The sequence below is a fragment of the Pseudomonas sp. JR33AA genome (assembly GCF_021378985.1).
Taxonomy (GTDB): Bacteria; Pseudomonadota; Gammaproteobacteria; order Pseudomonadales; family Pseudomonadaceae; genus Aquipseudomonas; species Aquipseudomonas alloputida.
This window is the reverse complement of record NZ_JAJSAW010000006.1, coordinates 282,613-324,782: the sequence shown is the minus strand read 5'-3', so window position 1 is coordinate 324,782 and position 42,170 is coordinate 282,613. Positions and strand designations below refer to the sequence as shown.

General features: G+C 59.2%; 42 protein-coding genes and 1 pseudogene (1 of these 43 running past the window's edge). 22 read left to right on the top strand and 21 right to left on the bottom strand.

Annotated features, from left to right (window positions below):
* On the bottom strand, positions 1–734 hold a 734-nt coding region (locus tag LVS58_RS13080; RefSeq protein ID WP_233691447.1), incomplete at its 3' end, for a cache domain-containing protein.
* A gap of 244 nt (positions 735–978) precedes the next feature.
* Positions 979–2,349, bottom strand: coding sequence for an HD domain-containing phosphohydrolase (locus LVS58_RS13075; protein ID WP_233691446.1), 1,371 nt, complete (start codon positions 2,347–2,349; stop codon positions 979–981).
* 198 nt (positions 2,350–2,547) lie between these two features.
* Here LVS58_RS13075 and LVS58_RS13070 point away from each other — a divergent pair, with 198 nt between their 5' ends.
* The 3 genes from LVS58_RS13070 to LVS58_RS13060 are packed head-to-tail and all read left to right on the top strand — an operon-like array spanning position 2,548 to position 6,757.
* A complete protein-coding gene (locus tag LVS58_RS13070; RefSeq protein WP_233691445.1) occupies positions 2,548–3,546 on the top strand; it encodes a cytochrome-c peroxidase in 999 nt (332 codons plus the stop codon).
* Positions 3,543–5,357 (top strand): DAHL domain-containing protein, encoded by a 1,815-nt coding sequence (locus LVS58_RS13065; protein WP_233691444.1) that lies wholly within the window; start codon positions 3,543–3,545, stop codon positions 5,355–5,357. The genes LVS58_RS13070 and LVS58_RS13065 overlap by 4 nt, the downstream gene beginning before the upstream one ends.
* Positions 5,354–6,757, top strand: coding sequence for an ATP-binding protein (locus LVS58_RS13060; RefSeq protein ID WP_233691443.1), 1,404 nt, complete (start codon positions 5,354–5,356; stop codon positions 6,755–6,757). The genes LVS58_RS13065 and LVS58_RS13060 overlap by 4 nt, the downstream gene beginning before the upstream one ends.
* 75 nt (positions 6,758–6,832) lie before the next feature.
* On the opposite strand, the gene LVS58_RS13055 is transcribed toward LVS58_RS13060, so the two are convergent.
* Positions 6,833–7,309, bottom strand: a complete 477-nt coding sequence (locus LVS58_RS13055; protein WP_233691442.1) for a GNAT family N-acetyltransferase — start codon at positions 7,307–7,309, stop codon at positions 6,833–6,835.
* 93 nt (positions 7,310–7,402) lie between these two features.
* Positions 7,403–8,785, bottom strand: a complete 1,383-nt coding sequence (locus tag LVS58_RS13050) for an aminotransferase-like domain-containing protein (RefSeq protein ID WP_233691441.1) — start codon at positions 8,783–8,785, stop codon at positions 7,403–7,405.
* 120 nt (positions 8,786–8,905) lie between these two features.
* Here LVS58_RS13050 and LVS58_RS13045 point away from each other — a divergent pair, with 120 nt between their 5' ends.
* Complete coding sequence (locus tag LVS58_RS13045; protein ID WP_233691440.1) at positions 8,906–9,772, top strand: DMT family transporter; 867 nt, start codon at positions 8,906–8,908, stop codon at positions 9,770–9,772.
* Between the two features lie 77 nt (positions 9,773–9,849).
* Here the strand turns inward: LVS58_RS13045 and LVS58_RS13040 are convergent, their stop codons facing one another.
* The 3 genes from LVS58_RS13040 to LVS58_RS13030 all read right to left on the bottom strand — a co-directional run bounded on the left by LVS58_RS13040 (position 9,850) and on the right by LVS58_RS13030 (position 11,962).
* Entirely contained in the window at positions 9,850–10,326 is a 477-nt protein-coding gene (locus tag LVS58_RS13040; RefSeq protein ID WP_233691439.1) for a nuclear transport factor 2 family protein, read from the bottom strand.
* A gap of 47 nt (positions 10,327–10,373) precedes the next feature.
* Entirely contained in the window at positions 10,374–10,958 is a 585-nt protein-coding gene (locus tag LVS58_RS13035; protein WP_442796459.1) for a TetR/AcrR family transcriptional regulator, read from the bottom strand.
* 113 nt (positions 10,959–11,071) lie between these two features.
* The gene (locus tag LVS58_RS13030) at positions 11,072–11,962 is read right to left on the bottom strand and encodes a LysR family transcriptional regulator (protein ID WP_233691437.1); all 891 of its coding nucleotides are present in this window, start codon (positions 11,960–11,962) and stop codon (positions 11,072–11,074) included.
* A gap of 105 nt (positions 11,963–12,067) precedes the next feature.
* Here LVS58_RS13030 and LVS58_RS13025 point away from each other — a divergent pair, with 105 nt between their 5' ends.
* The gene (locus LVS58_RS13025) at positions 12,068–13,075 is read left to right on the top strand and encodes a zinc-binding alcohol dehydrogenase family protein (protein ID WP_233691436.1); all 1,008 of its coding nucleotides are present in this window, start codon (positions 12,068–12,070) and stop codon (positions 13,073–13,075) included.
* A 55-nt stretch (positions 13,076–13,130) separates the two neighbouring features.
* Positions 13,131–13,457, top strand: a complete 327-nt coding sequence (locus LVS58_RS13020) for a putative quinol monooxygenase (protein WP_233691435.1) — start codon at positions 13,131–13,133, stop codon at positions 13,455–13,457.
* Positions 13,458–13,502: 45 nt separating this feature from the next.
* Here LVS58_RS13020 and grxC read toward each other — a convergent pair whose 3' ends face one another.
* A complete protein-coding gene (grxC, locus tag LVS58_RS13015; RefSeq protein WP_233691434.1) occupies positions 13,503–13,757 on the bottom strand; it encodes a glutaredoxin 3 in 255 nt (84 codons plus the stop codon).
* Positions 13,758–13,770: 13 nt separating this feature from the next.
* Positions 13,771–14,289 carry a carboxymuconolactone decarboxylase family protein gene (locus LVS58_RS13010; RefSeq protein WP_233691433.1) on the bottom strand — a complete coding sequence of 173 codons (519 nt, stop codon included), beginning with the start codon at positions 14,287–14,289 and terminating at the stop codon, positions 13,771–13,773.
* Positions 14,290–14,418: 129 nt separating this feature from the next.
* Here LVS58_RS13010 and LVS58_RS13005 point away from each other — a divergent pair, with 129 nt between their 5' ends.
* Positions 14,419–15,240, top strand: a complete 822-nt coding sequence (locus LVS58_RS13005; RefSeq protein WP_233691432.1) for an AraC family transcriptional regulator — start codon at positions 14,419–14,421, stop codon at positions 15,238–15,240.
* Between the two features lie 62 nt (positions 15,241–15,302).
* On the opposite strand, the gene LVS58_RS13000 is transcribed toward LVS58_RS13005, so the two are convergent.
* A complete protein-coding gene (locus LVS58_RS13000) occupies positions 15,303–16,181 on the bottom strand; it encodes a LysR family transcriptional regulator (RefSeq protein WP_233691431.1) in 879 nt (292 codons plus the stop codon).
* Positions 16,182–16,288: 107 nt separating this feature from the next.
* Here LVS58_RS13000 and LVS58_RS12995 point away from each other — a divergent pair, with 107 nt between their 5' ends.
* Positions 16,289–17,290: a zinc-dependent alcohol dehydrogenase family protein gene (locus tag LVS58_RS12995; RefSeq protein ID WP_233691430.1), complete on the top strand. Its 1,002-nt coding sequence runs from the start codon at positions 16,289–16,291 to the stop codon at positions 17,288–17,290.
* A 175-nt stretch (positions 17,291–17,465) separates the two neighbouring features.
* On the opposite strand, the gene LVS58_RS12990 is transcribed toward LVS58_RS12995, so the two are convergent.
* On the bottom strand, positions 17,466–18,533 hold the full coding sequence (locus LVS58_RS12990; protein ID WP_233691456.1) for an SDR family oxidoreductase: 1,068 nt from the start codon (positions 18,531–18,533) through the stop codon (positions 17,466–17,468).
* A gap of 186 nt (positions 18,534–18,719) precedes the next feature.
* Between LVS58_RS12990 and LVS58_RS12985 the strand changes: the two genes are divergently transcribed.
* Positions 18,720–19,628 (top strand): LysR family transcriptional regulator, encoded by a 909-nt coding sequence (locus LVS58_RS12985; protein WP_233691429.1) that lies wholly within the window; start codon positions 18,720–18,722, stop codon positions 19,626–19,628.
* Positions 19,629–19,720: 92 nt separating this feature from the next.
* On the opposite strand, the gene LVS58_RS12980 is transcribed toward LVS58_RS12985, so the two are convergent.
* Positions 19,721–20,164, bottom strand: a complete 444-nt coding sequence (locus tag LVS58_RS12980; protein WP_233691428.1) for a winged helix-turn-helix transcriptional regulator — start codon at positions 20,162–20,164, stop codon at positions 19,721–19,723.
* A 100-nt stretch (positions 20,165–20,264) separates the two neighbouring features.
* On the opposite strand from LVS58_RS12980, the gene LVS58_RS12975 reads away from it, so the two are divergent.
* Both LVS58_RS12975 and LVS58_RS12970 read left to right on the top strand, forming a co-directional pair.
* Positions 20,265–21,263 (top strand): NADP-dependent oxidoreductase, encoded by a 999-nt coding sequence (locus LVS58_RS12975; RefSeq protein ID WP_233691427.1) that lies wholly within the window; start codon positions 20,265–20,267, stop codon positions 21,261–21,263.
* Positions 21,264–21,309: 46 nt separating this feature from the next.
* Positions 21,310–22,092, top strand: a complete 783-nt coding sequence (locus tag LVS58_RS12970; RefSeq protein ID WP_233691426.1) for an SDR family NAD(P)-dependent oxidoreductase — start codon at positions 21,310–21,312, stop codon at positions 22,090–22,092.
* A gap of 93 nt (positions 22,093–22,185) precedes the next feature.
* Here the strand turns inward: LVS58_RS12970 and LVS58_RS12965 are convergent, their stop codons facing one another.
* The 3 genes from LVS58_RS12965 to LVS58_RS12955 all read right to left on the bottom strand — a co-directional run bounded on the left by LVS58_RS12965 (position 22,186) and on the right by LVS58_RS12955 (position 26,061).
* A complete protein-coding gene (locus LVS58_RS12965) occupies positions 22,186–24,624 on the bottom strand; it encodes a TonB-dependent siderophore receptor (RefSeq protein WP_233691425.1) in 2,439 nt (812 codons plus the stop codon).
* Positions 24,625–24,703: 79 nt separating this feature from the next.
* Positions 24,704–25,540, bottom strand: coding sequence for a FecR family protein (locus tag LVS58_RS12960; protein ID WP_233691424.1), 837 nt, complete (start codon positions 25,538–25,540; stop codon positions 24,704–24,706).
* Complete coding sequence (locus LVS58_RS12955; protein ID WP_233691423.1) at positions 25,537–26,061, bottom strand: RNA polymerase sigma factor; 525 nt, start codon at positions 26,059–26,061, stop codon at positions 25,537–25,539. The genes LVS58_RS12960 and LVS58_RS12955 overlap by 4 nt, the downstream gene beginning before the upstream one ends.
* Positions 26,062–26,367: 306 nt before the next feature.
* On the opposite strand from LVS58_RS12955, the gene LVS58_RS12950 reads away from it, so the two are divergent.
* Positions 26,368–27,879 carry a sensor domain-containing diguanylate cyclase gene (locus tag LVS58_RS12950; protein WP_233691422.1) on the top strand — a complete coding sequence of 504 codons (1,512 nt, stop codon included), beginning with the start codon at positions 26,368–26,370 and terminating at the stop codon, positions 27,877–27,879.
* Positions 27,880–28,035: 156 nt separating this feature from the next.
* On the opposite strand, the gene LVS58_RS12945 is transcribed toward LVS58_RS12950, so the two are convergent.
* Genes LVS58_RS12945 through LVS58_RS12935 form a run of 3 tightly spaced genes read right to left on the bottom strand, consistent with a single transcriptional unit; the run spans position 28,036 to position 29,666 of the window.
* Positions 28,036–28,485, bottom strand: coding sequence for a carboxymuconolactone decarboxylase family protein (locus LVS58_RS12945; RefSeq protein ID WP_233691421.1), 450 nt, complete (start codon positions 28,483–28,485; stop codon positions 28,036–28,038).
* Positions 28,482–29,153 carry an FMN-dependent NADH-azoreductase gene (locus LVS58_RS12940; protein ID WP_233691420.1) on the bottom strand — a complete coding sequence of 224 codons (672 nt, stop codon included), beginning with the start codon at positions 29,151–29,153 and terminating at the stop codon, positions 28,482–28,484. Before LVS58_RS12940 ends, LVS58_RS12945 begins: the two co-directional genes overlap by 4 nt.
* Positions 29,154–29,183: 30 nt before the next feature.
* Positions 29,184–29,666 carry a GNAT family N-acetyltransferase gene (locus tag LVS58_RS12935; protein ID WP_233691419.1) on the bottom strand — a complete coding sequence of 161 codons (483 nt, stop codon included), beginning with the start codon at positions 29,664–29,666 and terminating at the stop codon, positions 29,184–29,186.
* Positions 29,667–29,757: 91 nt separating this feature from the next.
* Here LVS58_RS12935 and pdxR point away from each other — a divergent pair, with 91 nt between their 5' ends.
* Positions 29,758–31,191: a MocR-like pyridoxine biosynthesis transcription factor PdxR gene (gene pdxR / locus LVS58_RS12930; RefSeq protein ID WP_233691418.1), complete on the top strand. Its 1,434-nt coding sequence runs from the start codon at positions 29,758–29,760 to the stop codon at positions 31,189–31,191.
* Here the strand turns inward: pdxR and LVS58_RS12925 are convergent.
* Positions 31,184–31,663, bottom strand: a complete 480-nt coding sequence (locus tag LVS58_RS12925) for a carboxymuconolactone decarboxylase family protein (RefSeq protein WP_233691417.1) — start codon at positions 31,661–31,663, stop codon at positions 31,184–31,186. The genes pdxR and LVS58_RS12925 overlap by 8 nt on opposite strands.
* 340 nt (positions 31,664–32,003) lie before the next feature.
* Between LVS58_RS12925 and LVS58_RS12920 the strand changes: the two genes are divergently transcribed.
* From LVS58_RS12920 to LVS58_RS12910, 3 genes and pseudogenes are all read left to right on the top strand, one after another.
* Positions 32,004–32,798, top strand: a complete 795-nt coding sequence (locus LVS58_RS12920) for an aminoglycoside phosphotransferase family protein (protein WP_233691416.1) — start codon at positions 32,004–32,006, stop codon at positions 32,796–32,798.
* Between the two features lie 168 nt (positions 32,799–32,966).
* Positions 32,967–34,404: pseudogene (locus LVS58_RS12915) on the top strand (IS1182 family transposase).
* 471 nt (positions 34,405–34,875) lie between these two features.
* Entirely contained in the window at positions 34,876–35,724 is an 849-nt protein-coding gene (locus LVS58_RS12910; RefSeq protein WP_233691415.1) for a hypothetical protein, read from the top strand.
* Between the two features lie 46 nt (positions 35,725–35,770).
* Here the strand turns inward: LVS58_RS12910 and LVS58_RS12905 are convergent, their stop codons facing one another.
* Positions 35,771–36,070: a hypothetical protein gene (locus LVS58_RS12905; RefSeq protein WP_233691414.1), complete on the bottom strand. Its 300-nt coding sequence runs from the start codon at positions 36,068–36,070 to the stop codon at positions 35,771–35,773.
* On the opposite strand from LVS58_RS12905, the gene LVS58_RS12900 reads away from it, so the two are divergent.
* Both LVS58_RS12900 and LVS58_RS12895 read left to right on the top strand, forming a co-directional pair.
* On the top strand, positions 36,069–36,728 hold the full coding sequence (locus LVS58_RS12900; RefSeq protein ID WP_233691413.1) for a hypothetical protein: 660 nt from the start codon (positions 36,069–36,071) through the stop codon (positions 36,726–36,728). The two genes, LVS58_RS12905 and LVS58_RS12900, sit on opposite strands and share 2 nt — an antisense overlap.
* Before the next feature lie 457 nt (positions 36,729–37,185).
* The gene (locus tag LVS58_RS12895; protein WP_233691412.1) at positions 37,186–38,124 is read left to right on the top strand and encodes a hypothetical protein; all 939 of its coding nucleotides are present in this window, start codon (positions 37,186–37,188) and stop codon (positions 38,122–38,124) included.
* A 202-nt stretch (positions 38,125–38,326) separates the two neighbouring features.
* Here LVS58_RS12895 and LVS58_RS12890 read toward each other — a convergent pair whose 3' ends face one another.
* Positions 38,327–39,226, bottom strand: coding sequence for a LysR family transcriptional regulator (locus tag LVS58_RS12890; RefSeq protein WP_108191062.1), 900 nt, complete (start codon positions 39,224–39,226; stop codon positions 38,327–38,329).
* Between the two features lie 93 nt (positions 39,227–39,319).
* Here LVS58_RS12890 and LVS58_RS12885 point away from each other — a divergent pair, with 93 nt between their 5' ends.
* The 4 genes in view from LVS58_RS12885 to LVS58_RS12870 are tightly spaced (each overlapping or abutting the next) and all read left to right on the top strand, a layout consistent with a single transcriptional unit that may run on beyond the window.
* Entirely contained in the window at positions 39,320–40,267 is a 948-nt protein-coding gene (locus LVS58_RS12885) for a ketopantoate reductase family protein (RefSeq protein ID WP_233691411.1), read from the top strand.
* Positions 40,264–40,662: a VOC family protein gene (locus LVS58_RS12880; RefSeq protein WP_233691410.1), complete on the top strand. Its 399-nt coding sequence runs from the start codon at positions 40,264–40,266 to the stop codon at positions 40,660–40,662. The genes LVS58_RS12885 and LVS58_RS12880 overlap by 4 nt, the downstream gene beginning before the upstream one ends.
* Positions 40,659–41,114: a MaoC family dehydratase gene (locus LVS58_RS12875; protein ID WP_010953900.1), complete on the top strand. Its 456-nt coding sequence runs from the start codon at positions 40,659–40,661 to the stop codon at positions 41,112–41,114. Before LVS58_RS12880 ends, LVS58_RS12875 begins: the two co-directional genes overlap by 4 nt.
* Positions 41,111–42,170, top strand: partial view of a CaiB/BaiF CoA transferase family protein gene (locus LVS58_RS12870; RefSeq protein ID WP_233691409.1) — the 5' portion only. Its footprint extends 173 nt past the window's final position; 1,060 of the gene's 1,233 nt are visible here — the first part of the coding sequence; it begins with the start codon at positions 41,111–41,113; the stop codon falls past the right edge of the window. The genes LVS58_RS12875 and LVS58_RS12870 overlap by 4 nt, the downstream gene beginning before the upstream one ends.

Sequence of the window (42,170 nt, the reverse complement as noted above, 5' to 3'; positions counted from 1 at the left end):
CTTTCATTGAGCACCTGCATCGATCCGTTTGTCTGGGTGAGTGCAGCATCGACAAGGCGGCTAGCCACCAGGACTTTTCCAATTTGCTTGGGGTCGGGGTGGTACAGAATTCGGCGCTGGCTATCGACCAGAAACACATAAGCGCCGTCCTTGCGCACGTTCAGGTCCATTAGCGCTTGAATAGTGTTTTTTTGCTCGAGTCGCAGGGTTCCGCCTATGAGGCCGAGGTATTGACCGTTGCGGTTGAAAACAGGGTGTGAAACGAACACCACCAGATGACCCGCCAATGAGTGGAAGGCATCGCTGATCATAGGTTCCCGCTTCGATAGAGGTGACCTGTTTTGAAGCAACTGACCATCCAGGTGCATGCTGTCCGGAGCAGACGCGATCACTTTTCCTTCGGCATCGGAGACGAGTACTGAGTTGAAACTGTGGTCCTGGCCCAAGAGGCGACGCGCCTCATTTGTTAAAGCAGGTTGGTCTGAGAAGGTGTCTCCAACCGAGGTCGCTGCGTAACGCAGGCGATCAAGACTGGAGCTTAAGACGCCCTCTAAACTATCGGCGACCCGGGCGGCGTAGGCTTCGTTGGTTTGAAGCGCGTTTTCAATCAGTTCAGCTTTATGAGTCGTGTGCATGACCCAGAATGTGTTAGCTAACGTCGAGAAAGCAGCGATGAGCGCAAAAGCCAGAAGGAGGATGCGCAGGTTGAGCGTTGGTCGCGGCCGAGTAGGCATTGGGTGTGTCCGGATGCTGAAGGCATGCGGTTTGGTGAAGCGGCGTTTGCCATGGGGCTGAACACGCTTTCCTTGCGCCTGGTGGCGTATCCGGTGTGGCCGATGCATCAAACCACGGATGGTTTCGGCCTGATGGTCTCACATTTCTCCATTGGCCACCATCATGATATCACTGAGGGTGTACGGAGTACTCCCTGAGTCCCTGCCTCGGCAAAGCCCGCGGCTGTCTACGGTTGACCTCCATTCAGCACGGCGCCAGGTCTGATCTTCCAGGCGGTACAGGGGCGTTCGACGGGACGCGCACGAAAATACAGTACTTACCACCCTCCATCGCTTCAAAGGCCAACAGCTTTTCCACGAGCGCGGCGCTCAAAACCTTGCCGGCGTTAAGCAGCAACATGCCGTTGTCGGCGTTCAGGTTGCGCGCAAGCACCATTCCCGGCGCCAGGTCACGTGTGGTACACACCTGGACTTCAGGGTCCACCAGGGTGAGATCGCTGTGGAACGACGCGCAAACCTGGACGAAATCCTCAAGTAGCGCCGGGTCATACAACCGGCCGGCGTACTTGCGCAGGTAGAGCAAGGCCTCATCGCTGTTCATCTGCCGTTCAAGAATCAAACCCCGTTGCAGCTCAACGAAGTCCACGGCCAGCTTGAGCAAGCGAGCGCCGAACGGGATAGCTTCACCCTTGAGCCGGTCGGGGAAACCGCTGCCGTCCCAGTGTTCCTGGTGATGCAGGATCAGGCGCGCCGCATCCTTCATGGGCTCAAGGGTCATCAGCAGCGCTTCACTTTGGCGTGGGTAGTCGCGATAGCGGTCGCGGTCGGTGTGCATCAGCTGGTCCGAAGGGGCAACGATCATGCTATCGGGCCAACTCAATTTGCCTATGTTGTACAGCGCCGCAGCCATGGCCAGATCGCGGCTTATCGCCTCGTCCAAGGCGTGGGTCCTGCAGTAGCAACGCACCAGTTCGATGATCTGTCGATTGGTCTGCTTGGCTGGAGGCAGCCGCAGATTGGCCAACATCGAGAACACCTCAGTCCCGGTTACATAGCTGTGTTTCAGCTCTTCGTAGGCCAGATCGAGCATGTCAGCGGTCTGCTGCAGCTCCGCGGTACGGGCTGCAACGCGTTTCTCCAGGTCGTTATTGAGCAGCTTCAACTGGGCGTTCTGCCGGCGCGTCAGCAGCTCCAGGCGTTGGCGCTCGCGTTCGGAATGCTGGTGCTCCAGGGCCTGGCGCAAGGTCAGCAACATTTCCTCGTCATTCCAAGGCTTGCTGATGTAACGGTGGATCTGACCGTCATTGACGGCCTTGATGATTGCGCTCGGGTCGGCATAGCCGGTCAGCAAGATCCTGACAGTCGACGGGTGATGCTGATTGATCTGCGCCAACAAGGTGGCGCCGTCCATCCCTGGCATGCGCGCATCGCTCATCACCAGGTCTACCGGGCCCTCGGCCATCTGCGCCAGTGCCTGCTCGCCGCTGGTCGCCAGCTTCACGTCATAGGGTTGGCCACGCAATAGCCGACGCAGACTGTTAAGGATCGACTCCTCGTCGTCGACCAGCAACACGGTCGGCCGATAGGGTGGGTTCTGGGTCGGTTGCACTTCCATGGCAGGCCTCACGCGGTCGATCGAGGGAGGCACTCGCGTTCAACGAGCGCTTAGGTCAAAGGCTAGATCATTTTTTCCGCGACAGGTGACGGGCAAGGTGTAGCGGGTGGCAGGCAAATTGTCTGGAAGGCATCTAATCTGATGGCATGGCGCCACCCTTCTGTATATTCGTCAGCCTAGGGAAAAGGATTATCCCGGATGTTTGCGCACACGACCCGTCATTATCGTTCCGCTCCTTACCCGCAGCGCTTGCGACGTTGCCTGAGTCTGTGGGTGCTACTGGTTCTGAGTGTGGACAGTGGGGCCGAGCTTCTGGACGAGCCGCTCAAGCCACTGCCTCCGATACCCACTCTGGCACCGGCGCGTGTCGAGCTGGGCCGCCAGTTGTTCAACGATCCGCGGTTGTCGCTCAACGGCACACTGTCCTGTGCCAGCTGTCACCGTCTGGACAAGTACGGGGCCGATGACCGGGCGTTCTCCGTGGGTGCAGATGGCCAGCCGCTTGCGCTCAATACGCCAACGGTACTCAATGCCAGCCTTAATTTCCGACAGTTCTGGAATGGACGGGTCGAGTCACTCGAGGAGCAAGGGGATGCCGTGATCGCCAGCGCTCACGAGATGGGCGGAGACTGGCGCGTGATCGAGCAGCGCATCGGCGCAGACGTGCATTACCGTCAGGGGTTCAAGGATGCCTACCCGGATGCGGTGACAAAGGACAATATCCTCAGCGCGTTGGCCGATTACGAAAGGACGCTTCTTACCCCTGGCGCACGCTTCGATCGTTACCTGCAGGGCGATACCGAGGCGCTTACCCTGGAGGAAAAATACGGCTATCAGCGCTTCAAGGACTATGGCTGCATCGCCTGCCACCAAGGGGTGAATATTGGGGGCAACATGTTCCAGAAATTTGGCGTGTTCGGCGACTACATCGCGGATCGCGGCAGCCCCACCGAGGCGGACCAGGGCCGCTTCAACGTGACCGGAGAGGAGGCCGACCGGGGAGTGTTCAAAGTGCCGAGCCTGCGCAACGTGGCGATGACCGCGCCTTATTTCCACGATGGCTCGGCGCCTACGCTGGAGCGTGCGATCGACGTTATGTTCCAGTATCAGCTTGGACGGATCCCGACCGATGAGGACCGCAGGCTCATCCTGCTGTTCCTCAAAACCCTTACTGCTGAAAAGGCGGGTCAGCCATGAGGGTGATTTCCCGGCGCACAAGCTTGATTCTGATCAGTGGGTTGGTCCTTGTACTGGCGTCGATGCTGCTGTACCTGTACCTGAATTCCGGGTCAGAGCAGACCCAGACCTACAATGAATCCCGAGACCTCATTCGTCAGCTCAAGCAACAGGATGCTGTATGGGAAAACGAGGTGCTCAAGGCCCGAGTCGCTGTCTCCCATAACTACGATCCACTCGTGAGCCCCCTCAAGGAGATGCAGCGGCTGTGGGCACGATTCGACAGCCGGGAAGCCGAACAAGGGCGCGTTGACTCAGGCCAGTGGCGCGATGCCTATGATGGTTTTCTCTCTGCGTTTGGGGAAAAGGCTCGGCTGGTGGAGCAATTCAAGTCGCACAATGCCTTGCTGCGAAATTCGTTGGCATTTCTACCCACAGCAGAAGACGGCATTCAGGCCCAAATCAACACTATGCTGGTCCCGGATCGGCAGGAGGTACGTGTATTCGTCAGTGACACTTATGACCTGCTCCTAAGTGCCCTGGAGTTCGCGCAGGTTACCTCTGTGGAAAGGGCTGCCGAGATAGAAGTGGGGTTAGGTAACTTGGCTGTTAACGCGCAGAACCTGCCCAATGAGTTCCACACGCCCCTCAATCTGTTGAGCAATCACGTGGCGTTGATCCTGCGCGAGCAACCTGTTGTCAACCGCCTGCTCGAACAGATCGAGGCGATCCCGGTTGCCGAACGCCTGGATACGATCACCAGCCTCTTGGACAGAGATCAACAGCAGGTCGAAAAGATCAGCCGTAAAAACCATCTCTACACGTTATGGCTGTCAGGCTTGCTGATGTTTTCGGTCATTTGCCTGGCTGCGCTGCTGTTGCGCAGCTTCGCCGAGGTGAGAAGGGTCAACAACGCGTTGCAAAGTGCCAATGACATCCTGGAACAGCGGGTCGAGGATCGCACCCAGGAACTCAGGAGCGCTCAGAGCGAATTGCTCAACGCAGCGCGCCAAGCGGGCATGGCGGAGATCGCTACCAATGTGTTGCACAACGTGGGCAACGTGCTCAACAGCGTGAATACATCCTCTGATCTCATCGCTCGAACTTTGCGCAGCAGCAAAACCCAGGGTTTGGGCAAGGCCATGCAGCTGTTTCGCGAACATGCCACTGACATCGGTCGGTTTCTCGACGAGGATCCCAGAGGTCGCTTGCTGCCCGGCTACCTCCACCAGCTGACCGAGGCGATCGTCAATGAGCAGAAGGAGATGGTGACCGAGCTGGAACGGATGAACAAGAGCATCGACCACATCAAGGAAGTGGTGGCCACCCAGCAGTCCTACGCCGGAGCTAAAAATGTGCCAGTGCCGCTTTCGATCAACGACCTGGTCGAGGATGCGCTGCGCATGAACGCAGGCGCGTTGATCCGGCATCAGGTGAGCGTAGTGCGCGACTTCGCAGATATGCCTCTGGTGATGGGCGACCGGCATCGGCTGTTGCTGATTCTGATCAACCTTATCAGCAACGCCAAGTACGCTATGTCCGGCCCCGGCAGTGAACCGCGGACGATGATCCTCAGGACACGCATCGTTGAGGGGGGCTTGCTGGAAATGAGCGTGTTGGACGAAGGCGAAGGCATCGCGCCCGAAAACCTGCAGAAGATCTTTGCCCACGGCTTCACCACGCGCAAAGACGGGCATGGCTTCGGCTTGCACAGCTGCGCCTTGGCTGCGATCGAGATGAATGGTCACCTGACCGCACACAGCGACGGCCCTGGCCGGGGTGCTGTCTTTACCCTGAGGATCCCGCTGATCGCGGTGACGGAGCCTGCATGACTGACATGACCAATCGCCGGATCCTGCTGATTGATGACATGCCGACAATCCACGAGGATTTTCGCAAGATCCTTGCTCCGGCCAAAGCGCAGAACACTGCGCTGGACGAGATGGAAGGGTTGTTGTTTGGCGAGCAGATCAAGAACGAACGACCGGTGTTCGAACTCGATTCAGCCTATGGCGGTGAGGAAGGGCTCGGCCTGCTCAAGCATGCGCTGCAGGCCGGCAAGCCCTACGCGTTGGCCTTCGTCGACATGCGAATGCCAGGTGGGTGGGACGGCGCTCAAACCATTGAGCACCTGTGGGAAGAGGACCCGCTGTTGCAGGTAGTCGTCTGCACCGCCTACTCGGACTATTCCTGGGATGAGTTGCTCGACCGGCTGCAGGCCCACGATCGCCTGCTGATTCTGAAAAAACCGTTCGACAACATCGAGGTCCAGCAAATGGCCAGCACCTTGCTGACCAAGTGGGAAATGACTCAACGAGCCTCGCTGAAAATGCACCAGCTCGAACAGCGGGTAGAGCGGCGTACCCAGCAACTGACCCTAGCCAGCGAGGCGCTGCAGCAGGAGATCGAGGAGCGCAAGCAGCTGGAAAGCCAGCTGGTGCAATCGGAGAAGCTCGCCTCGTTGGGGCAGATGGCCGCCGGCGTGGCGCACGAGATCAACAATCCGATCGGTTTCGTGTCCTCCAACCTGGGCACTCTGGGAGGGTACTTTGAGCAACTGTTAGCGATGCTCGACGCCTATCGCCGGGCCGAGCTGATGCTCGGCACAAGCGAAATCACCGGGGCGTTGCAAAGGCTTCGCGAGCAGACTGAGCTGGAATTTCTCATGGAAGACATCCCGATCCTCATCAAGGAGTCCAAGGACGGAATCGGTCGAGTGGCGCATATCGTCAAGGACCTCAAGGACTTCTCGCGCGTTGACAACGCTCAGCAATGGCAATTAGCCGATTTGGAGCAGGGCATTGACTCCACGCTTAACATCGTCGCGAGCGAGCTGAAACATAAAGCCGACGTGGTAAAACGGTACCAGCCGTTACCCCCTGTCGAATGCCTGCCGTCGCAGATCAACCAAGTGATAATGAACCTGGTGCTCAATGCCGCCCAAGCCATGGGCCCCGAGCGCGGCACCATCACGTTGGGCACTGTTCATCAAGACGCCTGGGTGTGCATCGAGGTTGCGGATACAGGCGCGGGGATAGCACCAGAGAACATCAAGAAAATCTTCGATCCTTTTTTCACCACCAAGCCTGTCGGCCAAGGAACCGGGCTGGGCCTGTCGCTTTCCTACGGCATTGTAAAAAAGCACGGTGGGGAAATATCCGTATCAAGCCAGGTCGGAGTGGGAACAACGTTTCGTGTACAACTGCCGGTGAAGCAGAGCGCAACGCTGTGATAGCGCATGCAGGGGTGGGTATACCACAACCCAAAAAGGGCAGGGGGTGCGTACCCTGGCGATCCCGCCAACAGGTCAACGCTTTGCGGTGGCGAATAGCCGATAGCGTGAGAAGGGGGTGCCGTCGATGTCCACCTCTGCGTCAAGGCAGAACCCCAGGCGAAGAATACCTTTGATTCGAGTTCTGGTTGATGGAAGCAAAAGGGTAATCGACGCGAGCCCCATCTCCTGGAAAGCGCGCCGTACGATCTCATCGAAAATCACTCTGCCAAGCCCCCAGTAGTCTGGATGAAGCACCAAGGCAAGATCAGCGTCACCGTCTTCCTGCTGCAGGCCACCCCAGCCGGCGAACTGACCGTCAACGAAAAAGGCCCAGGGACCATAGCCATTCAGTGTCCATTGGGCCTCTTTTTGGGCAACCCACGCCTTGCATTTGCGTTCGTCAAAGTCGGGACGACCCAAGGGCATCTGGCGTAAGACATCGGGGTTGTTGTTGAGCGCGATGATGTCAGCGATGGCGGCATCGCTGAGACGTCGGAAATACAGCTGCATGATGTGCCTTGTCGAACGCCTTTAAACCTGTCTTATAGCGGCTGCCGTTCCGCGTTTCAATGACCCGTTGCACAACGTGGATTGGTCTGGCGACTAAGCACTCAGCGCCCGTTTCAACACTTCATAAATTTTGGCATCACCCGATTGGGCAACGTTGAAACGGAGGAAGTCACCCGCAGCCATCGACTGGCTGAATGCATTACCGGGCGCCAGCACTACACCTTCATTCAAGCAAGTCCGAGCCAGCGTTGCTGCATCCTTGCCTTGAGGGAGTTGGCACCAGACGTACATGCCGGACTGGGGCGTTATCCAGGGCTTGATACCAATGGCCCGAAGCCTCGCTACCGTTCTGTCCATAGCCTCGGCCAGCCGGAGGCGAACACTTTCCATGTGTTTTCGGTACCCGCTATCGGTAATCGCCAGATGGATGATGTCCGCGGCCAGGCGGCCACCCCCGAATGTGGTCGCAATCTTGAGATCGACCAGGCTCTCGATCCAGTCACTGCGAGTTGCGATGTAGCCGCATCGAATCGAAGCGGAGATGGTCTTGGAAAAGCTGCCTATCTGGATGACACGAGAGAGGCCATCGAAGGCAGACAGCCGTGGCGCTGGCGCATTCTCGAAATCCCCGAAGATATCGTCCTCTACAATCACCAGGCTGGAGTTGTCGGCCAGCTTTAGCAACCTGTGCGCCGTGACTGGAGACAGGCTGGCGCCGGTCGGGTTGTGGATGCCTGAGTTGGTTATGTACAACCGGGGAGAATGCGTTAGCAGGGCAGCGCCGAAAGCATCGATGTCCGGGCCCGTCGCGGTGTAGGGAACGCCTACGATGTTCACCCTGTGCGCTTTGAGCAATGCGTGAAAATTGAAATAGCAGGGGTCGTCGACCAGCACACTGTCCCCCGGCTCCAGCAGAAAACGGCAGATCAGGTCGATGGCGTGGGTGCCGGACTCCGTGAGCATGATCTGTTCAAGCGGGGCTTCGATCCCGATGCCTGTCAGCTTCCGTGATAGAAATTGCCTGAGCGGCAGATGCCCAAGTGGTGAGGCGTACTCAGTCAGTTTCAACGTGTCGGAACGGGCAACGGTTCGAAGCGCTTTGCGCACGCCGGCTTCGAACATCCAGGAGCCAGGTAGCCACCCGCACCCCGGTTTCAACGCATCGCTAGCGGTATCAAGAGACTGGCGCGAGATCCACAGCGGGTTCACTTCACGATCAAGCCTTGGGCCGAGTTCGGTGAGCACCAAGGGCGCCACTGGCCCGGCTACGTAAAAGCCGGAGCCAGGGCGAGAATTGAGTACACCCTCTGCCATCAACCTTTCATAGGCCTCAAGCACCGTAGAAACCGACACCTGCATGGTCTGAGCCATCGCGCGGACCGAGGGAATTCTCGCCCCGGGTGTGTAGGTTCGTGAGGCTATCCGCGACTGGATCTCACCCATGACAGTTCGAATTCGCGTTCCGTTCCGTTTCATCACACCCTCAACTGTGCTGGATACATATGCCTAACAGTTCGGTTTAAGTGTATTGGATTGTACATGGCTGGGCGAGCCTGTCGATGATGTACTGAACCCTGGCTTATCGAGGACTTACCGATGGAAAAATCAGCAAGCGGATGGCTCAATGGGTTCATAGGCGTCGCCATCTTTGCAGGCTCGTTGCCGGCCACCCGAGTAGCAGTGACGGCTTTCGAACCTACGTTCCTGACCTGTGCCAGGGCAACAATTGCCGCGATGCTGGGGGCGCTTTTTCTGATAGTGCTACGCCAGCCTCGCCCCAAACTGGGGGATTTGTCGCCTTTGGCCGTAACAGCGCTCGGCGTTGTTATCGGTTTCCCGCTGCTGACAGCATTTGCCCTCCAGCACATCACCTCTGCTCATTCCATTGTTTTTGTCGGGCTCCTGCCATTGTGTACTGCAGGGTTTGCGGTTCTGCGGGGCGGTGAACGGCCTCGGCCACTGTTCTGGTTGTTCTCGTTGACAGGTGCCGGGCTGGTCGCTGGCTATGCGTTGATGAACGGAGGCGAGGCATCGGCAGTGGGCGATCTGCTGATGTTGGCTGCGGTTGTGGTCTGTGGTCTGGGCTATGCCGAAGGGGCGCGCCTCTCGCGGACATTGGGTGGTTGGCAGGTGATCAGTTGGGCATTGCTTGTCGCATTGCCGGTCATGCTGCTGCTGACTGTGGTCAATCTTCCAGCCCCTGATGACTTTGCCAGGGTAAGTGCCCCTGCATGGCTCAGCTTTGGCTACGTTTCACTGTTCAGCATGCTAATCGGGTTTGTGTTCTGGTACCGAGGGCTTGTCCAAGGGGGAATTGCAGCTGTGGGGCAACTGCAACTCTTCCAGCCGTTCATGGGGCTTGGGCTGGCAGCGTTGCTTCTGCACGAGCATGTCAGCTGGACGATGCTGCTCGTGACGCTGGGGGCTGTCATTTGTGTTTACGGGGCCAGGAAATATGCCTAGGCACAGCGTCATGCCCCGTCAGAAAGTTGGGTCTAGCCACCTGATCCTTTATGTAAAAGGATCAGGTTTAACCTGACTTAGAGGCCCAGTTCAGTCAGACCTGGGTGGTCATCCGGACGGCGACCCAGTGGCCAATGGAACTTGCGCTCGCTTTCCTTGATGGGCATGTCGTTGATGCAGGCGAAACGGCGGTGCATCAAGCCGTCGGCTTCAAATTCCCAGTTTTCGTTGCCATAGGAGCGGTACCAGTTGCCCGAATCGTCGTGCCACTCGTAGGCGTAACGGACGGCGATGCGGTTGTCGGTGAAAGCCCAGAGCTCTTTGATCAAGCGGTAGTCAAGTTCTTTCTTCCACTTGCGAGTGAGAAAGTCCCGAGCTTCTTCACGGTTGTTTGCAAATTCGGCACGGTTACGCCATTTGGTGTCCACCGTATAGGCCAGGGCAATCTTTTCGGGTTCGCGGGTATTCCAACCATCCTCAGCGAGCCGGACCTTTTCAATCGCCGATTCGCGAGTGAAAGGAGGAAGTGGCGGACGAACGTGTTCGTTGGACATGGTGGTGCCTCCAATCTTTTGGATGGTTCAGTTGAGTGGGTATTTCTTTAACTTAAAGCGCTTGCGCGCTGCACGTTTTTGAGCAGGACCTTTGCGATTTCTCGTGCACTATCGAGCGCGGTGTAATCACCCATGACGTGGGCCACGGTTATCGTGCCCTCTATAATCAAAAGAAGTTGCTTGGCCAAGCCAGTCGGATCGTTAACACCTAATTCGTTGGTCAGTTCCAGCGTGTAGTCCAGCAGCTTTTGTTTATGCAGTTTTGCGATCTGTCGAACCGGATCGTTTGCGTCACCAACCTCTCCGGCGGTATTGATAAAAGCACATCCGCGAAAACCGTCTGACTCAAACCAACTTTTGAGTGCATCAAAAATACCAAGGATGCGCGCTTCTGGCGTTTGCGCTTTTTCGCATTCACTTCTGAACCACGTCATCCAACGTACATCGCGTGCATTGAGTGCCGCTGCTGCGACCTCGTCTTTATTCGCAAAATAGCGATAAATACTTTTACGTGCGACGCCCGAGGTCTTTACCAACAGGTCCATGCCCGTGGCGTGAATCCCGTTTTCGTAAATCAGCTTCTCGGCAGTCGCCAGGATTTTTTCGCGTGTATCGGTCATTGGCTTATCCATGTAGCCAGAGTAGAACGATCGTTCTCCCTGGTCAAGCAGCGCTTGAAATTATTCGATGGCGTGCAAGCGGGGCGCCGGGGTGTTTTCGATCAGGGGCGCGGGTTTCGCGCTGATCAGTTGCGCTCCAGTTCGGCGAAGCGGCTGGACAACCAGGCGTGCAGGTGCCTCACCGCAGGCGACAACTGCTTGCGGTGCGGGCACACCAGGCTCAGAGGCATGGCCGGCCCGGGGTAATCCTGCAGCAGCACGACAAGTCTTCCCGCCAGCACATCGTCGCTCACATCCAGCCAGGACTTGTAGGTTATCCCTTCGCCGCCCACAGCCCAGCGCCGGGCAATATCGGCGTCGTCGCAGAGCAGTGCGCCTCGCACTTGAACGGTCTGCGTTCCCAGTTGCCACTTGTCGTAGACCCGGCCCTGTTGCATGTACAGCAGGCACTGGTGTTCGAGCAGGTCTTCGGGGGCTTGCACGGTGCCTTGCCGCGCCAGGTACTCGGGCGAGGCCACCAGCACCTTGCGGTTCCAAGGTGCCAATGGCAGGGCTATATAGTTGGCGTCGGCGTTGAGGCCATAGCGGATGGCGATATCCACCGGATCGCGGAACAGATCGGCGATCTGGTCGGAAAGAAAGAAGCGCAGGTTCAACTGTGGATGCGCTCGGCGAAACGCCGTGAGCCACGGCAGCAGCACATTGCGCCCCAGATCGGAGGGCGCGGCCACCTGCAACGTTCCGCTGAGCTGGGCACTTTCCTGACGCAGGTTGTCGCGCCCGTGCCTGAGGGCTTCCAGGGCGATCAGGGCCGAGGGCAGGTACTGCTCGCCTTCGGCTGTGAGGCGCAAGCTGCGTGTGGTGCGGGCAAACAGTCGCACATCCAGCTCACGCTCCAGGCGTTTGACGGCTTCGGCCGCCTGGCCGGGTAGCAGGTTGGCCTCGTGGGCCGCCGCGGTAAAGCTGCCCAGCGCGGCGCTGCGAACGAAGATGCCCAGGTCGTCGAGACGGATCATTATCACTCCTGCAATGAAAGTGTTGACGGGCAGGGCCCGTTTTTCCCGGACGCCTGGCACGCCAGACTCACTGCCAAATCAAACCACATTCAGCAGCGAGTGCCTATGAAAGCGATCAGTTTCATCCACAAAGGTTTGCCAATCGAAGACCCTGCGTCTCTTCAGGACATCTTCATGCCCAAGCCCAGCCCTGGGCCCAGGGACCTTCTGGTCGAGGTCAACGCCGTGTCGGTCAACCCCGTCGACACCAAGGTGCGCGCCGGCACTTTCACGCGTGAGCCAAAAATACTCGGCTGGGACGCGGCCGGTATCGTCCGCGAAGTCGGGTCCCAGGTGACTCTGTTCAAGCCCGGAGACCAGGTGTACTACGCCGGCTCCATCGCCCGGCCCGGCAGCTACAGCGAGTATCACCTGGTTGACGAACGTATCGTCGGGCATCAACCGCGTACCCTGGGTGCCGCCCAGGCAGCCGCGCTGCCGCTGACGGCCATCACCGCCTGGGAACTGCTGTTCGATCGCTTGGGCATCGTGGAGGGCGGCGGAGAGGGCGACGCGCTGCTGATCGTTGGTGCTGCCGGCGGCGTCGGTTCGATGCTGGTGCAGTTGGCCCGGCAACTGACCCGCCTGACGGTTATCGGCACGGCCTCCCGACCCGAGACCGGCAACTGGGTGCGCGAACTGGGCGCCCATCACGTCATCGATCACAGTGCGCCGCTGCAAGGGCAGCTGTTGGCCCTGGGGATCGAGTCAGTCAGCCATGTCGCCAGCCTCACCCATACGGATCAGCACTTCGCGCAACTGGTTGAAGTGCTGCGACCTCAAGGTCGCCTGGGCGTGATCGACGACCCGCAGACCCTGGACGTCATGCCGCTCAAGCGCAAGTCGCTGTCGCTGCACTGGGAGCTGATGTTCACCCGCTCGCTTTACGAAACCGAGGACATGGTGCGCCAGCACGAACTGCTCGAGCGCGTGGCCGTGCTGATCGACCAAGGCATCCTGCGTACCACCTTGGGCGAGCATTTCGGCGCCATCACTGCCGCCAACATGCGCCGTGCCCATGCGCTGGTGGAGAGTGGCAAGGCGCGCGGCAAGATCGTCCTGGAAGGCTTCTGAAACCTGTTTGACAGACAACGGCGGACCGGCCGATCCGGTCTGCCAGGAGCTTGAAGTGAACCGACAAGATTACCCCCTCGTTTCCCTCGCCATCCTCAAGGCCAAGCCAGGCCAGGCACCAAAGCTCAAAGCGGCCTTGCTGGCATTGATCGAACCGACTCGGGCAGAGCCCGGCAACCGCGACTACATGTTGTTCGAACGCAGCGACGCGCCTGGGACGTTCTACATGCGCGAGGCGTTCGACCACCAGCAGGCCCTGGACGCGCACCTGACCACCGCTCACTTCCAGCAGTTTGCCGAGCAGGCCGAACAGCTGTTGGCAGAGCCCCTGCAACTGATCTTCCTTGACCCGGTGTCATCTGCCGTTGCGCCTTGTCCCTGAGGCAGGCCGGGCAACGCGACCGGCCAAATGCAGGTAATTCAAACTTCAAGCGTGAAGCAATGCCTCAAGCTGGCCCTTGCGGTCGAGACGCGCCAAGTCATCGAAGCCGCCGACATGCACCTTGCCAACAAATATCTGTGGGACGGTTCGGCGTTGGGACCGCTGCATCATTTCCGCCAGGTGCAGGGGTGACGCTTCAACATTGATTTCGTCAGGGGTGATGCCCTTGCTCGACAGCAGTCGCTTGGCGCTCAGGCAGTATGGGCAGTGCGGGGTGGTATAGACAGTCACATGGCTCATGGCGGTTACCCTCTTAGCGTGCCGATGGCGGAAAGTCGATATCGGTAGCGGCGATGTTGTTCAGGTAGTTGGTCAGGGTTAACAGCGTGACCTGTGCCACCACCTCCACGATCTTGCTATCAGTAAGGCCTGCCTCACGCGCTGCAGCGATCTGCTCGTCACTCAACTGGCCGCGCCGTGCAGTGATCTGCTGCGCCAGTGCGGCAACTGCGCTGAGTGTGCCGGCTCGGGCTTGCCTTACAGCCTCATCGCTCAAACCCGCCTTGCCGCCGAAGAAGGTGTGTGCGGCCAGGCAGTAGTCGCAGCCGTTGATTTCCGAGGTGGCGAGGGCAACGACTTCACGCTCGGCGGCGCTCAATGAGCTTTTACCCAACGCTTGGGCGAGGCCCAGGTAACCGTTGAGCGCCACCGGAGCGTGCGCCAGGGTCTTGAATGCGTTGGGAATGAAGCCGAGACCTTTTTGAATGCCTTCGAGGGCTGCGCGCGAGGCAGTGGGGGCCTGGTCCAGCGAAAGAGCGGTAATACGCGTCATGGTCGTTCTCCAATAGGTTGATTAACCGGCTTGTCTATCAAGCTTGGCGTCCATACTAGAGAGGCAGACTTTTCTTTCGGCTTCAGATCGTCGAAGTTATGCAACCGATCGTCTAAACCTGAGCGCGCTATGGACCGATTGTCGACACTGCTTAAACACTTCAACCTGCACGCGAGCGCGTTTCACCAGGGTGGGTTCTGTGGCACGTCCCACCTTGGGCAACACAGTGTCGGCCACGCGCATCTGTTGCGCTCTGGGCGTCTGGCCTTCAAGGACAAGCGCGGCCAGCGAATCGAGTTGACCGAACCCACCCTGATTCTGGCGGTGCGCCCGCAGGAGCATCACTTGCAGGCCACCGACGCCGATGAAGCGGAGTTGGTGTGCGCCACGCTGCAATTCGATGGCGGCGCCAACAATCCGCTGACCCTGGCTTTGCCGGACTACATCATCAAGCCCCTCGGCGAATTGCAAGGCCTTGATGGCACCCTTGACTGGCTGTTCGAGGAAGCCTTTGGAGACGCGTGTGGTCGTGATGTCGTTCTCAATCGCTTGTTCGAGCTGATGATCATCCAGCTGCTTCGCCACCTCATCGCCAGCCGCAGCATCGCCTCGGGCATGATGGCGGGTCTGGCCAACGTTCAGCTGTCTCGCGCGCTTATGGGAATCCACGATGAGCCGCAGCGCAATTGGTCCGTGGCGGAACTGGCGAATCTTTCTGGTATGTCGCGGGCAAGCTTTGCGTCGCACTTTCGCGAGATCGTGGGTATTACGCCTGCGGACTATCTGGCGAACTGGCGCATCAGCCTGACGCAAAAACGCCTTCGCGAAGGGCGCCCCATTGCCCTGATCGCCGATGAGGTCGGCTACGAAAGCCCGTCTGCGCTGGCCCGAACCTTTCGCCGCAAGGTCGGTGCAAGCCCGAAACAATGGCTGCAACAGGGGACGATATGACGCCTGGTCGACCCACTGCCACGCCAGGCAGTGAGTGAGGTCCTGCGCCCCATCGGGGTGCCTTACGCGTTCTCCCGAAGAAAATCGATAAACGCTATCGTCCTTGCCGAGCGGCGCCGCTCACGGCTGAACACGGCGCTGATCGGCAACGCGGTCGTCTGGTATTCGTCGAGCACGCTACACACGTCACCCTGCTCGAAGTCCGCAGCAAACAGCCATTGCGGAGACAGGGAGATGCCCAGGCCGCCGAGGACCATTTCACGAATGGCCTCGCTGTTGTTGCTGGTGACGTTGCCTTTGATTGCAACCTCAAGGGCTTCACCGCGACGGGAGAAGTGCCAGCGGTCGTAATGCTCAAGCAAGGTGAAGGCGATGCAGTTGTGGCCTGCCAGTTCGGTGGGCTTGCGTGGCCGGCCATGGCGATCGAGATAGGCCGGTGCGGCATAGACTCGCCGTGTGCTGGTGCCCAGGGGCACGGCCACCAGCCCCTCGCTCTTCACCACGCCAATGCGGATGGCCAGGTCGATGTTTTCCGTGAGCAGGTCTTCGTTGTAATCGTTCAGGCGCAGGTCGATCTGCACATCGGGGTGGCGCTGTAGAAAAGCCCCGATCAGGGGCGCTATGCACAGCCTCCCATAGCTGACCGGTGCGGCGATTCGCAGGGGGCCGGCGATCTGCTCCAGGCCGCTGGCGAAGCTGCGCGTGGCATGCTCTAGCTGGCTGAGGATCTCCTGACAGTGGCTGTAGAAGCGTTGCCCTTGATCGGTGAGGGCGAGGTGCCGGGTGCTGCGGGCAAACACGGCGCCGCCCAGGTATTGCTCCAACGCACGGACCTGCTTGCTGACTGCCGGCTGCCCGATGTTCAGCTCCCGAGCCACTGCCGAAAACGAGCCGCGCTCCACGACGCGCACGAAGATGCGCATGCTGTCGAACAGATCCATCGTGATTGGGCCTCTTTGGGGAATAGGTAATATGCAAATTTAGATTCTTATCGGAATAAGAATGACAGGGCAACCTGTAAGTGTCCACTCATTCAGAGGTTCCCATCATGAATCAGACCATGCTTGCCGCTATCGCCGAATCCGCCCAGACCCCGCTGGCCGTGCGCCACATCGCCCGCCCTGTGCCTTGGAAGGGGCAGGTCTTGGTGCGGATTCACGCCGCCGGGGTCAACCCGCTCGACACCAAGATTGCCATCGGTGCGGGTGCTCATGCCCGTCAGGCGTTGCCGGCCGTGCTCGGCCTGGATCTCGCCGGTACGGTCGTCGAGCTGGGCGAGGCGGTTGATGGTTTCACGCCTGGCCAGGAGGTCTTTGGCATGGCCGGCGGCATTGGCGGCGCCCAAGGCACCCTGGCCGAATACATCGCCGTGGATGCCAGGCTGATTGCATCAAAGCCGCATGCACTCAGCATGCGTGAGGCTGCCGCGCTGCCGTTGGTGTTCATCACCGCCTGGGAAGGCTTGGTAGATCGCGCCAATGTGCGTAGTGGTCAGCGTGTGCTGATTCATGGTGGCGCAGGTGGGGTCGGCCAAGTTGCGGTGCAATTGGCCAAGGCTCGCGGTGCCGACGTCTACGCCACCGGTTCGGCGGGCAGTCTCGACTTTATTCGCTCGCTGGGGGCCACGGCGATTGACTATCAGACGCAGCCTGTAGAAGCCTATGTCGAACAGTATACGGCTGGGGAAGGTTTCGACATCGTATACGACACCGTTGGCGGCAGCACGTTGGACGCGTCATTCAACGCAGTAAAGCCTTATACCGGGCACGTACTCAGCTGCCTCGGTTGGGGCCAGCACAGTCTCGCGCCGTTATCCTTTAAAAATGCCACCTACTCGGGGGTATTTACCCTGACGCCGCTGCTCACCGGCAAGGGACGCGAACACCATGGCAGTATCCTGCGCGAGGCAGCTGTTTTGGCCAATGCCGGGCAACTGGCGATCCGGGTGGACCCGCAACAGTTCGCCTTGGAGGAGGTCAACGACGCATTCCGACAGGTCGCGCAAGGTCGCGGTCGGGGCAAGACAGTAATTCAGTTGATAAGTGAATAGTCTCCAGAGCTTTATCAATCTGTAATGACCCGCCAGAAACGCCCGCTTCAAGCCTTGGCTGGCCTTCACAAACAACAGCCAAGGTGAGCGTGGCGTTTCACGCGCACATGCCCCAGGCCGTGAATTGTTTGGAGATCATCGGATTTGGTGGGCGGCAATTACTGCGTCTGCGACGTCAGTCGTCGACCACGGCGGATCGGCCGCTTCCTTGCAATGCAGATGTGCTGCGGTTTTCAAACTCGCCGTGATCGCGGTACCACGCCACGGTGTCGGCGATTGTCAGCTCCAGTGCCCGGAAAGTCAGCCCAAGCGCCTGTTCGCTCTTGCGGTGGTTGAAACGGGTGCGGTCCTGCTCTCGCACCAGTAGGCGCAACGTGGCCATGCTCAGCAGAATGGGTCTGCCGGTCAGGCGCGCATAGATCTCCTGCACAGCCGCCAAGGTGTATAGAAAGGGCAGCGGTATTTGTCGGGCTGGTGTCTTGACGCCCGCCATACGTCCTAGAACAGGCATCAGTTCGCGCATTGTCATATGTCGACCCGCCGCGAGATAGCGCTCACCTCGGCGCCCATGTCTGGCTGCGGCAATCTGTGCCAATGCCACATCGCGGGCATCAACAATGGAAAAACTGCCAGGGATCAACCCGGGCAACTTGCCCTGTACCACATCGTTGACCAGTTGACCCGAGGACGTTGGGCCAATGTCGCCAGGCCCCCACATCCAGCCAGGCAGGACCATACAGGCATGCATCTGGGGGTGGCTCTCCAGGAATGACAACACGACACGGTCGGCGAGGATCTTGCTGCGGTAGTAGTCATCGGCGTCGGCGTCGGCCCTGAGGCAATTTTCATCGATGGACGTGCCAGGTGCGCCGTTGAGCACCGCAATGGAAGACGTATGGATGAACCGTCGAATGCCGGCGCTGTAGGCCTGTTCAAGCAGGCGCCGCGTACCTGACACGTTTATCTGTTCGAGCTCCTTCCAGTGGCTGCCGCCCTGGTAGTTATCGCGAAAGAACGCCGCTGTGTGAAACACCGTATCGCAACCTTGCAGCGACGCTGCGAATGCGTCGACCTCGGCCATGTCCCCAACGACCAACTCCACACCCGGCAGGTTGTTGAACTGCTTTTCACCTTTGGTTTTTGAACGGACCAGGCCTTTGACCGTGTAGCCGCAAGCGACCAATTCACGCACCAGGTTGTTGCCCAGCAAACCGGTTGCTCCGGTCACAAATACGCTGCGCATGGCCGCTGGATCACATCGATTGAAAGCGTCAGAGGCGTGCTTCGGAAAGGCGTTGGGGGTGATAGTCATAAAGTCCAGTCCATGGGTATCGGAGGGCCATAGATATACCGTTGAGGGTGCTTTCGAAAAACAGCAATCTCTGCATAATGGCTTTGCATATTCGCAAAGCCAGGAATGAATCACCGTATGATGTCGCACGCCAATTGGGATGATCTTCGCCTCCTGCTGGCCGTCTCGCGACGTGGCAGCTTTCTTCAGGCTGGACAATTGCTCGGTATCGCAGCTTCTACATTGTCACGCCGCCTGACCCAACTTGAAATTGCAGTGGGCGAGCCACTTGTCGAGCGGGGCGTTGAAGGGTGCCGTCTGACGTCCCGGGGGCAATCCCTGGTGGAAGTCGCTATCGCTGCAGAAGCCGGTTTGAGGCGGCAAACCCTTTCTGGCACATCGCAGCAGCCTGCCGAGCTGTCCGGCAGTGTGTTGGTCAGTGCAGGGGAGGGGTTCTCGGATTACGTTCTGGAGGCGATAAGGCGCTTCACATCCCTGCACCCGCGTTGCTCAGTGGAGCTAACGGTGGCCGCCGACTTTCACAAGATCGTCCGCGGCGTGGCAGATGTTGCTGTGCGCACTGCCCATCTGGGTGAGCCGTCGCTGATTTATCGACCCATAGGCCGGCTTGCCTACGGCATTTTTGCTGCCCCGGGTTATGTGAAGCAAATACCAGGCGTGACGCTTGCCACGGCGGTCAGTATTTCCTTGCTTCCCCCGCTGGATATTTTGCCGCAGATGCGTGCGGCAAAGGCCGCGGGTCTGGACCGCGCGCAGATCAGCGTGAATTCGTTCGCTGTGCAACTCCAGTCGGTGAGGCGAGGGATGGGGGTGGCTGTGCTGCCCCGTATAGCGGCTACCGATTTGGTCGAGTTGTTCCCGCATCTCCAAATTCCAGATATGGAGATCTATTTGGTGACCCGGCCTCAGGCCTTGAAGCAGGCGCACATCAAGTGTTTTTTTGACATCCTGGAGCGGGTGCTGCTCGAAGCCGTGTCCTCGGCAAATGTCGACGGCGGTTCCACTAGCCACCTGTTAACGCAATGACGCCTGCAGTTTCATGAGTGACCCGCAGGCGGTCTTCGGCCGAAGACGGCTGTTGCTGCACGCCTACGGGTTCTCAGGCTGCAGAGATCGTGTCAACTTTCATCAGGTGTGACCATGCGCATGGGGCGCGTGCCGATCCTCGCCCCCGTCACCTCGTCCACGGCCACAGCTTTGATTTCTGTGCCTGTTTGCGCGTCGAAGAAGCGGGTCAGCTTACCACCGCCTCGGTATTGCCGGCCCCAAGCACCAATCATGAACAGCACCGGGAGAAAATCGCGACCCGCAGCGGTCAGCAGATACTCCTCGCGAGGCGGGTGCTCCGAGTAGCGCCGCTTCTCCAGTAGTCCCTCCTCCGTCAGTGCCGCCAGCCGGCGGGTCAGCATTGTCGGTGCAATACCCAGGCTCTTGCGGAATTGGTCAAACCGAGAGAGGCCGGCATGGGCATCGCGCAGGATCAATATGCTCCAGGCGTCACCGGCCACAGCCAGGCTGCGGGCGATCGGGCACGGGTTATCACAACTATTTTTCACGTCCATACTATTTTGATAGTGACCTGCCTTCAAAAGGGGAGTATTGTCTGTATCAAATTGATAGTAACACCTCGATGATGAGCCATCCACCCGTTAGAGCCGAACCATGCAAGCACTGACCTTCAAGCGCTATGGCAAGTCACCTGAGATCGGGTTGGCCGAGGTTCCCCGTCCCACGCCAAAGGCCGACGAATTACTGGTGCAAGTCCACGCCGCCGGCCTGAACCCGATCGACAACATGATTCCAACGGGCATGTTCAAGCCTGTGTTGCATTTCCAGCTGCCAGCCACCCTGGGCAGCGATCTGGCTGGCATCGTGACCGAGGTTGGTAGCAACGTGACCCGCTTCAAGCCAGGCGATGCTGTCTTCGCCAGCATCTTCGATCTTGGCACAGGGGCGATTGCTGAATTCGCGGTTGTGCCGCAAAGCGCCGCCGCGCTGAAACCGGCCAATCTGAGCTTCGAGCAGGCCGCGTCGATCCCGATGGTCGGCCTCACCTCCTGGCAAGCGCTTAATGACCGCCTCAAGCTTCAGGCCGGGCAGAAGGTGTTCATTCCTGCCGGTTCGGGCGGTATCGGTACGTTCGCCATCCAGTTGGCGAAACACCTTGGTGCAAAGGTGGGCACCACCACCAGCACAGGCAACGTTGAACGGGTGCGCGCTCTGGGGGCGGACGAGGTTGTGGACTACACGACGCAGGATTTCGAGACCGTGCTGCGCGACTACGACGCGGTACTCGGAACCCTGCGGGGGGATGCGATCGAGAAATCCATGTCCATCCTGAGACCCGGAAGCCAGATTGTCTCGCTCATTGGCCCACTGGATGTTGCGTTCGCCCGGGCCAGACGCCTGAACGTCTTCCTGACCTTCGTATTCGGCCTGATGAGTCGCAAGATCGTGCGCCTGGCAAAGAGGCGGAATATCAAATACTCGTTTCTTTTCGTGCACCCCGACGGGGCCCAACTCGCCGAAATCGGCACACTTCTGGACGCTCAGCGAATCCAGCCGGTGATCGACCGGATATTTCCCTTCGAAGACGCCAAGGGGGCGCTTGAGTACCTTGCTCAAGGGCGCTCCAAGGGCAAGGTAGTAATCAAGATGTGACTGCCGCCGTGTTTCTCACACAACCATCGCCATAAAGGTAACTTCCATGCTCACACGTCCGACCGTACTCATCACCGGCGCCTCCAGCGGCATTGGCGCCACCTACGCCGAGCGGTTCGCCCGTCGTGGCCACGATCTCATTCTTGTTGCACGCGACACATCGCGCATGGAGGCGCTTGCATTACGTTTGCGCCAGGAAAGCAATGTGGCGGTTGAGGTGCTGCCCGCCGACCTGACAAGCTCGGCAGACCTGTCCGTCGTTGAACGTCGACTGCGCGATGACGCCAATATCGGCGTGTTGATCAACAACGCGGGTATGGCACAATCGGGTGGTTTCCTGGACCAGTCTGCCAAAGCTATTGAGCGCCTTATCACGCTCAACACCACCGCGCTGACACGGCTCGCTGCTGCGATCGCGCCGCGCTTCGCGCAGTCGGGCACTGGTGCGATCGTCAACGTGGGTTCCGTGGTGGGTTTTGCGCCCGAGTTCGGCATGTCCCTCTACGGCGCTACCAAAGCCTTCGTGCTGTTTCTGTCACAGGGGCTGAGTCAGGAGCTGTCATCCAAGGGCGTGTACGTGCAAGCCGTGCTGCCGGCAGCGACCCGTACCGAGATCTGGGCGCGTGCCGGCATTGACGTCAACACACTCCCGGAGGTGATGGAGGTCGGTGAGCTGGTCGATGCTGCACTTGTCGGTTTCGACCGTCGCGAGTTGGTAACCATCCCGCCACTTCAGGTTGCCGAGCGCTGGACTGCACTGGAAGGTGCGCGCCAAGGGCTGATGTCTGACATTCGACAAACCCACGCGGCTGAACGATATCAGCGCTGACTGTGAACGCGTGACTGTGCACGAATGATCGAATCCGCCACCCAGGAACAATGACCACCGGGCTCGACATCGACCCGGTGGTTTTTCACCACCTTACCAATTGTGCGTATAACTGGCAGTCAGTACAGTGCCTGGCGCCGGCAAGTGGCTGGTGTTGTTGTTATTGCGCAGCAATTGGCTGTAGAGCGGGTAATAGGCGCGATTGAACAGGTTCTGGATGCCGACGCTTACCTTGTCGTCAGCAGAGATCTGGTACTGGCTGACCAGGTCTACTGTCGTATAGGTACTTACCTGATGCCGACCAAAGCTGTCCACACCGTCGAGCCTGTAGTCCTTGGCGTCGAAGAACGTGGCTTGCAAGCGGTTGCTCCAATCCAGGCTCGGCTTGTACTGAACGTAGGCAGTCAGCTTCAGGGGGGGAACACGATAGCCGGTCATGTCTTGCCAACCTTTGCCGTCCGGCTTTTCTCGCCCGCGCATCCAGGTCGCACTCCCCCCTGCGCCCCACACCGCATCGTCCGATAGCCAATCGGCACTGGCTTCAGCGCCGTAGATACGCTCCTTGGTGCGGGTCAGAATCAAGCCATTGTTGAAACTTTGCACGTCCCCCAGTTTGGAGGTGGTGTAGAACAGCGCCAGGGTGCCGAGGGTGTTGCTACCTAGCGCTCCTCGCCAGCCAAGCTCATAGTTGTTGGTCTTGACCGGCTCCAGGTTCGATGCGCCGATGTCGAAGCCACGGCGCGCATTGCGCAACTGAATGCCCACGTCGGGCAACTGGAAGCCTTGGCTGAAGGAGGCGTAGATTTCCTGGCCGAGTACCGGTGAGTAGACAATGCCCAGGTTCGACAGCACCGCATCGTAATGAATGTCCCCACCCTTCACAGCCACAGGGGAGGCAGCCGTGGATTCGGACAAAGGAACGAAGTCATCGAATTCGGCGGTGGAGTATTCGTAGCGCAGGCCGCCGTCGACCGACCAGTGCTCATCGAAGCGATGCTGAAGCTGCGCGAACGCACCGGCGCTTCGGGTCTTGAGCAGGGGCATGTAGGTGAGCTTGCCGGTCTTGTCGAAGACCAGGCCGCCACTGGCGTCATAAGCCGCGGGGTCGAAGACGTCGAGCGGCATGTCGCTGCGCTCCTGGTTATAGTCGCCACCCCACACCAGCTCGGTACTGCCGCTGTCGCCAAGTGGCGTGCGCAGGGTCAGGCGGCTGCCGAACACTTCGCTGTTCTGCATGATCTGGTCCACGTTGCCGCCGCGGGTTGCAACGGCCCGGGCGTCGAACGGCGTGAAGCGGGTGAAGTAGTCCCGGTAGTACATCTGGGCGGAAAGCCGGCTGCCGAGAATGTCGAGATTCTCGTACTCCAGGTTCAACAGTGTGTTGCGAATGCGGTTCTGTTCGTCGAGATCCAGGCCCTTGACCGCATTGGCCGGCACCGAGCCTGGGGGAAGTTTCGCGACGCGTGGGTCTGTTGCGTAGTCGGTGTCCTGGCGGGCGTCGTAGTGGCTGATGGCGAGCTGGATTCGCTGGTTCTCGTCAATGTGCAGCCCCAACTTGCCGCCAATGTTGTAGATGTTCGAATCGAACAGGTCGCCCTGACTGGGTTCCGGAGCAATTCGGTCGCCTTGCGCATCGTACGAGGCACCGATGTGGCGGGTACCGAAGTCGAACGCGTAGTCCACCGCGCCCTGAGAGCCTGCAAAATACTGCTGGAACTGGCCCCCCAGGCCATCGCTGCCCAGGCGGGTAAGTGGCGAGGTAGCGCTCAGGCTGGTTTCGGCACGGTTTTCACCGCCAGCAGGTCGTGTAGTGATGGCGATGATGCCCCCCGTGGCACCGCTGCCGTAAATGGCACTGCTGCCACGGATGACTTCGACCCGTTCGATCAGCGCCGGGTCGATGTTGGCCAGGTTGCGCGAAGAGTCGCGGTTGGTATTGAGCGGCACCCCGTCGACCATGACCAACATGCTGCGCCCGCGCAGGGTCTGGCCATACTCAGTGATGGTGCGGCTGGAGTCGGACATGCCCGGAATCGCCTTGGCCAGTACCGTGGCCAGGCTCTCTGAACCTTGGCGCAGCTCCTGCAGTTGTTCATGCTCGAGAACAGTGGACTGCCGCGTCGCGGACACCAGGCTACTGCTGGTGCGCGAGGCCGTGATTTCCATCTGCGCCATTTCCACGGGTACGCTTTGGGTTTCGGGGCTGGGTGCAGGGGTGCCTTGCGCGATGATGACGAAGGTGCGCTCATCCTTGGCCCGTACTTGCAGGCCACTGTCCTTGAGCAGCGTTTGAAGTGCTTCCTCAGGTGTGAACCGCCCCTTCACCGCGGGCGCGTTTTGGCCTGCACCGAGATCGCTGGCAAAGATGATCTGTACCGAAGACTGCTGCGCAAGAGCGTTGATGGCCTCCCCCAGCGGCGCGGCAGGGAGATCCACGTTCACCCGTTCCCGGCCCTGGGCCGACATTGCGATGAGCAGGCTACTGGCAAGCAATGACAGGCGTAGTTGGCGACTGCGGAGGGGAAAGTGCACTTCTCGAGTTCCTTTTTTTTGGTTGGGCTTTTTTCAATAGCCGCCATGGGAATCGAGAAACCCTACCTGCGCTTGAGCATTATTTTTTTGTCGATTTACGTTGAATCCGGACGCTGCCATCCTCTTGTTTCAACACGGCGACCGGCAGGATGCTCGGTAACAGATCCAGCAGCAGGTCGACATGGTGCGTCTCGAAGACCCCTGTCACCTTGAGTGCAGCCAAACTTGGGTCGCTCAGCTCAATGGATGCCTTGCGATAGTGACGCAGCAACGACACCGCTTCATCCAGCGGCGTCTGCTCGAACACGATGCGATCATCTTTCCAGGCCATCGCCTTGGCGGCGTCGACCTTCGCCACTGGCATCAGGTGCCCGCCAATGGAGTCGACCTGTTGCCCTGGCCTGAGGGTGACAGGCGCTTGCGCGGCAGCTGCCACGGCCACGTTCACTCGCCCACGGGCCAGGGTCACACGAACCGCCTCGTTATCCAGGCGGCGAACATTGAACAGCGTACCGAGCACTTCGACTTTCGCCAGGCCTGCAGACACTACGAAGGGGCGGTACACGGCCGAGGACACATCGAAAAGGGCCTGCCCAGCGCGCAGGTCGACTTCGCGGCTGAGCAGGCGCCAACTGATATCGACATGCGTGCCACTGTCGAGCAGCAGTTTGCTTCCATCGCTCAGCAGCACAGCGCGCCGCTCACCCATGGCGGTAGCGAAACGCTCGCTCTTGTAAGCCGGGTTCAACCAGGCCAGGGCTGCAAAAGCGATCGCAACCGCTAGCGTGATACCTGCCGACTTCACCGCTTTCGAGGGGGCCGGCCTGTTCGGTGGCAGGGGGAACAGATGCTTGAGCTCTTCGCGATGTCGCCCCAGCGCTTCGTCCAGGGGCGCCTGTTCGGGCTGCTTGGTCATGGATGCACCTCATCACGCCCAAGCCGTTGCCTGCACGCCGCCAACCCCAGGCGGAGGTGCTTTTCCACTGTCTTGATGGAAATACCGAGGCGAGCGGCGACTTCTGCCTGGGGAATTTCGTGAACTTTATGCATGACAAAAACGGCCTGGCAGCGAGGAGGGAGGCCTGCGATAGCGCTCACGAGCAGTTGAAACTCGCGCTCGCTGTCATACCGGCTCATCGGCGTGGCTGCCGGGCAGGCTACCTCCGGGAGCTCGGAAACCGCCTCTACCCAGGCGCCTCGGCGTCGATCGCTACGATAGCGGCTCACGGCGGTGTCGTTGGAGATTTTTCGTAGCAACGCCAGCGGGGTTCGAACGTTTTCTTTCTCACCGCGCTCAAGCAGCTGCACACACACGTCATGCACGACATCGCGCGCCAGGCTTCTGTCGCCGAAGCGTCGGCGAATGTGGTCCACCAGGTCGTCATAGTGACGTACCAATGTAGACAGCAGCGTCGGTTTGGCGGGATCGAACGACACGATGCATCCTGAAAAAAGGTAAGCCGCGAAAACAAGACGCAAGTGTAAATGAGAAATAGTTGCGAATAAACAAGCGACAGCGTCGAGCCATGCCAAATTCACAGGAAGGTCAGGAACAGTCAGTTCGTTGGCAATGGCGCTGGCTTCAAGCTCAGCGCTTCGACATGAGTAATTCTGTCGGACAATCCAATAAGTTAGGTGCTATATTTTTGGGCATGGACCAGATAGTTACATCCTGACCGTTCGGTTAGTGACAGCGTGTCGGCGCTCAGCGTGGTCTTTAGGGAAAAAGGCGTGTGAATTGACGTGAAGCGTGACATCCACCTTGTTGTGCTACTGCTATCGGTCATAGGTTTTTCGCTTGCCTCGCTAACGCTGTGGAAGGTCATGGCCTCTCGCGAGCGCGCCCTGGAAGACATCAATGTCCATGGCCTGAACCTGACCCAGGCACTGTCCACCTATTCGGAAGGTATCGTCCGACAGAGCTCGATGTTGCTGCTCGGCCTGGTTGAGCGCCTGGAAACCGAGGGCGCCGGGCCTGCGCAGATCGAACGGCTGGGTCAGTTGGTCAAGCGTCAGCAACCCTTGATGCCGCCAATGAGCGGCATCACCATCTATGCCAGGGATGGGCGCTGGCTCATGTCGTCCAACCGTCCGACCCCCGTCGGCGCCAACAGCAGCGACCGGGAATTTTTCATCCACCACCGTGACGACCCGTCCCGCGACCCCTTCATCGGCCTGCCAATCCGTAGCCGCGTCACCCAGGAATGGGTGATCACCATAAGCCGGCGATTCAACGATGAGCGCGGTGAGTTCGCCGGCGTTGTTGCCATGACGTTTGGCGTGGAAAACTTCCTGCAGCTTTTCGGCAAGCTGGACGTTGGCCATGACGGTGCCATTGGGCTGGCCTTTACCGACGGCTCCATGCTGGTGCGCTATCCGTTTCGGGAACAGGACATGGGGCGCAACTTTTCGAAGTCGCCAATCTTCGCCAAGTACCTCATCGACCAGTCAGCCGGCACCGCTTCATTCACCTCCAGCCTGGACGGCGTAGAACGCCTCTATGCGTTTCGCAAGAGTGACAAGCTACCCCTGGTGACAACGGTCGCGCTGGGCAAGCAGGAAGCACTTGCAGCCTGGCGGCTCGAGGCGCTGCTGTCATCGCTGGTGGTCGCTGCGCTGCTGGCACTGACCGGAACCATTGGCTGGCTGCTGATTCGAGCCATGAGCCGGCGAAGTGCGGTCGAAAACGAACTTCGACTGACCCAACAGCAGTTGCTTGAGAGCAACCAACAGCTCGAAAGCCTGGCGATGCACGATGCGCTGACGGGGCTTGCCAACAGGCGCTGCTTTGACGAAACGCTGACCCAGGAGATCCGCATGGCCCATCGAAACGGGACCCCGCTGGCCTTGCTGATGATCGACATCGATTACTTCAAACGCTACAACGACACCTATGGGCATCCGGCTGGTGACGCCTGCCTGCAGCAGATGGCTTACCTGCTCAGTTCCTGCATCCGCCGCCCTCGCGACCTGCTGGCGCGCTACGGGGGTGAGGAAATGGCCGTGATCCTGCCCGATACCGACATCGACGGAGCAGCCGTTGTTGCCAGGCTGATGCTTGAGCGCCTGGCCTTGCAACCTGTCCCTCACGAAGGCAGCCCATTCGGGCATGTGACCGCCAGTATCGGCATCGCCTGCTCCGATGGCACGACCCTCGACAGCCCGCCATCGCTAATTGAACGCGCCGACCGGGCGCTCTATATCGCCAAGCAAGCGGGCCGCAATCGCCTGCATGTCGACGGGGCGAATGTATAAAGCCAATGACAGGTGTAGCGCTCAACCGCACAGCCAATTGCCCAAGGTTCAATATCAGGGGGGCCGCCCTTGACGAAGGGCAGGGTCCGACAGCTGCCCGTCGTAGATGACCGGAAGATCTGTAGCCAAGGCCGCTGCGCGGCCCCAACATGGCCATCAAGCCTTGGCGGCAGGCCGTACCCGGAAACTGACACCCATACGGTTGAAAGCGTTCATTGCGGCAATCGCCGTTGTCAGGTCGACCAGATCCTTTGCTGCAAATGCCGCCAATGCGGCTGCATAGGCTTCATCAGAGACGTGAGTCTCACTTACCCGCGTAACTTCCTCGGCCCAGGCCAATGCCGAGCGCTCTTGCTCCGAGAACAGATACTGCGCTTCATGCCACACCGGTATCAGCAGCAATTTGTCCACCGACATGCCTTCTTTGATCAGATCGCGAGAATGCAGATCAATGCAATGTGCGCAGCCGTTGAGTTGAGAAACCCTGAGAAAAACCAGATGGATCAGTGAGGGTGGCAGGTCTGTCCCAGTGGTTACGAAATGATGCAGTCCCCCGAGGGCCTTGGCGGCGCCGGACGATGCTGCAAACCAATTGAGGCGACTCATAGGTGTTGTCCTTGCAAAGCGTCAGCGACATTGGAGAAGAAAGCCTGTACCTCACCGTATCCACGCTCTCTGGCAGTATCCAGAGACGCTTTCCCCTTGGCAGTACCTTCAACGCTGAAGTAATGCACTTGGTTGAGGCCGATGGTCGCAAGGACGGCAGTCAGGTAAGGGCGCAGAAAGTCGGGCTGTCGGGCACTCGGGCCATTGATGTAGCCCCCGCAAGCAATAGCGACATAGACCGGTCGATCCACCAACGTACCGACCTTCCCTTTGGCGGTGCTCAGGAACGTCTTGCCCACGCGCACTACATGATCAATCCAGGCCTTGAGCGGGGCGGGCACGCTGTAGTTGTGCATTGGCCTGGCAATCAGCAGTACGTCGCACGCCTGCAATTGGTCGATGAGTGCGTTCGAACGGTTCAGCGTCCCCTCTTGCTCTCCCGCTGAGACCGCTCTTTGATTGGCCAGCGTCTGCGCGTATGAGGCATCGACTGGAGCTAACGTGTGAAGATCGAAATCCGTCACTTCGATACCGCGTCTGCCAGCATGGAGGGCCAAGGCAAACAGAATTTGCTGGGACAGTTTGAGACTTTCCAAACTGTCACCATTGGGGCTGGCGACCAGGCGAAGAACGCTCAACGGAACAATGGGCTGCCTGTGTGAATTCATGTAATTGCCTCAATTTGATAACGGCGAGCGTCATGGCGCATCGAACTGTTTTTGAAAGCGCAGTGCACTGTTGTGCAGGCCTTCACGGGAGTAGAAACGTTGGGCTCGGGCGTTGGCCAAACCGGTATCAAGCACAAGGCGGGCGCAGCCACTGGCGCGCGCCAACCGCTCCAAGGCCTGCAATAACCGCGCTCCCCAGTGATGACCTCGCTGGGTTTCAGCGGTTACGAGATCGTCGACATACAGGAATGTGCCGTAGACCAGATTCTCCTGGAGGCGATAACCGGCCAATGCCACCAGACTGCCTGAGTCGAAAGCACCTACCAGAAGATATCCCTCAGTGCGCATACGCTCCACGCGGCTGATGAAGTCGGCTTCGCTAGCCAGATGAGGGCGCAATTGCTGCATCACCGGGAACGCGGCATGCAGGTCGTGAGAGGTATCCAGAGGGCGCAGGTTGGCGTCAGCCAGATCGAGCACGCTGGGTATGTATGGGTGAGGAGTGAGTGTCATGAACGCCAGCCTCCGTCAGTAGGTGATGGCGCTATCTTGAACTAGGATTAGCCCACTTGATTGTGCCAAGAAATGGAATAAGAACTAGGCCATGACGACTTCAACTTCGCCTTCTTTCGCCCCTCTGGATGAGCGATCCAACTCTCCTTTGTATCGTCAGCTCTACCACCGAGTGCTGACCGCCATCGCTGCCGGCACGCTATCTCCCGGCGATCGCTTGCCATCAGCGCGTGCCATGTCAAAGGAACTAGGCGTTGCGCGCGGCACCGTCGAACTTGCCTATTCCTTACTTGCCAGTGAGGGCTACCTCCTGGCGCTCGGACAGAGAGGCACGGTGGTCAATCCCGAGTTGCGCACGCCTGAACGGTCGGTCAGCGCAGTGACCCCAACGCTGGAGGTGATAGAGGATTCTGACGCCATACGTCGACCGCTACAGCTGTTGCCGTTCCAGATGGGTGTGCCAGCAATGGATGCATTTCCGCGAAAAATATGGGCACGTCTCGGTGCTCGATATCTACGCGGCATGCGTCTGGGCGATCTGGACTATCCGGCGCCCCACGGCCTACCGGCATTGCGCAGCGCCATCGCCTCGTATTTGCAGATGTCCCGAGGTATCGATTGCGGTGCCCATCAGGTGTTTATCACGAGTGGTTGGCGACACAGCCTGTCCTTCGTCGCCCAGACGTTGTTGCAGTCAGGCGAGTGCGCCTGGGTGGAAGACCCGGGTTATCCCACTACACGCCAGGTACTTCGCCAGTTCGGGATGGGCTTGGAGGCAGTCCCAGTGGATGGTGATGGGATGAATGTGGAACAGGCTATCGCTACGTCCAAGCCTGCGCAGGTAGCCACGGTGACACCGGGGCATCAGAGCCCGCTGTCAATGGCCTTATCGCTGCCTCGACGGCAGTTGCTCCTGGATTGGGCGGCCCGCACCGGCGCCTGGATTGTCGAGGACGACTACGACAGCGAGTATCGCTATGTCAGTCGTCCGCTTCCAGCGCTCGCCAGTCTGGATCGCAATGGGCGGGTTCTGTATGCCGGCACCTTCAGCAAGGTGCTGTTTCCCGGTATCCGCCTGGCTTACTTGGTGGTACCCCAGGCGCAGGTAACGGCGTTTGAACGCGTGGGGCGGACGTTATTTTCCGCCGGTTCACCCTCCATTACCCAGGCCCTGGTGGCGGCGTTCATCGCAGAGGGTCATTTCACCCGCCATATCCAGCGCATGCGCCGGCTCTATAACGAGCGACGGGTGATGACCATTGAAGCGCTGGAGCGGAGTCTGCCGAAGGGCGTTCAGGTAGATCGCTCCCCAGGCGGCATGCATTTGCTGCTGCGTTTACCGGAAGATACAAACGACATCGCCCTGGCCAAGCAATTGTTGGCAAGGGGCATGTCGGTACAGGCATTGTCGCGCTGGTACTTATCGTCTCAACGTCATTCGGGGCTGCTGCTGAGCTTTACAAACTGCGCCACGGCTGCCCAAAGCGAGCAGCTTGGCGCTTTGATCAGCAAGATGCTCAGTTGAGGTTGGCCTTGGTCAACCCGAATGCCTCATCGGACGAACCCGGGATCGTCTGAAAGGCAACATTCAGGCGATTCCAACCATTGATCGCGACGATCAGGAACGTCAAATCCGACAAATCCTGTTCGGCAAAGTGTTCACGCACCTTCGCATACACGCTTTCAGGAATGCCATGGGGCGGCAACTGGGTCAGGGCTTCGGCCCACTCCAACGCGGCGCGCTCGACAGGCGAGAACAGCTGCGACTCACGCCAGGCGGCAACGTGGTGAAGACGCAACTCGCGCTCGCCATGAATCTTGGCCTCTTTCACATGCATATCCACGCAGAACGCACAGCCATTAAGCTGGGAAGCCCGAAGCATGATGAGGTGAGCAAGCTCGGCCAGAAGCGGCTTCTTGCTCAGGTGCAGGGTAAGCTCCACCAGCTTGTTGGAGGCCTGGGGCGACAGTTTGAAGTAATCAATACGGCTTTTCATGGGTAGTTGCTCGCAGTGGAAAGGTGTTGTCGGTGCCCACTGTAGTTATGCATGGCCCTGCCTGACAGAACCAAGATTGCGACTTCGAACTAGGCCATATTGGCTCGACGGATATTGGACCCGTCCTGAGTGGCGCTGACTTTGGAGGGCGATCCTAGCTGTTGATTGGCATCCGCGAATGTCAGCTTGGGGTCGATAGCGGCCCTCTCACAGGTGACTGGCACCTATAGACCCAACGCTGCCCGTCAGGGAAGGCAGCAGTCCACCAAAAGCAGACGTTTAGTCTGGTATCTCAATCAGTCATAATGCTGCTCCGGAAAGTGCGAAAGTTAATGAATTCATGTTTGATCAATACTTGAAACGGTGGGAATTGACCATCGACGGTGATGCTTTCGCCTCGCTGAATGGACATCTACTGCCCGTTCGCCACCACGGCCTACCAGCCATGCTCAAAATTTCGCAAGAGCTAGAAGAGCAAGCGGGCAACCTGCTCATGGCCTGGTGGGACGGTGAAGGAGCAGCCCCCGTGCTGGCACATGACGGTGAGGCTTTACTTTTGGAGCGTGCGAAGGGTTCGGTTTCCCTTGCGCACATGGTGAGCTGCGGCCAGGACGACGAGGCTACTCGTATTATCTGTGCGGTGGTCCGCCGCCTCCACATACCACGTACAAGACCGCTGCCTGCTTTAGTCCCCCTGGTTAAACGGTTCGACGCCTTATGGAGCGCAGCGGCAACGCACAGAGGTATCTTTGAACGTTGCGCAGATACCGCCCGCCAACTTTTAGCTGCGCCCCGCGAAGTCACGGTGCTGCACGGCGACATCCATCACCGAAATGTCTTGGACTTTGGCGCCAAGGGATGGCTCGCTATCGATCCTAAGGGACTGTACGGTGAGCGCGGCTTCGATTACGCGAATATTTTCTGCAATCCGGATAGCAAAAGCGCTTTGGCTCCAGGTTGTTTCGAGCGTCGTATAGGGGTTGTGGCACACGCCTCCGAAATTGATCGTCGGAGGTTGTTGCAGTGGGTGCTCGCATGGGCGGGGTTGTCAGCAGCCTGGATGCTCGAGGACGACATTGAGCCAGATGCCCCCCTTGAGGTGGCGAAGCTTGCAGCGTTGGCGCTCGGTTTATGAGTTTTACGGTATGGCGAGGCCAGAATTTTTTCAACCGTGGGTTGCGATAGCTAAGACTGCTTTTGGCCGGTAGCTGTCTTTCGCGAATGGCCGCTATGGGACCAGGCTGTGTGAAAAGGCCCGTGGTTGTCTAACCTTCGGACCGTCGTGATCGTGGCGGGGGCAATCATGAGGCGGTTCATCGAGGGTTTGGCTCGGACGCAGGTCACAATGCTGCCGGAGTGCCTAGACGGACTACATCACCGATGAAAACCCAGTGCGAGTGGTCGATGTCTTCGTCGATGAACTCGACCTGGGCGCGCTCGGTTTCGCAGGCGTCGATCCGGCAGCAACAGGTCGCCCGGCCTACCATCCAGCGGTCCTGCTGAAGATCTACATCTACGGCTACCTAAACCGCATTCAGTCCAGCCGCCGGCTTGAGCGTGAAGCTGAACGAAATGTCGAGTTGATGTGGCTCACTGGGCGTCTGGCTCCAGATTTCAAAACCATCGCCGACTTTCGCAAGGACAACGGTAAAGCCATTCGCAGCGTCTGCCGTCAGTTCGTGTTTCTCTGTCGTAACCTCAATCTGTTCTCTGAGTCGATCATTGCCATCGACGGCAGCAAGTTCAAAGCAGTGAACAATCGCGACCGTAACTTCACCCAGACCAAGGTGAAGGCCCGTATGCAGCAAATCGAGCAGAGCATTGAGCGCTATCTGACAGCGATGGACTCGGCAGACCGAGCAATGCCGGAGGTGGCCGTGGCCAAGGCCGAGCGACTGAAAGAGAAGATCGAAACGCTGAAACAACAGATGCAAAAGCTCAAAGATATTGAAGCGCAGCTACTTCAAACTCCAGACAAACAAATCTCTCTCACAGATCCCGATGCTCGCTCCATGTCAGTTGGCGGTCGGGGCACTGGCACCGTTGGCTATAACGTACAAACGGCCGTTGACGATCAGCACCATCTGATCGTTGCGCATGAGGTGACGAATGTCGGTCATGATCGCGGGCAGTTGAGCAACATGGCGAAGCAAGCGCGTGACCAAATCGGTGCTGAATCGCTGACTGTCGTTGCCGACCGGGGCTATTACACAGGCACGGAAATCGTTGCATGTGAGCAAGCTGGAATCTCGCCCTTCGTACCGAAACCACTGACCTCTAGCAGCAAAGCCGAAGGTCGATTTGGCAAGCAGGATTTCCTATACGTCTCGACATCGGATGAGTATCGATGCCCTGCGGGGCAATTACTGACCAAGCGTTACGCAACATGGGAAGACGGGATGCTGATGCATGTTTATTGGTTCTCAGGTTGCCAGTCCTGCGCGACGCACAAGCAATGTACGACGGGCAAAGAGCGACGGCTAAAACGCTGGGAACATGAAGCGGTCCTCGACTTGATTCAAGTTCAACTGGAGCACGATCCTGGGAAAATGAAGGTGCGCCGCCAAACCGTTGAGCACCCGTTCGGAACGCTCAAGTACTGGATGGGGGCTACCCACTTCCTGACAAAGACCCTGCCACGGGTCAGCACTGAAATGAGCCTTCATGTGCTCGCTTACAACCTCAAGCGAATGATGAGCATCTTGGGCATCAAGGGGCTGCTCGAGGCGATCAAGGCGTGAACTGGCCTACTGAGGCGCCGGCATGCATGCCCAAAAGACCTCAAGAACGACTCAGATCGACACATGCGCCCCAGCACGGCGATTTGAGCTAAACCGCGCAATTTCTTGCCAGTTTGACAAGCCTTTCTAGATCCCCGCGCCCTTCAACGCATTTCGCGTGTTTTCACACAGCCTGGACCCTTTGCAGCCATTCGAGGTACCAAACCAAGAGCGACTCAAGAATCACATCCGCACGTGATCGATTGTCATTGCTCTTGACCCGTCGTTGCCCCCCCCTACAATAGGGATCCCAAATCAAGGAACGATTTCGTGATCACCTGTCAGGTCCGGTACATCATCGACCCCTATCAGGACTTCGAAGCGTTGTTGCCGCGGAACTGCGAGCCAGTAATGCCACGGTAAACTAAGACCTCACCTTGAAGGCAGGTGGGGTTGATAAATTGGTTCGATTTTTCAAGTAAGGACACAAGCATGACCAAGTACAAACTCATCCTGCTCCTGCTGGCGACTGCGGGAATGGCGGGCTGTGTAACCACCGAGCAGATGCCGGACGGGACCACCAAGATTCGCTTTTCGGACGAGGCTGTCAATTCGCTGACCTCGATGATGCCTCGTGCCCTTGTCACCGGGGTTGCGGGTGGTGCAGGTGGGGGGGCGCTCAACCTTATCCCCACTATAAGCCCGCTGGGGACCGGTGAGCCATTGTACCTCAATGGGCAGTTCGAGCTGCAATGCGCATCCGCTTTGCTTTACAGCGCAAAGTCTGGGCGGCCGCTGGACGAGCAGATCAGCAACAGGTGCCGCTCCAGCTACTTCTTGCGCCAGGAGCAGCTCAGGATGGCGGGCAAGTCCTATGATCGAGGAGCGCCAGCATATGATCCTTCAAATCCGCCAAATGAGTACTGGGCCAAAGTGGTGAGTCGCACGGTGAACCAGTTGGCGGCTAAGGATAAGTTCACTGCACGGTTTGCCGGCTACCCGCGGATCGAGAGCGGTGGTGGCATCACGATTTCCGTACGTTTGTTGGGGGAGTCCCAGGGGACTTACGCTGCATTGGCGACCACGCCAGCGCGTACGCCGGTTGTTCTGGATGATGCGGAGTTCGAGCTGGGTATGCGTCAGCGTGCGGCTCGTGTCGGTAACCAGGTCGCGGATGCTATCGCGTGCGATGCGGTGCTCGCATACAGCAAAACTGTCGATAAAGGGCCCAGGCCATCGAGCATTGATGCAAGTTCGTATACGCGCTATGAGGTGTTGTTCACGGTTGCATCCATGGGGTGCAAGGACAGCACCCGGCAGTTCAAGACTGTTTCGCGATAGCGCGTGAATTCACCGGCTTTTGTCGGTTTTGTGCCTGCATTTTTGGCTAGGGGTTCATGTTCCAGATGTCGTCTGCGGCTGACTCGATGATCCCTGTGGTGGGTATATCGGCAGCGTTCAGCCAGTCTTGGCTGACGTCAGCCTGCTGTGCGGCTCGTTCGTGGGCAAACTCGCGAGCCAGGATGGAGCCCTCGACCGACGTTACGAGCGCTGGGTCAGCCTGACCACACTCACCCAGCACGGGCTGCATGTGTTCAACTGCACTTGGTGGCAGATGGATCACAACTGGGGTGCGGGCAGGCGCGGTGGCGGCCTGGATGGCGGTTATACCGGGTCGCTGGACCATGCGATCTCCAACTTACATGTCGGGCGCAGCCAGGGGCAGCGAGAAGGGCTTCGGTGAAGGGCATTCCCACGGCTACTCGCAAGGCTGGGATGCGGGAGCGGCGTGCGCCAATGAAAAATTGGAGCCGCTGAGGGGGCATCTACGGCAGTATTTCGAGGAGGCAGTGCAGCTCAGGGCCGTTGTAGAGCGTCAGGAGACAATCATTGACCTGATGTACCAACAACTCTCCCAAGTCGCGAAAGCGGGCAAGCGCGCCGAGGGCGGACAGACGACTGGAATGTCAAAAGCGTTTGAGGCGTTGCAGAGCACCAATGACCTGTTGCAGGCAAGGGTTGAGGTCATGGATGAGCATTATGCAGCAGCACTCGAGCAATCCAGGCTTCGAGACCAGCAGTACAAGCGCAGCTTGGTGTTCATGCAGGCAGTGCAAGGGGTTCTTGAAGAACTTGTCGCCAACGATACCCCCGAGGCACTGCACATCCGGCAGCGTTTTGTTGAGCGTTACCAGGATCAGGTTGCCCAGGGTTTACGAGGCGGGGATATCCAGATTGCCCCGGAACTGGACGAGGTGTTCCAGAAACTATTGCCCGAAACCCAGCAATTCATTTTAAGGATGCAGCATTCCGTCGCCCCGGGGCAGGATGCTGACGGCCCCTAACAAATGCTTTAGGCCCTCAGGCAGGGGCAGCACTTATCGAGGGGCTTCGGGCGCCTGACACGTGCCTTCTATCACGCCGTACCGCGGCGTGGAGAAATCACAGCTCTCACCTTCATGGCGACTGGCGCACGAACGCTAGGCAGAGACCGACGCTCCCAATACAACACCTTGATGCGATTGCGAGCTTTATTGAGGAAGACGAACAGTAGGGCAGGCAGTTGTTGGTAATTTGGTGCTGTATTGTAGCCTCTGTTGAGTGTCCGCAATGGGTCGAAAGCGGTCAGTCGCGGGCGACTGCTAACGACCCATTGGGCGCGTTCATTCAAACAATTGGAGCCATGACCGAACACTCAACAGAATGAGACTGAAAAGGCATTTGCATCGGATTTGCTCAACGCTAGCCGAATTGATGGCAATGTGATATTAGGTGTGGCGTCTAGTACCGAGGAGATGACAGATGCCGTTACCACCAAGCCTGCTGGGAAGTACATGGACGATTAAGACCGCTCGTAGATTGGTGCCAATTCTAGTCTGGTGTGCACAGAACCACCGCACCATCACCTACAAGGAGTTGGATCAAGAGATAGTTCGTCGAGGTTGGATGGACTACAACGTCCACGCCGCTGCATATGGCAATGCTGCTGGCACTCTTGGAAACGCACTTGCGGAAACGGAAGTAGAGCTTGGTCTGGATTTTCCGCCATTGAACATTCTGGTGGTCAACAAGGCCTACCGGCGTCCAGGCAGTGGCTGCAATCCTTACTTCCGGCGCTATACAAAAGGTCGCAGGTTTGAAAACCTGAGCTGGGCGAAGCAAGGGAACGTCATCGAAGAAGCGACCCAAGACATCTTCAAATGTCGCAACTGGACCCGTCTGTTGCAGCACTATGAGCTGGAGGATTTGTTGCAGCCGGTACTGACGCTGGAGACAGACGACGAAGTTATTTTTCCCCCTACCGATGGATTCTCGGGAGAAGGCGAGTCAGAAGATCATCGTTTGCTGAAAAACCATGTCCTGAGCCATCCGGCCCTAGTGATTGATGAAAGCATCCGCGGTTGGGTCGGGACGCCTGAAGAGCAGCTACCCTCAGGAGACCGCGTCGACGTCTGCTTTCGCAAAGGGGGCTCCATCATTGCGGTCGAAGTGAAGTCCCGCATTTCGAACGATGCAGATCTCTCTCGCGGTATCTATCAATGCGTCAAATACCGTGCGGTTTGCATCGCTTGGCAGAGAGCGCTTCTACAGGTTCCTGATGCGCATGCTGTGCTGGTGATACAAAGAAATCTCCCCACTCAACTCGCTGAGCTGGCAGAACGCCTGTCGATTGATGTAAGAGTTGTGCCTGTTACTGAAACGTGCAGCCACGCTAAGAAGCCGGGCATAGTTCACGCTTGAGCCATCCAGCTTATCAGTAAGGTGGATGATTGAATTGGCGTCGCCCGCCTTATGCACCCCCTGAACCTGGGTCGATTGCGGCCGGCCGTGTATGCCCATTCACGACCCAAAACCGTCCATCGCGAAGGTAGCCTTGCGGCCAGCGCGGTCGGCTTGAATCAGATCTGCTATCTAAGTCGAAACGGTATCCTGCTTGGCTGGCTTACTGAAACAATCCGCGAACGACTTCCCTCAACCATCGATTTCCATTGTCCTGGTGATATCGGGCATGCCAATGCTGCTTGACCGTGAACCCCTCAACTTCGAACGGGCAGTCATGGACCTGTAGCCCATGCATATCGGCCAGTGTCTGCCCGATATGCCGCGGTAAGGTGCCCAGGAGATCGGTGGTCCCGATGATCATCCCTAACCCGAGAAACGCTGGCAGCTCCAGCATGATCCGCCGTTCGATCCCGGCCCGCGCCAATCCTGCCTCCAGCAGCTTCTGCCCGGTGCCGAAACTGATCTGCACATGCCCCTCGGCCCGATACCGCTCCAGGCTCATGCCATTGCCCAGGCGCGGATGCTGCGGGTTGCTCAGGCACACCCAGTCCTGCTCGAACAGCACCTGCTGATACATCCCCCCGCCCAGCCAGGGCACGAAGCCGATGGCCAGGTCCGCTTCGCCCGATTCCAGCGCGCTCTCGGTATTGCCGTCGATCCGCGCTGCCTCCAGGCGGATGCCCGGCGCATGGCTGCGCAAATGATTAAGGATGCTTGGCAGCAAGGTGATGTGGCTGGCATCGCTGACACACAGGCGAAATCGCCGCTGTGCCGTGGCGGCGATGAACTGCGGCTCCCAGGCAGTCAGCCGGCGCAGCGATTCCAGCACCTCGCGGCACGGCCCTATCAGCTGGTCGGCGCGCGGGGTAGGGGCCATGCCGCCCGGCGTGCGCACGAACAGCGGGTCGTTCAATTGCTCGCGCAGGCGCGCCAGCCAGATGCTGATGGTCGGCTGGCTCTGCCCGAGCTGTTCGGCGGCGCGGGTCACGCTGCGGCATTGGTAGAGCACGTCGAACAGCTGCAGCAGCTTGGGTTCGGGCAGGGCCTCCAGGGTAGTCACTATTAAAATTCTCAATGGCTGTATTGAGACCATTGTATAGCGCACATAACCACCGCTGCATAAGGTGACCGCACATCACAGGAGGTGTGCGACGTGAAAATCTGCATTTTGGGCGCCGGAGCACTGGGGTGCGCCATTGGCGCGGCCCTGAGCGAGGCAGGGCATGAAACCTGGCTGCTGAACCGCGGCCGTGCGCACGTCGAGGCGATGAACCAGCACGGGCTGCGGGTACAGGACGAACGGGGCGAGCGCTATGTGCCGGTCAACGCGGCCATCGAAGCCGAGGACGTCGGCGTGACCGATTTGGTGGTGGTGCTGGTGAAGTCGTTTCACACTGCCGAGGCCATCGCGGGTGCCGTCGCGCTGATAGGCCCGCAGACGCTGGTGTTGTCGCTGCAGAACGGCCTCGGCCACGAGGACATTCTGGCCGAAGTGGTGGGGCGCGAGCGGGTGCTGGCGGGCAAGACCTATGTCGGCGGCGTGCTCCTCGCGCCCGGCTCGATCCGCGCCGGTGTGGTCGGCAAACAGACCTTCATCGGTGAGCTTGACGGCCAGCTGACGCCTCGCGTGCAGGCCATCGCCGAAGCGTTCAACAATGCCGGGCTGGCCACCACGGTCAGCGACAACATCCTCGGCACCATGTGGGACAAGCTGCTGGTCAACGTCGCCACCGGTGCGTTGAGCGGCATCACCACGCTCAGCTACGGCCAGCTGTACAGCGAGCCGCTGCTGGAAAGCACCGCCAAGGCCGCCGTGGCCGAGGCCATCGCCGTGGCCGAGCGCGCTGGCATCCGCCTGAGCCTGACCAGCCCCGAGGCTGCCTGGTCACTGGCCGCCGAAGGCCTGCCGGCGAGCTTCCGCACCTCGATGCTGCAGAGCCTGGAAAAAAACTCGATCACCGAAATCGACTTCATTAACGGCTCCGTCGTGCGCTGGGGCCAGCGCCATGGCGTGGCCACGCCGGTCAACGCGACCCTGGTGGCCTGCATCAAGGGTATCGAGCGCGCCATGGCCGATCAGCAGAAGAAGGAAACCCCATGAGCCAGTCAAAAGCCTACCTCGAACACGTGGCGTTCTGGGTGCGGGACATTCAGTGGCATATCCGTTTTTTCAGCGAGGTGTGTGGCATGACCATGCGTGAAGTACAGGGTGACCTCGAGCAACCGGTGCAGTACTGGACACTCGGCGGCCTGCAGTTCATTCACCAGCCGGACTTCGCTGGCCCGGAAGGGCGCCTGGCGCACCTGGGCATCATGTGCGAAGACCTGGAAGCGACGCTGGCCGCCGCCCAGCGCTTTGGCGTCAGCGAAATGCCCCAAGGCCGCAACTGGCTGCGCCTGCCTGATGGCCTGGCGGTGGAGTTCATCCAGGCGCTGCCGGCCAAATGCGTAGCCCAGGCACTGGCCATCGACCCGCGCGCGGAGGTGCAGGCATGAGTGTGATTGAAAAGTACTGGGACGATGCCCGCGAAGGCGATGAGTGCATTAGCCCGACCTACACCGTGACCCGCGAACGCATCCTGGCCTACGCCGACCTCACCGGCGACCACACCCCGGTGCATGTCGACGAGGCCTACGCCAACGCCAGCCACTTTGGCTGCCTGGTCGCCCACGGCCTGTTCGGGCTGTCGATCGCCGACGGCCTGAAGACCCAGTGCGAGTACCGCTTCCTGCCGGGCATGTCGCTGGGCTGGACCTGGGACTTCGTGCTGCCGATCAAGGTCAACGACGTGCTCCATGTGCGCATGCGGGTGGGTGCGATGCGCCCGAGCAACAGCCGACCTGGCTGGGGCATCGTGGTGCTGCCTTCGGAACTGATCAACCAGCACGGCGAAGTCGTGCAACGTGGCGAGCACCGGTTGATGGTGCCGCGCAGGGCATTAGCATGAGCCAGACATTGCCATTGGCGGGTATCCGCGTCGTTGACTACAGCCACTTCCTCGCCGGCCCCTATGTCGGCCGTTGCCTGGCGGCGCTCGGCGCAGAGGTGATCAAGGTCGAGCGGCCGGGTAGCGGCGACGCCGGCCGCCAGCATGCGTTCACCCTGGACGACCAGCAGAGCGGCTATTTCCTGCAGCTGAACATGGGCAAGCAGGGCGTCAGCGTCAACATGAAGGACCCGCGCGGCAAGGCGTTCATGCAGCGCCTGACCGATTCGGCCGACGTGTTCATCGAGAACTACCGCCCCGGCGCCCTGGACAAGCTGGGCCTGGGCTACGCCGAGCTGTCGGCGCGCAACCCTCGCCTGGTGTATTGCTCGATTTCCGCCTACGGCCATACCGGGCCGGACGCCCACCGCGCCGGGTTCGGCCTGATCGCCGAGGCCAAGAGCGGGATCATGCAGATGGTTGGCGTGCCGGGCGAGGCACCGCCGCTGCTGCGTATCTCCCTGGGCGACATGTACACCGGCATCCACGCGGTGGCGGCGATCAATGCCGCGCTGCTCGGCCGGGTGAGCAGTGGCCGGGGCCAGCACATCGACATGGCGCTGTACGACACCCTGGTGTCGATGCACGAATACGCGGTGCAGTGTTACACGCTGTCCGGTGGCACTGTGTTGCCCCAGCAGACCGGCCACGACATGCCGACGTCGACCCTGTACGGGGTGTTCCGCGCCGCCGACGGCGACCTGGTGATCGCCGCCCAGGTCGACGATGCCTGGCAGCGCTTCGCGGCCATGCTCGAAGCTAACGGCGGCCCGCCCGGGTTCGGCAGCGACCGCCGCTACCACAGCCTCAACGGCCGCAACGCGCACCGCGAGGCGATCCTTTCGGTGGTCCGCGACTGGGTTGGCGCGCGTCGGGTGGCCGAGATCCTGGCGTTGCTCGATGCCATCGACATCCCCAGTGCCAAGGTTCAACGCATCGACGAAGTGCTGGCCGACCCGCAGATCCAGGCACGCAAGATGGTCATCGAGCAGCAGCACCCACGCTTCGGCACTCTGC

What these genes read in the sequence shown, in the direction of transcription:
- LVS58_RS13075 (WP_233691446.1), bottom strand. Translation starts at nt 2,349, where the DNA reads ATGGAAGTGCAACCGACCCAGAACCCACCCTATCGGCCGACCGTGTTG.
- LVS58_RS13070 (WP_233691445.1), top strand. Translation starts at nt 2,548, where the DNA reads ATGTTTGCGCACACGACCCGTCATTATCGTTCCGCTCCTTACCCGCAG.
- LVS58_RS13065 (WP_233691444.1), top strand. Translation starts at nt 3,543, where the DNA reads ATGAGGGTGATTTCCCGGCGCACAAGCTTGATTCTGATCAGTGGGTTG.
- LVS58_RS13060 (WP_233691443.1), top strand. Translation starts at nt 5,354, where the DNA reads ATGACTGACATGACCAATCGCCGGATCCTGCTGATTGATGACATGCCG.
- LVS58_RS13055 (WP_233691442.1), bottom strand. Translation starts at nt 7,309, where the DNA reads ATGCAGCTGTATTTCCGACGTCTCAGCGATGCCGCCATCGCTGACATC.
- LVS58_RS13050 (WP_233691441.1), bottom strand. Translation starts at nt 8,785, where the DNA reads ATGAAACGGAACGGAACGCGAATTCGAACTGTCATGGGTGAGATCCAG.
- LVS58_RS13045 (WP_233691440.1), top strand. Translation starts at nt 8,906, where the DNA reads ATGGAAAAATCAGCAAGCGGATGGCTCAATGGGTTCATAGGCGTCGCC.
- LVS58_RS13040 (WP_233691439.1), bottom strand. Translation starts at nt 10,326, where the DNA reads ATGTCCAACGAACACGTTCGTCCGCCACTTCCTCCTTTCACTCGCGAA.
- LVS58_RS13035 (WP_442796459.1), bottom strand. Translation starts at nt 10,958, where the DNA reads ATGGATAAGCCAATGACCGATACACGCGAAAAAATCCTGGCGACTGCC.
- LVS58_RS13030 (WP_233691437.1), bottom strand. Translation starts at nt 11,962, where the DNA reads ATGATCCGTCTCGACGACCTGGGCATCTTCGTTCGCAGCGCCGCGCTG.
- LVS58_RS13025 (WP_233691436.1), top strand. Translation starts at nt 12,068, where the DNA reads ATGAAAGCGATCAGTTTCATCCACAAAGGTTTGCCAATCGAAGACCCT.
- grxC (WP_233691434.1), bottom strand. Translation starts at nt 13,757, where the DNA reads ATGAGCCATGTGACTGTCTATACCACCCCGCACTGCCCATACTGCCTG.
- LVS58_RS13010 (WP_233691433.1), bottom strand. Translation starts at nt 14,289, where the DNA reads ATGACGCGTATTACCGCTCTTTCGCTGGACCAGGCCCCCACTGCCTCG.
- LVS58_RS13005 (WP_233691432.1), top strand. Translation starts at nt 14,419, where the DNA reads ATGGACCGATTGTCGACACTGCTTAAACACTTCAACCTGCACGCGAGC.
- LVS58_RS13000 (WP_233691431.1), bottom strand. Translation starts at nt 16,181, where the DNA reads ATGGATCTGTTCGACAGCATGCGCATCTTCGTGCGCGTCGTGGAGCGC.
- LVS58_RS12995 (WP_233691430.1), top strand. Translation starts at nt 16,289, where the DNA reads ATGAATCAGACCATGCTTGCCGCTATCGCCGAATCCGCCCAGACCCCG.
- LVS58_RS12990 (WP_233691456.1), bottom strand. Translation starts at nt 18,533, where the DNA reads ATGCGCAGCGTATTTGTGACCGGAGCAACCGGTTTGCTGGGCAACAAC.
- LVS58_RS12985 (WP_233691429.1), top strand. Translation starts at nt 18,720, where the DNA reads ATGATGTCGCACGCCAATTGGGATGATCTTCGCCTCCTGCTGGCCGTC.
- LVS58_RS12980 (WP_233691428.1), bottom strand. Translation starts at nt 20,164, where the DNA reads ATGGACGTGAAAAATAGTTGTGATAACCCGTGCCCGATCGCCCGCAGC.
- LVS58_RS12975 (WP_233691427.1), top strand. Translation starts at nt 20,265, where the DNA reads ATGCAAGCACTGACCTTCAAGCGCTATGGCAAGTCACCTGAGATCGGG.
- LVS58_RS12970 (WP_233691426.1), top strand. Translation starts at nt 21,310, where the DNA reads ATGCTCACACGTCCGACCGTACTCATCACCGGCGCCTCCAGCGGCATT.
- LVS58_RS12960 (WP_233691424.1), bottom strand. Translation starts at nt 25,540, where the DNA reads ATGACCAAGCAGCCCGAACAGGCGCCCCTGGACGAAGCGCTGGGGCGA.
- LVS58_RS12945 (WP_233691421.1), bottom strand. Translation starts at nt 28,485, where the DNA reads ATGAGTCGCCTCAATTGGTTTGCAGCATCGTCCGGCGCCGCCAAGGCC.
- LVS58_RS12940 (WP_233691420.1), bottom strand. Translation starts at nt 29,153, where the DNA reads ATGAATTCACACAGGCAGCCCATTGTTCCGTTGAGCGTTCTTCGCCTG.
- LVS58_RS12935 (WP_233691419.1), bottom strand. Translation starts at nt 29,666, where the DNA reads ATGACACTCACTCCTCACCCATACATACCCAGCGTGCTCGATCTGGCT.
- pdxR (WP_233691418.1), top strand. Translation starts at nt 29,758, where the DNA reads ATGACGACTTCAACTTCGCCTTCTTTCGCCCCTCTGGATGAGCGATCC.
- LVS58_RS12925 (WP_233691417.1), bottom strand. Translation starts at nt 31,663, where the DNA reads ATGAAAAGCCGTATTGATTACTTCAAACTGTCGCCCCAGGCCTCCAAC.
- LVS58_RS12920 (WP_233691416.1), top strand. Translation starts at nt 32,004, where the DNA reads ATGTTTGATCAATACTTGAAACGGTGGGAATTGACCATCGACGGTGAT.
- LVS58_RS12910 (WP_233691415.1), top strand. Translation starts at nt 34,876, where the DNA reads ATGACCAAGTACAAACTCATCCTGCTCCTGCTGGCGACTGCGGGAATG.
- LVS58_RS12900 (WP_233691413.1), top strand. Translation starts at nt 36,069, where the DNA reads ATGCGATCTCCAACTTACATGTCGGGCGCAGCCAGGGGCAGCGAGAAG.
- LVS58_RS12905 (WP_233691414.1), bottom strand. Translation starts at nt 36,070, where the DNA reads ATGGTCCAGCGACCCGGTATAACCGCCATCCAGGCCGCCACCGCGCCT.
- LVS58_RS12895 (WP_233691412.1), top strand. Translation starts at nt 37,186, where the DNA reads ATGCCGTTACCACCAAGCCTGCTGGGAAGTACATGGACGATTAAGACC.
- LVS58_RS12880 (WP_233691410.1), top strand. Translation starts at nt 40,264, where the DNA reads ATGAGCCAGTCAAAAGCCTACCTCGAACACGTGGCGTTCTGGGTGCGG.
- LVS58_RS12875 (WP_010953900.1), top strand. Translation starts at nt 40,659, where the DNA reads ATGAGTGTGATTGAAAAGTACTGGGACGATGCCCGCGAAGGCGATGAG.